This is a genomic window from Desulforhopalus glucosivorans (genome assembly GCF_054397165.1).
Genome location: NZ_AP044854.1, coordinates 4,759,801 through 4,816,368 on the forward strand (window position 1 = coordinate 4,759,801; position 56,568 = coordinate 4,816,368).

The window sequence follows — 56,568 nt, forward strand, 5'->3', positions numbered from 1 at the left end:
CTATAAAATTAATATCTAACCCCGGTTAACGGGAAAAAAGCCGGGATAAGTATCATGGTGCTTATCCAAACTTTTTGATTTCAAGATAAACTTCGGATTTCTTGTTTGTTTGACTAGAACCTTTCCAAAGTATGATACTAAAAGGATTTAAAATCCCCAGATTGTAAGGTGATATAACGGGTCCATCAATACAGCAGTAGCGACATGATACCATAAAAGATCGGGCAGTATCACCCTTTTTGAAAAAATATCAAACCGACGATGTCTCGGTTAGACGGGCGGCTGATACTTGTTTTACGGTACCTTTACATTAACAACAGGGACAATATTTTGAAATAGGAAGCCTTGCAAGTGTGGAGAGGAGTCGTGAGCACAAGGGTGCTACTTTGCGTGGCGACGATGTTTTACAGGTAAAATTTTGAGTTGTTCTCTGTACTTTGCAACAGTTCTTCTTGCGATCTTTATGTCTTTTTCTGCCAGTTTAAGTGAGATGGCGTTGTCACTTAATGGAGATTTTTTATCTTCATCCTGAATCATTCTGCGGATTATTGTTTTTATTGATTCCGCAGCCATGGAATCACCGCCTTCCCTTGGAATGGCAGTAGAAAAGAAGTACTTCAACTCATAAATCCCCTGGGGAGTATGGGTATATTTGTTTGAAGTAACCCTACTTACCGTGGATTCATGCATCTCAATATCATCAGCCACATCTTTTAGGATGAGTGGTTTGAGATGTTCCGGACCCTTTTCGAAAAAGTCATACTGGAATCGTAGGATCGACTCCATGACCTTATAAATTGTTCGCTGACGCTGGTACAGTGACTTGATAAACCAGTCAGCGTTCTTCATCTTAGTACTCAAATACTGTCTGGACTCTTTCTCCATGGTTTTATCATTTTTCAGCAGTTCCTGATAGGCCGAAGAGAGCTTGAGGCGGGGCAGGTCATCATCGTTGAGGGAGATGACATATTCTCCGTCTATCTTTTTCACATACACATCGGGAACAACATAATTTGTTTCTTCTGTGGCGTAAGGGAGTCCTGGATATGGGGTGAGTTCAGCAACGATAAAGCTGACGGCTCTTTCAAGCTCAGGTCGTTTTTTACCGGTTGCTCTGGAAAGTGCTTTAAAGTTTCTGGTTTCAAGAAATGGAAGGTGGTCGCGGACAATGATTGCGGCAAGGCTGTTTTCCTTACCCATTCTCTCAAGTTGCAGATAGAGAGATTCACTCACGTCTCGGGCACAGATGCCAGGAGGATCGAGGTCCTGAATGACCTCAATAATATATTCTGCATCATCATGCTCACAGTTGGTGTACTCCATGATCTGCTCGATATCCACTTCTAAAAATCCATATCGATTCAGATTGCCTATGACATAAAGGGCAATTTCCCATTCATCTTTATCCAGATCGGCATGAGCTAACTGCCACTGTAGGTAGGCCAGAAGGCCAGGTTTTTCAGAGATAAATTCAAATTGGGATGGGGCGTCAGCCGGTGGTGTTTCTTTGGCAAAAGAGAAGTTGCTGTCAAAATTGTTGGAATAATCTTCCCAGTTTACATCTCCAAGGGTTTCTGTGACCTTAAAACCTTCTGTAACATCAGCTTCCGCAGCCGGCCCTGTAACTTCAGTGGTGGACGAGAGGGAGGCAGTGTTTTCGGCAATCTTATCCTGGCTGGAAAAATCCTCTTCAAGAGCAGGGTTTTGTTCGATCTCCGCCTGCAGGGCATCGGAAAGCTCGAGTCTGTTGAGCTGCAGGAGTTTGATCGCCTGACGCAACTGTTGCGTCATAACCAGTTTTTGTGTGAGTTTAAGCTGTTGTCTTAATTCGAGGGCCATTTAGTGCCTTACTCCTGAAAGCCTGTCATAAAAAAACAAGAAACTAAGGAATTGTTTTTGAAATCCTAAGTTTACTCTTACCACCAAGGCACTTATACCCCCCTTGTGGGGTGTTCGTACCTTAATTCAGAATAGTTGTCATAAAAAAGAAAGCTAGGAGCTCATTTAAAATAAAATTGTAAAGATAGCAATATGGTACTTATCCCGTTTATCGGGGTTACATCACACCTAAATCTTGCATGCGTAAATAACAGGAAAATGATTTGTTATTATAAAACAAGATGTTGCATTCGTCATAATCATTTGGGGGACTCATTTTTTCCTGTTATTTGCTCTCCTTCGTGATTGACAATTTCACCGAATCTGCTTTGTTAGCGAAGCTTAGAAGTATATTTATAGGTCTTCAGCGTCGCTGCCTCGCATCTCCGGCAGGTAAACGCAGACTCCGAGTAGTCAATTGCAAAATTTAGATTACATATGAAAATTTTCACCAAGGTACATCTTGCGTGCAACTTCGCTCTCGATAATATCGTCGGCGACGCCGCTGGTGAGGACTTGTCCTGCATTCATGATATATGCGAAGTCACACACCTGTAAAGTCTCACGTACATTATGATCAGAAATTAGTATTCCCAGTCCCTTATCTTTAAGACTGAAAATCAGTTTCTGCAATTCGCCAACTGCAAGTGGATCAATACCTGCGAAGGGCTCATCAAGTAGAATAAATTGCGGCCTGGTTGAAAGGGCTCGCATAATTTCTACTCGGCGTCGTTCACCGCCTGAAAGGGCGTGGCCTTTGTTGTTTCTGAGATATTCAATACCTAAGTCGGCCATCAACTCATCGATACGAAGATCAATTTCTCTTTTTGAGTGTCCTAAGGGCTCAAGGATGATGCGGACATTTTCTTCCACAGTGAGCTTTTTAAATACCGAAGGTTCCTGCGCCAAATATGATATCCCCCGCAGAGCCCTTTTATGAATGGGGAGGTTCGTGATAACCTCTCCTGCGAGTATGATATTTCCTTTATTGGGTCGTATAAAACCGGCAATAGAGTAAAACGTTGTGGTTTTCCCGGCTCCATTGGGGCCGAGCAGGCCAACAACAGCACCCGTTTGCACCTGCAGGCTTACTCCATCTACAACTGTTCTGGGGCCGTAACGTTTTACAATATTTCTTGTTTCAAGCAGTGACATCTGAATTTGGCTCTTTCTTTATTTTTGAAGAATAGTCATATTGACCCGCGAAGGCTTTTTCTTTCCGCTCTCATTCTCACTGATAGTGGTTGATGTTCTTTCACCAACAACTTCTGAACGGCCTTCATCGAGATAGTAGATGATCTTGTCACCACTCACCATATTCTGGCCCTGCCATGCCTTAGCGTTTCCTGTAAGTATAACCTGTCTCTCTTTTGAGAGGTAGACCATTTTTTTAGAAGTACCAAGCCACTCGGCTCTTGTGACCTCCACATTACCTGTGCAGATCATCTTCTCAACCTGTTGGCTGGCGCCTTTTTCTGTCTTGCCTTTGGTCTTTGGTGCAGCCTCTTTAGGGGTATAATAAACTGTCATCTTATCAGAGCGGATTCGGACGTCGGCCTGTTTTGCATCGACATCGCCTGTGAAAATGACTGAGTTACTTTTCTCAGTTGAAGTCATGTGGTTGGCTTCAATATGGATTGGTGCATCGTCGGCAATAGCTATGCCAATTGTCAAAAAAAACAATAAAGTAACAAGATGCCCAGCAATGATTAACGGACAATTTTTGTTAAATTTCATCGGGACTCCCCACAGTTAATGTGATAAAGTTCAGCCTCAATAGAATACCGAGCCCATGGTAGCGTAAGGTGAAGTAAATGTAAAGCAATGGTGTGGATACTCAGTAAACAGTACTTTACTTACATTATAGTTCCCATTACAATACTCCCCCAGAATCAGCTGTCCACCTCTGTTGCGTCCCGGCTTATATCTTTTCAAAATAATTATAAGGATCGATCTGCTGATCGAAAGTATTGATATGGCAAAAACTGTTCAGGAAAGTATTGAAAAAGCAAAGGTCCTCATTGATGCCCTTCCGTTTATGCAGGAGTTTCGGCGTAAGACCATCGTTATAAAATATGGTGGCCACGCCATGGTCGATGACCATTTGAAAAAGCAGTTTGCCTTGAACGTTATACTACTCAAGCAGATTGGTATTAATCCTGTCATTGTTCATGGTGGTGGTCCTCAGATTAACACCCTGCTCGATCGTTTGGATATTAAACCCAGTTATGTCGAAGGTATGCGGGTAACCGACGGAGAAACCATGGATGTTGTGGAAATGGTCCTGGTCGGTAAGGTTAATAAGGAGATTGTTGGTCTGATTAACCACTGTGGTGGGAAGGCTGTTGGACTTTCAGGTCGCGATGGCGATCTCGTTTGTGCCGAAAAACTGAAGGTTAGCTCTAAGAAAAAAAATGAAAGTGAGGGCAAGGCCCCACCGGAGTTGATCGACCTTGGGCGTGTTGGTCAGGTTACAAAGGTGAATACGGGAATTATTGAAAGTCTCTACACCAATGATTTTATACCTGTGATTGCCCCTGTGGGGGTTGGCGAAGATGGAAGAGCCTTTAATATTAATGCAGATCTTGTGGCTGGAGCCATTGCAGGTGCTCTTTCTGCTGAAAAACTGATGCTCTTAACAGATGTGCCTGGAGTAAATGATAAGGCGGGGCAGCTACTGACCTCCCTGTCGCGCAAAGAGGTAGAAGAATTAATAGAGGATGGAACCATTGCCGGCGGAATGATCCCGAAGGTGCGCTGTTGTGAAGATGCATTGAAGCGCGGGGTATCAAAAACCTATATTGTTGACGGTCGGGTGGAGCATTCAATTTTGCTTGAGATGTTTACTAAAGAAGGCGTTGGAACGGAGATCTATTGAGATGAGTATGAATGAAGAACTGAAAAAAAGAGGAGACGCTGTCATTGTTGGCAGTTATGCAAGATATCCTGCCGCCATGACAAGTGGCATTGGATGTAAACTCACCGATGCGGATGGTAAAGAGTATTTGGATTTTCTCTCAGGGATTGCAGTCTGCGCCCTCGGCCATAGCCATCCCCGCGTGAGTGAGACGATCTGTCAGCAGGCACAAAAACTCGTCCACGTTTCTAACCTCTATTATACTGAGCCCCAGATTGAGCTGGCGGAATTGATCGTTGAAAACTCCTTTGGTGATAAGGTTTTTTTCTGTAACAGTGGGGCTGAGGCCAATGAAGCGGCCATAAAGCTTGCCAGAATAAGTTCTGCTAAGGGACGATATAAGATTATCAGCCTTGCTGGTTCCTTTCATGGGCGTACCCTGGCCACAGTCGCTGCAACGGGTCAGCCAAAGTTCCATGAAGGTTTTGAGCCGCTTCCAGAAGGCTTTTGTCATGCCCCATTTGGTGATCTGCAGGCACTTGAAGCCATGGTGGATGACACAACCTGTGCAATTCTCTGTGAACCATTGCAGGGAGAGAGTGGCGTACGACCCCTTGATGGAGAATATCTCAAAGGTATCAGGGCCCTTTGTGATAAGCATGGTCTTTTGCTGATATTTGATGAGATTCAGACAGGTATGGGGCGAACTGGAACTCTTTTTGCTCATGAACAACTTGGTGTCGTGCCGGATATAATGAGTATGGCCAAAGCCCTTGGTAATGGCCTGCCCATAGGGGCTATGGTGACTAAAGATGAAATCGCGGCAGCCTTTGTTCCCGGGACCCACGCATCTACCTTTGGTGGAAATCCTGTGGCAGCAGCAGCCGGTGTAACAACGCTTAAGATTATGCTGGAGGAGAACTTCCTGCCAGACGTGCTTGAAAAGGGCAGGTATTTTAGAGCAGAGTTAGCAGAGCTTGCTACTTCCTTTCCGAAATTGCTCTCCGGCAGTAGGGGGATGGGGTTGATTGTAGGAGCAGTACTCACTGAAGACGGGGTAGCACAGGGTGCGGCCATTGTTAATGCTATGTTTGAACGTGGATATCTTATGAATTTCGCGGGCAATGCAGTGCTCAGGTTTGTGCCACCTCTTATTGTTACAACAGCTGAAATTGATGAAATATTGTCCGTTCTTCGTGAGGTACTGGCTGATATTACTGTGTAGTTTACACCTATTGTAAAAAACATCCTTTAATGAGAAAACCGGGTGGATTTTATGGTAAAGCTACCGGATGCCTGTTCCAATTCACAAAATGTTTTGCAAATAGCTGTTCTTTTATGTAATTATAAATGTTTTCTTTTTAGAAAATGTACGTAGCTCGGCACATAACAGTGCTCATTAATTGATACTTGAAAGAATGAAGGACAGATTGTCTTAACCTGTCTACATGATATATAAAAATTATAACGTTGAGTGGTTTTACACTGAGGTTTTGAAATGGGTATAAATAAAATAGTGCTCGCCTACTCCGGCGGTCTGGATACATCTGTAATATTAAAGTGGCTTGAAAAGGAATATGGCTGTGAGGTTGTTGCCTATTCTGCAGACATTGGTCAGGAGGAAGATTGGGATGCAGTCCGCGCTAAAGGGCTTGCAACAGGGGCCTCTAAAGTCATCATCTCAGATTTACAGAAAGAGTTTGTTGAAGACTATATCTTCCCAGCCTTTAGAGCCAACGCAATTTATGAAGGTTCTTATCTCTTGGGGACCTCTCTTGCTCGTCCACTTATTGCTAAAGAGCAGGTTCGTATTGCCATGGAAGAGGGTGCTGATGCAGTGAGTCATGGCGCCACCGGTAAGGGAAATGATCAGGTTCGTTTTGAGCTTGGTTATATCGGTCTTTCACCAAAGCTTCAGATTGTAGCACCATGGAGAACCTGGGATCTTAACTCCAGAACAAAACTTGAGCTCTTTGCCAAAGAGCATGGTGTTCCGGTTCCAACCACAAAGAAAAACCCGTACAGCTGTGATGAGAATCTGCTCCATATCAGCTTTGAGGGTGGAATCCTTGAAGATCCATGGAATGAGCCTGATCCTGATATGTTCAAGTTCACGGTTTCACCAGAAGAAGCACCTGACAAGCCAACCTATCTTGAGGTTGAGTTTAGAAACGGAAATCCAGTGGCGCTTGATGGTGTCGCCATGGATCCTCTGCCGCTCTTTAAAAAGCTCAACAGCCTTGCCGGAGCAAACGGTATCGGTCGACTCGACATGGTTGAGAACAGATTTGTTGGCATGAAGGCAAGGGGTGTCTACGAGACTCCCGGTGGAACACTGCTTCGTATCGCCCATAGAGATCTTGAGAGTATTACTCTTGACCGTGAGGTACTTGCAATCCGTGACTCTCTTGTTCCCCAGTACTCAAAGCTCATTTACAACGGCTTCTGGTTCTCTCCTGAGCGCGAATTGCTCCAGGCAACTATGGATCACACCCAGACTGTTGTGAACGGAACAGTACGCTTGAAACTGTATAAAGGAAATTGTTTTTCAGTTGGTCGTAAGTCAGACCAGTCACTCTATCAGGAAAGCTTTGCCACCTTTGAAGAAGATCAGGTATACAACCAGGGCGATGCCACTGGCTTTATCGCACTTAATGGTCTGAGACTTAAGATCAATGCACTGCAGGATAGATTTCAAAAATAATAAAGGCTATGAGCAAAGATAATAACAGCGGTTCAGAGAAAATGTGGGGTGGGCGGTTCAGTGAAGGTACTGCCGCCTCCGTTGAGGCATTTAGTGCTTCCATCCACTATGATGCACGTCTCTATAAATATGATATAGCAGGGAGCAAGGCCCATGCTGCCATGCTGGCTGAGGGTGGTGTTCTTTCAGCTGTTGAGCTGAAGGCGATCACTGAAGGCCTCACTGCAATAGAAAAAGAGATCGATGCGGGTAGTTTCGAATTTAAGCGCGAACTTGAGGATGTTCATATGAATATCGAAAAAGCGCTTATTGATCGAATTGGACCAGCAGGGGCAAAACTGCACAGTGGTCGTTCCCGTAATGATCAGGTTGCTGTTGACTTTAAAATGTATTTGCGCGACGAGTGCGATCACATCGTCGAGCTGCTCGATGCGGTGCGAAGGTCCTTTGTTGTTGTGGCGAGAAAATATCTTGGTCAATTGATGCCTGGCTATACCCATCTGCAAAGAGCGCAGCCGGTACAGATTGCCCATCATATGCTGGCCTATTATGAGATGTTTAGTCGCGATCGGGAGCGGATGATAGATTGCCGCAAGCGTCTTAACCTCTCGCCCCTGGGATGCGCTGCCATGGCTGGTAGTGGTTTGCCTCTTAATAGAGCAATGACCTCTCAGGCTCTTGGCTTTGATGGTATCACTGCAAACTCCATGGATACCTCAGGAGACCGGGATTACGCCATTGAGTTTGCAAGCACTTGCACCATTATTCAACTGCATCTCTCAAGGCTGTCAGAAGAACTGGTGCTCTGGTCCAGTCAGGAATTTGATTTTGTGAATATCTCTGACACCTTTTGTACCGGCTCTTCCATTATGCCGCAAAAAAAGAATCCGGATATTCCTGAGCTGATCCGCGGCAAAAGTGGTCGGGTGGTTGGTAGTCTCATGAGTCTCATCACCCTTGTTAAGGGCCTGCCTCTTACCTATAATCGCGATCTCCAGGAGACCCAGGAACCAGTATACGATGCTGTGGACACGGTTACGGCATCGCTAAGTATTATGGCTGAATTACTTGCAAATATGACCTTTAACACGGATACTATGGCTGAAGCCACCCAGTCCGGATGCATGACGGCAACCGATCTGGCTGACTATCTTGTTATGAAGAATGTGCCCTTTCGTGAAGCACATGGTATTGTAGGTAGAGCAGTTGCTTTTTGTCTTGAGAATGGTCGGGAGCTTCCTGATCTTACAATGGAAGAATTATCACAGTTTTCTGATACCATAGAGAGCGATGTGTATAAGGTCTTGAGTATTGAAGGTTCGGTTAATAGTCGAATTACAGCGGGCGGAACGGGGCTTATCAGGGTTGAAGAAGCCGTCGTTGCTGCTGAGAAACAATTGGGGATTGCATAATGAACATGACTAGCGTGGTACGAGTGGCGGGTACGTTGCTTCTTGGTGCATCTTTTCTTTTTGTTAGTGGCTGTGGGTATAAGGATTTGCCTGTTCCACCGAGTACTGTAGTTCCGGAGCCAATCTCGGATCTGTTGTATAACGTGAGTGGCAAGGGCTTACAACTCACCTGGTCCTATCCGGTTAAAACTATTCAAGGCTCGGTTATCGAGGATGTATCATCCTTTGACCTCTATAGAGCAGCGGTTCCTCTTGCTGATTTTTGCAGCGGCTGTCCTATTCCTTTTGGTAAGGCCATTGAAGTGGAAGGTGGTGTTCCGTTTGATAGGAACATCAGACGAAAAGCGAGCTATGAAACCTCTGATCTGCAGTCGGGATATAAATATTTTTATAAGGTTGCCTCACGGACCAGCTGGCTTGCCGCAAGTGAAGACTCTAATATTGTAACCTTTGTCTGGTATCAACCTGCCATGGCTCCTTCGTCGTTGTCAGCAGTTGCAGGAGACAGAAAAGTTGTACTGAGTTGGCAGCCGGCAACCAAACTCTCTGACGGTTCGATGCTTGATAAGGCTCTTAAATATCAGGTGAAGAGAAGTGCGGGAGGAAAAGACTATGTCAATGTTGGTGAACCAGTTGATGGTACAACATATACCGACACTCAGGTGAGAAACGGGGCGAAGTACTTTTATACTGTACAGAGTCTCATGGTACTGGAAGATGAACTCGTAGAGGGTGCAGTAACCAAGGAGGTTGTTGTAACTCCAAAAGATATGACTCCACCGGTTGCTCCAAGCGGTGTAACTGCAGTGGCAACGGCTGTCGGAACCAAGGTTTTCTGGGACAAATTAAACGACTCTGATATTGCGGGCTATAGGGTATATAGACGGGCCGCAAGTAGTGACAAGTATGAACTTCTTGGCAAGATTGCACCCGAATACATGTTGTATGTGGATAAAAACGTGAGCGGTGATGTACGTTACTACTATGCAATAACTGCAATCGATAGTGCAAATCCACCAAACGAAAGTGAAAAATCGAGGGAAGCAACCGTACGGTACTAGCTGACTCGAAGCCCTTTTAGTTATGGTCTTTCTAGCCCTCTATCCGTAAAATGCGGTTAGAGGGCTATGTTGTTAGAGGACTTGCCCGAGAAACCCGGACTAGGCCGCAAAGAGAGATTACGCGGACTACTGTATTGCTGGTTGAATAACGCGGCACATTGTTGGTGCTGTTTTTCATAAGGAGTAAATTAATGACCCTGAATTATCCAATCCCGTTCGAGAAGATGAATGGAACCGGTAACGATTTTGTTGTCATTGACAATCGTAAACAGCTGATCCCCTTAGATAAGCAACCGGAATTTGCCAAAATGGTTTGCAGGCGTATGTTTTCCGTAGGTGCAGACGGTCTGATTTTAATAGAAAATTCAGATAAAGCCGATTTTAGCTGGAATTTTTATAACGCTGACGGATCTGTTGCTGAAATGTGTGGCAACGGCTCACGTTGTGCTGCTCGTTTTGCCTACCGTCATAATATCTGCGGACGGGAGATGAGATTTGAGACCATCGCAGGCATCATAGAAGCTGAAGTTGGTGAGAAGGAAGAAGATGTTCGGGTGAAGATGGTTGAGCCCTTTGATTTTCGTCTGGATCTTTCCTTAAGGCTTGATGATGTTGAGTATCCCGTAACCTTTGTTAATACGGGTGTTCCCCATGCGGTCATATTTTTGGATGACGCAGATGCTGCCCCTGTCAAACAATGGGGCCGTAAGGTACGTTTCCATGAGTTGTTTGAGCCTGATGGAACCAATGCAAATTTTGTCACGGTGCTTGATGAAAAGACGATAAAGGTCCGGACCTACGAACGGGGTGTAGAGGACGAGACCATGGCCTGCGGTACAGGGACTGTTGCTGCGGCAATATATGCAGCAATGCATAAGGGAATGGATTCACCTGTGGAGGTGGTTACCTCCGGGGGGCAGAGTCTTACAATACATTTTAATCTACAGGATGGTCCTCTGGTCGAGAGCGTATACCTGGAAGGACCTACGAGAATAATTTATAGCGGTGACCTGACGCCTGAAGCGCTGATGCAATAAGCGGTGCTGAGGTTTTAGGCAAAACTATAAGAGGAGAAATGATGAAGAATTTTCACGGAGCACTTGTTGCGCTGGTCACACCGTTTATTGATGGGAAACTCGATGAACAGGGTCTGATAGACCTCATTGAATTTCAGATCGCCAATGGTACCCACGGTATTGTTCCCTGCGGAACTACCGGAGAATCTGCTACCATAGGGTTTGATGAACATAAGCGCGTTATTGATCTTACTGTAAAGACGGTCAACGGTCGTGTCCCTGTTATTGCAGGCACCGGTGCTAATAATACTCTTGAAGCTATTGAGCTTACTGAAAGTGCCAAGGCAAGTGGAGCTGATGCAGTTCTCTCTGTTGTTCCATATTATAATAAGCCGGATCAGGAGGGTATGTTCCTCCATTTTAAAGCCATAGCAGAGAGTGTTGATATCCCAGTATTTCTCTATAATGTACCGGGACGGACTGTTGTCAGCATGGCAGCTGAAACCGTGGCTCGGCTGGCCGAAATCGAAAATATTATCGGAATAAAGGAAGCCACCGGCAGCCTTGAGCATGTTACAGATGTAATTCGAAAGACTCCTGAGGATTTTATTATTTTATCTGGAGATGATTTTACCTGTATGCCAACCGTTTGTATTGGTGGACATGGGGTTATTTCTGTTATCTCAAACGTGTACCCCCAGGGTATGGCAAAGATGATGGAAGCAGCCATTGAGGGTGATCTTGCCAGTGCCAATGAATTACATTACAAGATGTATGACCTGATGAAGCTGATGTTCAGTGCACCGAGTCCTGCGCCTGCTAAAAAGGCATTGGAGATGATGGGTATGGTGAAGAGTGGAGCTCCACGTTTACCCATAGCACCAATGACTGAAGGAGCCGTTGAGAACCTGAGAAAAGGACTTGTGGGGCTTGGGCTTGTGTAGCATGTGCCTTGCGAATAAACAATCACTGAGGTGATATAGCATGATAAAAGTAATAATAGCGGGTGCCGCAGGACGAATGGGTCAGCGAGTGGCCTATATGGTAGACCAGCACCCGGGACTTACCTATGCCGGAGCCTTTGAGGCGGCCGGTCACCCCGATATTGGTCGGGATGCTGGACTTATAGCCTTGGGTAAGGAAAATGGAGTCATTATTGGCGAAGGTTTAGAGTCTGTCATTGATGATGGAGATGTGATCATAGATTTTACCTTTCATAAAGCCACCATGGAGTTTGCAAAGATTGCCGCAAAACATGGCAGGGCAATGGTGATTGGTACCACGGGACTTACTGCAGAAAATCTTGATGAGCTTTCTGAGCTTGCCAGGAACTTCCCATGTGTTCAGGCTCCTAATATGTCTATCTGTGTTAACGCTCTATTTAAACTGGTTAAAAAGACTGCCGCAATCTTAGGCGACGACTACGATATTGAGATTGTAGAAGCTCACCATAATAAGAAGAAGGATTCTCCATCTGGAACTGCTTTGAAGCTTGGTGAGATGGCCGCAGAAGGTGTAAACCGAAACCTTGAAGAGGTTGGGGTTTACGAGCGTAGCGGGATTATTGGGGAACGAAAACCGAAAGAGATCGGTATTCAAGCCATCCGCGCAGCTGACATTGTAGGTGAGCATACTGTCTATTTTGCAGGCCCCGGAGAACGCATTGAACTGACCCACCGAGCCCATAGCAGGGATCATTTTGCCAAAGGTGCGGCCACGGCGGCCGCATGGCTTGCAGGTAAAGAGAACGGTGTGTATTCGATGTTTGATGTCCTCGGTTTAGAAGATCTGTAACAGCTTGCAATCCTAATGAGTGGTATTAAGGCATATATAGGTTTGGGTTCAAACCTTGGTGATGGTAAGAGAACTTTGCAGGACGCCTGGCGAAGTCTCGGGCAGTATGATGGCATTGATTGCCTCAAACTTTCCAGTCCATACATCAGTGCTCCTGTTGGTATGGAGAGTGATAACTGGTTCACTAATGCTGTTGGACAACTTACCACCACCAGCACGCCCGTTGAGCTTTTGCATAACCTACTGACTATTGAAGCTGCATTTGGTAGAAGAAGGCCCGAAAATGTTGAAGGGTATCAAGATCGGAGTCTCGATCTTGATCTTCTCTATTTTGGGGATATTGTAATGGACACCGAAGAGTTGACTCTTCCCCATCCCCAGATTTCCGGCAGGCTCTTTGTGCTTGAACCTCTGGTAGAACTGATTCCGGAGAACAAGGATCAAACAACAGGGAAAACTCCTGCTGAAATGATTGAACGGCTGTTTGTATGCTTTAAAGATGGACGCCTGGAAAAACAGGAACTCAGTCGTAGCAGCTGGGAGCTATAGTGCTGTTATGGAGTTTCCACTAATGGCAATTTGCTTTATTACAACCGATTAAGATATATTGACTGTGAGTATTAGACGTGAGTCCACTTAGAATAATTATTATAGCGATCCTCATTTATATAGGGTATCGCTTGATTGCTGGAGGGTCTAAGAATAAAAAAGACCGATCTTCTACGGTAAAAGAGCCCGGCAATGACTTTGCCGCTAGTGATACCCTGGAAGAAGATCCAGTATGTAAAAAACTCATCCCCCGACAACAGGCTGTGCAGTTGGAGCAGAATGGGGAAACACATTATTTTTGCAGTAAAAAATGCTGCAATACATATCGAAAAAACCAAGGAGATTCCAAATGAAGTTTTTTATTGATACAGCTAACATCGAAGAGATCAAAAAAGGTCTTGATATGGGTATGGTGGATGGTGTTACCACAAATCCATCCCTGATCGCCCGTGAGGACAAGCCATTTGAAGAGATCATTAAAGAGATCTGTTCAGTTGTAGATGGTCCTGTAAGTGCTGAGGTTGTAAGTCTTGAAGCGGAAGGTATGCTCACTGAGGCAAGAGAGCTTGCTAAAATAGCTGATAACATCGTTATCAAGATTCCTATGATTGTTGAAGGTCTTAAGGCAGTAAAGCAACTCACCTCAGAAGGTATCAAGACCAACGTAACACTGGTTTTCTCTTCAGCGCAGGCACTGCTTGCAGCAAAAGCTGGTGCAAGCTATGTCAGCCCTTTTGTTGGTCGTGTAGATGATATCGGAACTCCTGGTATGGATCTTATCAGCGATATCGTAACGGTCTATGACAACTACGGATACCAGAGTGAAATCATCGTTGCATCAATCCGCAGCCCACAGCATGTTATGGATTCTGCCCTGATTGGTGCTGATATTGCTACTATTCCTCTCAAGGTTATCAACCAATTGGCAAAACACCCTCTTACCGATATCGGTATCGAGCAGTTTCTTGCCGACTGGGAGAAGCGCACCAAATAAATGCGTATGATTCATCCCCCGCATAGCAGAAAAAATAATAAGGGCACAAAGAACATTGTTTGTGTCCTTCTGTGTTGTTGTGTTGGCCTTACTCCAATGCTTTTTGGATTGGGGCAAGCTAATGCTGAAATGTTTCTTTGTCGGGACAGCTCGGGAAAGGTGAACATTACCAATGTTCGCAATAGTTCCAACTGCACAGAATATACGTTTAAGAAAAAGAATACGAGGTGGTCAAATCAGTCCCGCAGTATAGGGCGGTTAGACCGGTCAAAATACGATTATGAGATAAAGCGTATTGCAAGGCGTTATCGAGTTGACCCCCCTCTGATTAAAGCAATTATCCACGTAGAATCGGACTTTAACCATAGGGCGGTGTCAAGCCAGGGAGCCCAGGGGTTAATGCAGCTTATGCCTGCCACCGCAAGAGAACTACGGGTATCAAACCCTTTTAATCCTCGGCAAAATATCGATGGTGGTACCCGCTATTTTCGCAAGATGCTTGATAACTTTGATGGTGATCTGATACTATCTCTTGCTGCGTATAACTCAGGTCCCGGGCGTGTTGCCCGCACAGGTGGCGTGCCCCAGATAAAAGAAACCCGCCGCTATGTGAATAAGGTTTTGAAAAGGTATAAGGTCTATAAAGCAATTATGTAACTAAATTAGTACCGCTTATTGTGTCCTTTATCTCTCCCTTCTTTTCCCTCTTCTACTATTCAACCTTTTAAAAGCTATAGCATTTCAAGTAATGCTTCAATCCTCACTCGTATCTGTTCACTGTCTGAAGGTGAATAGCCAGTATTGACGTGTAAGACTGGAATGTCAGCCTTGTCTTCTATACGAGTTGCGACACTTGTATGCTCTACTGTGTATGGATGGCAGTTTTGAAGAGTGGCATCGATGACAGCATCAACCGTAAACTGTGTACAGAGAGTCTGTAGGTAATCTAAGCGTCTACTATTTGGACTCATGCAGGCACAAGGGGTTTCCAGGTAATGATCGGCGAGTGAGTTTATAAGATTGGAGGATGGATTGATATGACGGAATATACTTTTAAGCCCACCACAATGTTCCTGTGCGACTACTAATCCTCCAAGTTCTTCAATTATCTTAAGGACCTTATCCGAACCTGAACCCATCGGGCAACCGGTGATCAGTATTCTTGGCTTTTGTATTTTTTGGGTGTCTGTTGGTACAGAGGCAATTGCACTGAGAAGATTATCTATAAGCTGATTGTAGTTATCTATGTCCACTGCCACATTTCGGGACTCCATAACTTGAAGGACCTGCCTGCCACTTATTGGTGGGGATGGCGCTGTCATGACGTTTGCAAGGGTCATTAGTTTTGAATTGCGACTATTAATTAACTCGATCTGCTCCTTGAGGCAGACGTCAGTCAATGTGTTTCCTGTTTCACCTTCAAGAAAGATTTTGAGCCGGTTTACCTCATCACGCCACAGTGACCTTGCGGAATTATTGTCAACTGAATAGGGGAGTTGCATCACATGGACCGGCTTAATCTTGTCCATGAGTTCAAACATTTTCTTTTTTCCGTCACAGGTTGTCTCGCCAATGATGACATTTGAGGCAGCAAAATAAGGACAGGTGTCGGAAAGAGCAAAGCCATAGCTCGATTTGATAAGGGGGCAGAGGGCAGCTGGTAAATGGGTTTCAGCTGTAGGTATCGGCTTCTCATCCTTACCGCACAGGGTGACGGGTAGCATCCCCAGTCCTCGAATAATCTCTTCAGGGGCAAAGGCGCAGTATACTCCTGCAACTTTAATGTTACGTTCTGGTGCCTCGGCAAGGTGAGCCAGACAGATTTCTGACAAACGACTAAAAGGAAGAAGTGCTTCAGCTATTGCAGGATGTGTATTTTCCATGATTATCTTTTTGCATATTGAGTTAAAAAGGCGTGGGCCGACACAGAAATAATAATGACGACACCGTACACCATTCGGGTCCATAAACCTGAAAGTCCGCTACTGATTATGCCGGCTTCTATCATTCCGATGATAATCGCACCTATAAGGGTTCCGTAAATAGTGCCCTGACCGCCAAAGACAGAAGTTCCGCCTACAAAGACTGCGGCAAAAACAAGGAGCATGTAACCTTCACCCTGGGTCGGCCACCAACTTGCCATTTCCATACAGACCATTGCGCCTGATAGCCCGGTTATCATACCCATGATGACAAAAATAGTAATCCGTGTCCTGGCAACCGGAATCCCCATCATCTGGGCTGCACTACTGTTATCTCCGCAAAATCGAAGATGATCACCTAATATATGCCGGTTTAACAACAGCCAGAATAAGGCAGTAAGGAGTGAAAACCATACGGCTTGTGCGGGTAGCCAGTCAAACCAGCGCCCCACCATGATATAATGAAAGGTTGTCTCTCGAATTTCGGACATGTTCAGTGCCAGACCGCTGGCTAAAAGTACTGTGAGGCCTCGCCAGAAGAATTGAGTCCCGATGGTTGCAATGATAGAGGGAACCTTAAAGCCAACGACCAGTAGTCCATTAAGGGCGCCGGCAAGAGCGCCTGTGGTAACAGCAGCTACAAGACCAAGTTCAGGAGAAGTGGTGAGCGCATATGTCTTTGCGAATGTGAAGCCACTTGCAGCCATCACGGAGGGAAAAGAAAGATCGATATCACCTGAGATGATAACGAGAGTCATCGCAATGGCAATCATTCCAGCAAAAGGAATGGTCGAAAGATAGGCGATATAAATTCTGGAATGCAGGAAGGTGTGGGGAGCAAAGAACATGAAGCCAAGAAGCAGGAGGATAAAAATAGAAGTAATCGTCCACTGTACTGCATTAAACTTCATGTAATTAACAATTGATTGCATATTAGGAGCACTTCATAAGGGTATCTATCAGGATCTTGGGAGTCGCATCTTCTTTACGCAGTTCAGAGCTGATTTTTCCATGCTGGAAAAAGAGAAAACGATCGGCGACGTCGTACACATGATAGAGGTTATGGGAAACAAAAATTGCTGATTTCCCCTGTGCCTTAAGGTTTTTTACAAAGCCCAGGACCTTTCCTACCTCTTTGACGGCAAGCGCTGTGGTGGGTTCATCCATGATAACTACTTTAGCATCAAAATACATAGCTCTGCCGATGGCAAGGCCCTGTCGTTCTCCTCCAGATAGTACTGAAACCGGAGCATTTGCAGAAATGCCAACACCACGAAGACCAATGATTTCTGTAAGTACACGCATGGATTCTTTTTTCTCATGGGCAACGCGGATAAGACCGAGTTTATTGTGAAGGTGGCGACCCATGAAAAAGTTACGCCAGATTGATTGAGATTCTCCGAGGGATTTATCTTGAAAGACTGTTTCAATTCCCATTCTGCGTGCGGTGCTTACGTTGTGCTTTTTAGCCTGAATTGCCTTTCCGAGGTAGGACATGTAGCCGGAATCAAATTTTTCAACACCTGCGAGAATCTTAATTAAGGTCGATTTTCCCGCGCCATTATCTCCGATAAGGCCAATGATTTCGTTTTCATAGAGGGTCAGGTCTACACCCTTTAGGGCAGAAACAGGACCGTATGATTTGGTTATTCCGGTAAGTTCTATCAGAGGTTTTTGCATAGGAGTTGCCACTTCCAGATCTCCTGATATAAGTGACAGAAAATCTGGAAGTGGGAAAATGAAATATGAGCGTCTACTTTGATCGAGGCTCTAGTCGTTATGTGAGTTTCTTTTAACGGAGACCTTTCTTAGCAAGTGGTTCGATCAATGAAAGGTTGTCAGCTCCGATAAAGCCACCGCCGGTATCAATGTTGAGACCGGAGAAACCGTATTTTTCAGTGAGAGCAATCTGGAGGACTGAAAAATAACCAAGAAGAAAGGGTTGAGCATCTCCAATAAGATCCACATAACCATTTTTGATCGCTGAAGCTGTGGCTGGGGAAAGTGAGAAGCCGGCTACGTTAATATCTTCTGGTTTTACAGCCGCAGTTCTCAAAAAGTTTTCCATCTGTGCCGTCAGTGCGCCATGATCAATCACCATAACCTTACAGTCAGGATGTGCGGCCATATAGCCTGCGACAATTGGTGTGCCAAGGGATGGATCTTTGTCGACTTCTGGAGAAATCTCAAGATAATCCACAACCAATCCTTCTTTATCGAAGACATCTAGAATTGCCGTGGCGCGAAGGCCTCGTGTTGGAAGACGTTTGAGGCCCCAGACAAATGCACGGTCACCTTTTTTAAGGCCAAATCGCTGGATACATTCTCTCGCCATGCTGGTGCCCTGGTTATATGCATCTGGACCAATATAACCAAAGCCCTGGGATTGGAATTCAGCCTGGGTTTCTGGTAGAGGTGTGTCGACTGCTGTGACAATGATTCCGTTCTTTCGGGCTTCTTTAATGAAAGGGCCATAGGCAGCATCTCCAGGATGCCCCATGACAACTATACCAGTTGGTTTTTCAGCAAGACCAGTTTTGAAATTTGCCACCATCTTTTCAGGACTCCAGTCGGAGTATACGAAGGTGATTTTTGCATCAATATCTTCAGCTGCAGCTTTTGCCCCGTTGTATACAACGGTATTATAGGTACCACCCACTGGACCGCCTGTATCAAACCAGATATGCATACCTGTGCCTGTTTGGTCAGCTGCGCTGGCATTTACAGCAAGAGGACTGAAGAGTAACGCTGATAAGAGTAGAATTGTAAACCGTTTTAACATTTAAATGCTCCTAAGATAGGGGGAAGATGGGGTGGATTACTAAGGTCTTGAGTCGATGCCACACGTACAAGATTCTCGGCAGCAAGATAGACAACTTATTGAATTGATGCTGTCAATATCCCGTAACTCAGTAGAAAACATATCTCTGATATAATACAAAGAATTCTGTTAACTAAATGGAATTAATATAAAAGTCAAACAGCCATTTTCTATTAATTGCAGCTGATAGATAGGTATTGCCGATATTGAGTTGGGAGTAGAGAGGTGATGCCGGGAGAGTTACGTTTGACGTTGAATCAATTAAGATGTGCAGCATTATAACAAACAATGCAATCATTGCATGATCTACTTATTTCCGTTAATTCTTTACGCATTGATGCGTCTTTTCTCCTTGACGATACGCGGGAAAGTGGAGTATAAACGAACTCCTAAGCCGGAGTGGTGAAACTGGTAGACGCACGGGATTCAAAATCCCGCGGGGGCAACTCCGTGTCGGTTCGATTCCGACCTCCGGCACCAATGCCAAGACAGCGTAATCTCAAAGTAATTTGGGGTTACGCTGTTGTTGTTTCTGGCGATCAAGGATCTCAGTCAAGGGTCTGTAGTACTCAAAGTATGTCATTCTAATCTACTAGAAATCTACCAGTAGTGAGGAATGGAATGACAATTATCACAACCAGAACACTCCAATCAGTAGTTCCTAAGCAATCAGCATACTTCATCAGAGACGCAAAAGTTAAAGGCTTTGGAGTCAGGGTTAATCCATCCGGTTCTATTAGATGGATAGCAGAAGTACGGCACCAAGGAAGAACTGTAAGAAAGACGATAGGTGATTATCCACATCTACCCATTGGAGAAGCACGGAAGCGAGCACTAGCCTTTATCCTGCAAGTTTGTACAGGTCAATCTGCTGAAGCAAAGGTGGATATGTCATTGGAGGTTCTTTTAAAGAGTTACATCCAAGGTGATCGCTTAAAGCCTAACACATTGAAGTGTTATCAGGAAGTAGTTCACTTCTACCTTTCAAATTGGCTTAAGAAGCCACTAGCATCTATTACCAAGAAGATGGTGGAGCTACGCGAAGACATTATAAAGTGTAGTTGTTGGTTTGCATTGCACCGGTTAACACTGAAGTTAACAGCACAAATACCCTGCGGTTTCACTGTAAGTTACACCCTAAATAAGCCTTTTGAAGATGATGTAAGGATTTTCGCGGGTCCTTCTACCCAATAGCTATGAGGGTATTTCTCGTGTGCAGTCTGTCTCTAATCACAAAAATATTTTAAGCCTACTACTACTATTTCTCGTAAGAAGTAATCGTTTAGAACCACACTTATTCTATTGGGGTGGGGGGATGGTAATTGTATTTAACGATTTTCCCTACACCGGCTTGCAAGTAAAACTTTTGTGTGTACCAGCTCGCGACCTGGGGGGAGCTATTAACCTGGTGGTCAAATACTCATAAGTATGTTATATTGAGGACATGAAAAAACATGACTCAAGAAAGCTACCCAAAGAGGTTTTGCAACATAATCGTGATCAGGCAATCCGGCTTTTCCGAGAAGGTACAAAAAGGAAAGATATAGCCAGCATAATTGGTGTTCACTATACAGTTGTTTGTGCATGGATACGTGCATGGAATACTGGCGGTGATGCCGCCATCAAATTGAAAAAAAGAGGCCGTGGTTCTGTTGAGCAACGGTTGTTAACGGAGGCACAAGAGGCGGTACTTAAAAAGTTACTGGTTGAGAAAAATCCCCAGCAGTTAAAACTTCCTTTCGCTCTTTGGAACAGGAAAGCTATCCAGTCAGTAATCTATCAAATGTGGCGGGTGCAAATAGCTGTTCGCACTATAGGCGATTATATGAAGCGTTGGGGGTTCACACCGCAAAAGCCATTGAAAAGAGCTTATGAACGAAGCCCTAAGGCTGTAAAACAATGGTTGGATGTCACGTATCCCAATATCAAGAAACAGGCTAAAATTGAAAATGCAGAAATTTATTGGGCTGATGAGACTGGTATTAGAAATGATTGTCAGCATAGCCGTGGTTATGCGCCCAAGGGTAAAACCCCAACAGTAGTAATCAATGCGAAGCGGTTTTCATTAAATATGATTTCTGCAGTGAACAATCAAGGTCTGGTTCGTTTCATGATGTATGAACAAAATATGAGGGCACGTGTGTTACTACGTTTTTTGAAACGATTAATCAAAGATGCAGGGCGAAAGATCTTTGTAATTCTAGATAATTTACGTGTACATCACGCAAAATTAGTCAAGGCCTGGCTGGAAAGACACTCCAGTGAAATAGAGGTGTTTTACTTGCCCGCGTACTCGCCAGATCTCAACCCAGATGAGTATTTGAACTGTGACTTAAAAACTGGAATAAGAACATCATCTCCATCTAGAAGTAAAGATGATTTAAAGGGTAAGGTGATAAGTCACATGAGAATGATACAGAAAAAACCGGCAAGGGTCGTAAAGTACTTTGAACATCCTTCCATTAAACATGCTGCGTGTGGGTAAATGCCCGCCGGGTTAATAAAAGTATGGAGAATAAAATTCATGACCAAGTGTCTCTTTTTATGGGTACACCAGCGAAATAGACATAGGGCGTTAGCATTTTGTTCACAGAAGCAACTACTATTGCATAATGAAAGCGATCTTTTCCACTTTTTAGGAAAATAGTCATTTATCCGGAAAACGTGTAGTGGAAATTGGTGTTTTATTAATTTTTGGATTACTAATTATTTCATTCAAGTGTCAGGAACAGTTTGTGTTATTTTTTTTTTCAAAAAACATTAGCTCCTAGGCGTGATGTTTGCAAAAGTGTGAGGAGTGAACATTGGGACAAAATATGGAAAAAGTAATAGCATGGAGTAAAAAATGAAAAAATTATTAACTTTATTAGTAATGTTGGGTTGTGTTTTTGTATTTGGTAGCACGGCTCACTCTTTGCCAAGTAGTGACCAGGATGTTAAACTCTTTCGTACATCTGATACAAAAGGAGGTGCAAATGGAGGAGGTGAATTTCTTATTGAAGTCTACGCTGATGGTGGGACTGAATCGATAGATCAATTTACTAGTTTTTGTGTAGAATATTCTGAGCATATATCTCTAGATACTCGTTTTAATATAGCTAACGTAGCTGATTATGCTGAGCTGGGCAGTGGGGGCGCTGATGCTGACGGTAAAGACTTCTTGTCGAACAAAACTAAATGGTTGTTCTGGAATTACTTATACGGTTCGGATAGCGAAATCATCAGAACCGATGCAGCTCGGGCGAATGATGTTCAATTGGTAATCTGGAATTATGAAGGCGAATTTGGGGCTTCTTCTCCTTTATTCACTGGTAGTTTGACTGCAGAGGCAATAAAGATTAAGGCGTTTGTAGATTATAAGTTCTCTAATTTTAATACTGATGATCTTATGGCTGGGGTTGGTACGGTGAAGGTATTGAACTTAGAAAGTATTGGTGACCCAACATCATATAAACAAAGCCAGATTATCGCTGCCCCTGTACCTGAACCGACTACCATGCTTCTTTTTGGTACAGGTTTGATTGGTTTGGCAGGAGTTGCACGAAGAAAGAGAAAATAATACTCCTAAAATTCGAAATACCAAGGCAGAGTCAGAAATGGCTTTGCCTTTATTGGTTTGTGACATAGTAAAAGATTGATACCAGATTATCGAGGAATAAGTTACCCCACAGTTCTTCACTGGTGATTCATCTTCTTCTTAGTTAATTGTAAGTCACACAGGATATTGCAAATTAATTTAGGGACGTGTCGGGCGCTTTATGTGTATAGGCCAAGCAAATGTTTAGCGCTGATCTATTAAATGCATAAAGGGTGTACTGGCGGGTGTGTTTTTGCAGTCGAATTGTTTTGTGGCCGGTAAGCTCCTGATAATATATGTGATATGTTTCTGGTTCGATTCCGACCTCCGGCACCAATGCCAAGACAGCGTAATTCTTAGATATTCTAGGGGTTACGCTGTTGTTGTTTGTAGGGTCCGAAGATGGTGACTTTAGCTCTAAAGCACCTCAGAGTATGTCGTTCTAATCTACCAGAAATCTACCAGGAGATCGGCTAGAATGATCACCATTACAGCAAGAATACTCCAGTCAGCTCACCCAAAGTTAACTCCATACTTCATTCGAGACACAGAGGTAAAAGGTTTTGTAGGCAAAGTGAATCCATCCGGATCTATCAAGCTGATAGCTGAAGTGAGGCATGAAGGACGTACATTCAGAAAAACAATAGGGCAGTATCCACACGCGGCTTTTGGTAAGGCTCGTACACAGGCCATTAGTTATATCGAGAAAGTAAGAACAGGCAGATATCTAATCACAAAAATATATTCAGAATACTATTTTTTCTTAATCGAACTGGCCGAGGGGACGGCTGAATGTGTACTCGGCGGGAATAACAACTAAGCTATCCCAGGCTTCGTCGATATTACCTCCTAGGGCAGAGAATGGGGACGAAACTACGAAAACGACAGTGCCACCTAACAATGCTACAAATCCCAGAGGACGGCAAAGAACAAGATCAGCAGTCATGACTGCCGGGTCAGGTTGTTCTAGGCGACTGATCTTGTCTTTTGCGGCGTGAACTATAGATGATGAGCTGAGTGAGATTGACAGTATAAGAAAAAATGAAGTAATTGTTTTTTTATACTTGGACATTTATCCACCTTTTAAAAAGTATAACTACAAATAAATGAGGCACGTGAAAGAGCTCCACGCAATGCTATATTTTTAGATCTACTTTATCCTGTTTTATTACCTATTACCACAAGGATTTGCCAAATCAAAAGCTCAGAAGTTTTCTTATCATTTGTAGATCAGCGTGCTAATTTACACGTTGTTCAAAACGTAAATACTACTTACCTCTGCGAGAGTGAATCGAAAAAAAGCAAATAAAAGCAGTGTAAAGATTTGTCTCTTAACCTGATAGAAATCATGGAGGGCGCTTCAGTGCATCCCGTCGATAGGCTTGGCGGTGGCAGATATGTTGCGCTATAGGGTTTCTGGGCAAAAATAGGTACAGAGCTTTGTGCATGGCGAAAGTTGTTATATAGTTACTTCAAAGGTGTTGAATTTTGATGTAACTATTTACGAAACGACCATTATGATAAACGTCCGTTTAAAGATAGCCTTATTAGGTATTTTTAGTTTTGTAGCTCTTGTACCTCTTGTTTTTCTAGCGATCTGGTCAAAGCAGAGTACCTATGATAATGAACTGAATTCTGTAAATGACATCCATCTGCTTCTCGCCCAGAATTTAACAGGTGCATTAACACGATATGCGGTTGATGTTGAGGCGATCATAACTGATATTAGTAACCATTTAGAAGATAATCTTGATACAGGACATCGGCATCTTTTAAAGACAATCGGGATCACAATGGTGGCCACAGTTGGAGGATTAGAAGAAACCGAACAGCTTCGTTACGGAAATGTTAATTACTTGCCACTGCAGGGAGTGGCGGCTGCATTGAATGAAACGGACTGGAAAACTGTTGGTAAGATACAGATGTCAGGAGTAATGCCAGATCAAAAGGGGAAGCCTGCCATCTATTTGCGTTATTTTGGGGCACCCTCTGGGGAGACTGTTATCGCCTCTCTCTCTACAGACTATATCGTTACAGTTCAGAAAGCTGTCACTTTTGGTGAAAAGGGACACGCAGCTATAATTGATCATCGAGGTCGTTTACTGGCACATCCAAAAGGGGAGTGGCAGGCGGAGATGAAAGATATTTCCAAGCTTACACCGGCCCAAAAAATGATGTCTGGAGGCACAGGGGTCATTACGTTTTTTTCTCCGGCAGTTAAGGCAGATATGATCGCCGGTTATTCCGTTGTTCCATCAACCGGTTGGGGGGTAATGATTCCACAACCAATTTCAGAGCTTGAGGAGCGTGCTATAGAGGTTCAGAAAGTTGCCTTTGTCATTGGGGGTATTGGTTTCTTATGTTCACTTCTGATAGGTTTTTGGTTGTCCAGACTCATCTCCAAGCCAATTCTCTCCATAGTTACAGCAGCTTCTGATTTAGCAGAAAATAAAAAGAGTGTTCGGGTCACACCTGAGGAGGACACAACAATCGTTGAATTAGATAAGCTCTGCTCAAGCTTCAACGATATGGCGAAACAGGTGGAAGATGTTCGGAATAACCTTGAAGAAAGGGTTGATGAACGTACCAAGGAGTTACAGGTTGAGATACAAGAGAGGTTTTTGCTGGAGAAAAAGCTACGCCAACTCGCCACTCACGATCAGTTAACCGGTCTTGCTAATAGATCGCTCTTTTTTGATAGGCTTGACAAAGCTCTGAAAGTCAATGCTCGTACCCAGCGAGGTGTCGCCCTTTTCTTCATCGATCTGGACGGGTTTAAGGCCATTAATGATAAGTTTGGTCATGGGGCGGGGGACCAGCTGCTTATTAAGACGGCTGATCGTTTAAATACAGTATTCAGGAAAAGTGATACTGTCTCACGTCATGGTGGTGATGAATTCGTTGTTCTCCTTCTTGAACCTGGTAATAGTGAGGAGCTGAGTCGGCTTGGCCAAAAGGTACTCGACAGGTTGCAACAACCGTTTAATCTGTCTGAGGGGGTAGCGTCAGTTTCTGCATCAATAGGTATTGCTCTAGCTGGCAAAGACATGGATACAGACAAGCTGATCGAATTAGCTGACAAGGCGATGTACGCAGCTAAGGCGCAAGGGAAAAACAGCTATGTTATATCTGAATAAGGTATAGATTAATTTTCCGTGGTACATTAGGTGTTTCCTTGAAGTATCAGCACACCTGGGGCTTATTTTTGTACCCAGGACTCCTGTGGAATCTGAAATAGTCTCATTTTCTTGACCATTGGGGCGGGGAAATGTTGTTTCTTGATATATTCAGGAGTAACTGCTACAAGAACAAATATTCTTTAATTGATAGAGCTATTTATATAATATTCAGATGTCCACAAGAGGGAACTATGAAAAAGCTATTTACTGCCACAGTACTGAGTCTCACATTTGCATTGCTTACTACCCCTGCGTATTCAATTGACGATGAGGCCCTTGGTAGTAAGGTGGCAGCTGGTAAGAGCTCAAAAGAGCTTCTTGCAACATTCTTTAGTTGTGTTGATGCTTCAGTGAATAAATACACTCTTGAAATGGAAGTTCCTGAAGAGAATATGGGAAATATTGCGTGGGAGAGTTGTTCTGAAGATTATTTTGCTTACGAGATTGTGCGCTCTGGGGAAGCAGGGAATAAAGTCACAGAGGCTGATATGGAGTTGGTCAACTGTAAAGGGAAGTTTTACACCAACTACCAGGTAATTCAGCTTTTTCAGAAAGACTTGGCCCGTGCATTCGATATAATGAAAAAGAATATGGCACAATCTGAGTAGAATTTGCCCCTGGCCACTTCTTGCCTGAAACGATGTATAGATGAATCACGGCTACAAGCATTGTTCTCTGCTCTATTAAGAGTCTGGTGGGGTTTCTACTTAACTATATTGGCCAAAGATAATGCTCGTGTGATATAAGATAATGAGTGCCACTTGCAAAACAACCATCTTGGAGTATGGGGTCACCCGGCTCAATATCTCCGTTTTGCAGATAGCTTAGGAGTAAGCTTTTGAACTGATTATTCTTTATCAATGGAGATTGCATGAATAATGAGAGACGTGAAGTTGATCGGATTGAAAAGGAAAATGAATTTCATTACACAAAAGTCAAGGTTGATGATAATGGTACACAAAGCTTGAAAGGTTCGATGCTTGATTACAGTGTTGCTGGTCTGAGATTTGTAACTGATGAGCCTTTGGAAAAAAATACATCATTACTTATTCAGTTGGATCTGGCAGCTTTTGATGGTGATGGAGTTGATTGGAAGACTCTTTGGGAAACTGGCGATGCTGCAACGCTCAGTATTGTAGGCTCTGTAATGTGGTGTCTGGCGAGTAAGGTTGAGTCTAATGTTTTTGAGGTTGGGATGCGGTTTACCCAAAAGGCTGTTGAACAGTAAAAAGAATATCAGTCGTATTGTATCTCAATCACTATATTAAACCTGACCATATTTTGTGTCATTCTTAATTATTTTCTACAATATCGTAGCTCAGGTCTATTTATTGTAACTCTTTGTTCGTTTTTTCGAACTGCAGATTCGTGTGTTCCTGAATAGCGAACTCCTTTTGTGTTCGAGTATCTCTTGTCGTCTCAGTTGTTGTCTTATATGTGCAATGAAAACAGCATTCTAGGTGGTGTTTTTGTGAGTCGTTCGGTAGGGTGGCCTTCAGTTTGCAATACTATATGCTCAGAAGATGTAGCGTAAGCTTAAGGAGAACTGACCCCATGACAAAAGCATTCAATTATCTCAAATCTATTGTCTCAACCATTGTGCTACTAGTTGGAACCGCAACAAGCAGTTATGGTTCTCAAATAAGTAACCCTTTCAGTCAGAGTTTGGGTGGGCAGGCCCAAGTATTCCAGCTTAGTAATTCGACAGCTGAGCCTGAGACTATGCTCCTGCTGGGTATTGGACTTATCTTGTTGGCAGCAGTCGCTAAGAAAGGTAAGAAAAAACCGAATTGATTCTGAGGGTAATGCGCACTTCAAACTATTCTAGAAGTTTTTCACCCTCATATTTGCGAGTTGGTCGGTTGTAAATTTAAGTAATATTTCTGTTCTACTCTTGACTTTTCCTAACCAAAATTATCTGATTCTCTCTGCCTTGATTACCGGTATTTCCAATACCACGGCGGGTAGTAACCTTTCTTTAATTTACCCTATTTACGTCAATCAACTTTGTTATCCAGGTTAGACACAGCTAGTCTTGTCTACACCATTAATAATGGATATTATGTGAAATAAAATATCTGTATTGACAACATATTGATGAAATAAGGAACGAAATCACGCTATGAAAGTTAAAATAATGTACCACGATAAATGGAATGGTGGCGATGATGTGACCTACTATCCTGTTGAAGTAGAAATACTCAATAATTGTCCTCAGTGTGGTGGCCCTAGAGGCATAACCGTGCCACGTGAACATAGAGAGTTTGGCCGGAGCTATACTCTAGATAATTGGGAAAATCCCTGTGGCCATATTGATACCTATGAGGATGTGTATAGAGAAGCTGAGCGTTTAAGAGATGTTACCAAGTGATAGTGATCACTGGTTAAGCTTAGCCAGAAAATAGATTGTATAGAACGATAACAATGAAATGCCCCTCAGGTTGATTCACCCTGAGGGGCATCTTGATTACTATAGGTTAGTGTTCAGATTTGTAATAAGCCAAGGTGTTTAGTGGAGATTTGTTGATTGATCATTGATTTTAAATGGTTGCACGACATACCTGGATTTTTTCGGCAGGGACGTTTTAATTAGACTGAGATCATCTTCTGAGAGCATTGGTGAAAAGTGGGTTGTCCTAAAGTGGTGGGGTAAACCACTCTCTACAATACTGTTGATACTCTCTCTTATTCGTTCGAGATTAACCTCTGTCCCAGCAAGGAGTTCATATTTGTCCCACGGTGCTTTTATATCCATCGCAATATAATCAATGAGGTTTTGTTTAAGCAGATTGAAAATGGTCTCCGGTTTGCTGCCATTGGTGTCAAGTTTGACCTTGTAGCCCAAGGCTTTAATGGCAGTTGCAAAGAAAACAAGGTCTTTCTGTATTGTTGGTTCCCCCCCTGAGATAACAACTGCTGAGACAGTTGTACGCCGCTTTTCTAAATACTCCAGGACATCCTCGGCGCTTAATGATGAATGGCCAGCGCTTGTCGCAAGTAATGGCCTGTTGTGACAGAATGGACAGGCAAAATTGCAGCCTTGCAGGAAGATAACTATTGCAGGAGTTCCAGGATAATCGCAGAGAGATAGTTTTTGTAGGCCACCAATTATCATGGGCAGGACTCCATCTGGTAATGGCTTCTCTTTGAAAACTCGGCACGTTTTCCTGCGTTCCACTGTTTAACCGGCCGCATATATCCAACAACTCTCGAGTATATTTCTGTAGGTTCGTTGCAGGTGGTACAGGTCTCAACTTCCCCCTTTAAATATCCATGGGTTGGGCATATGGAAAATGATGGAGAAATGGTGAAGTATGGTATCTGATAGTTTTCGCACACTGATTTTATAAAAAGTTTAACAGCATTTGGATCCGGCGCGGCTTCCCCTAGAAATACATGTTGAACTGTCCCTCCGGTATATTGAGCCTGTAGGTTATTTTGTAAATTCAGGATATGAAAAATATCATCACTATAGTTAACCGGAAGTTGGGTTGAGTTGGTGTAAATTGGAATGGTTGGGCTGGTTTCAGTTGTCAGCCCTGCACTCATCTCAGGGAAGCGCTTCTGGTCCAGCTGTGCAAGCCTGAACCCGGTTCCTTCTGCAGGGGTGGCCTCAAGGTTGTAGTGATTTCCGGTTTCTTCCTGGAAATTTTGCAGTTGTTCTCTGATATATTGCAAAATCTCAAGGGCGAACTCCTGACCATTTTTTGTACCTATGTCAGTGTCCAGTAAGTTAAGTACGGCTTCATTTGCTCCAATGATACCAATGGTTGAAAAATGGTTGTCCCAGTAAGTTGTAAAGCGTTCTTTGATCTTTCTTAGATAGTATTTTGTGTAGGGGTAGAGGCCTTTTTCTGTGTACCGTTCCAGTGATTTACGTTTTATTTCAAGACTGTCTTTGGCAATTAGGAGACGCTTTTGTAACATCTCAAAAAACTCATCCCTGGTGCTTGCCTGGAATCCAATGGCCGCAAGGTTGATGGTTACAACACCGATGGAGCCAGTAAGTGGATTTGCACCAAAGAGGCCTCCACCCCGTTTCTCCAGTTCCCGGGTGTCAAGCCGTAAACGACAGCACATAGACCGGGCATCATCCATTGAAAGATCGGAGTTTACGAAGTTTGCAAAGTAGGGGATGCCATATTTGGCAGTGACATGCCAGAGTGAGTCCAGGTCACTGTTGTCCCAGTCGAATTCGTCGCTGATATTGTAGGTAGGGATGGGAAAGGTGAAGACTCTTGAGTTTGCATCGCCCCCAGACATTACCACAAGAAATGCTTCGTTAATCATGTTCATTTCATGCTGGAAATCCCCATATTTTTCAGCCTGTTCAACTCCTCCAATTATCACTGGTTGTGCAGCAAGAGCTGCTGGTGGTTGTAAGTCCATGGTGAGGTTAGTGAAGGGTGTTTGAAACCCCACACGGGTAGGAACATTGAGATTAAATATAAACTCCTGAATTGCTTGCTGCGTTTCTTTTTTGCTGAGTTTATCCGCCCTGATAAATGGGGCAAGAAGAGTATCAAAACTTGAAAAAGCCTGGGCGCCAGCGGCTTCTCCCTGAAGGGTATAGAAGAAATTCACAATTTGGCCAAGAGCGCTGCGAAAGTGTTTGGCAGGCCCTGACTCAGCTTTTCCTGCAACTCCTCTAAATCCATTTTTCAGTATGTCTTGAAGGTCCCATCCGACGCAGTAGACTGAAAGAAGCCCGAGGTCATGGAGGTGAATGTCTCCGCATTCATGGGCAGCACTTACTTCCTGTGGATAAATCCTGTGGAGCCAGTAGTTTTTGCTGATTTCATTGGCAACATAGTTGTTAAGACCCTGGAGCGAATAAGCCATATTACTGTTTTCTTCCACCTGCCAGTCGAGACGGTCGAGGTAATTGTCTATGAGCTGGATATCGGCTTGTTCAATCAACTCCCGCATTTTAGTTCGTTGATCCCGGTAGAGTATATAGGCCTTAGCTGTCTTTTTATAGGGAGAGTATAGAAGAGTCTCTTCTACAAGGTCCTGAATATCTTCTACTGATGGTGTACTGGTTGAAATGAGATCCTGGGCAAGGTTAAGCACTCTGATTGTAAGCCTCTTTGCTTCTGGTCTGTCAAATTCATCAGTTGCCTGGCCGGCTTTCCAGATGGCTTCGGTAATTTTTTCAGATTCAAATGAAACGATCTGCTGATTTCTTTTTTTCACGCCAGTAAAAAGAGCAGAAAAAATAGCGGTAAAAGGTTTGGGCTGCGGCAGTACTTGTGACATGGTTTACTCCCTTTCCACGAAGGCTGTAAAATGATGGGTATGGAATATTGGCAGGTTTTCGGACTCATGAACGTTGGGTTGTACTTGCCTACTGACCATCGCTTTCCAGACATCGTCCAGTGCTTTTGATGGTGGTCGTTTTCATTTACCGCTGCGGGACAGTCCCGGATTTTCACCAGGTTCCCTGTTGCCGCGCTTGTTCTAGCCCTGATCAAGGGGTAAGTACCTTCACGAAATTCATTCATAAAAAACAAATAAGCGTATACTTCGAGAAATGAATTTCTAAGGACTAAAGCGCACCAATATAGATTGATGTTGATTATATGGTATATGCTTTTTTAGTCAACACAAAATATTGTGTGTTTGTGGTTTTTGGCAGCTAGGCATTGTAAGGACAATTCCATTTTTTCTATTTCATCCTAAAGATATCTTTATAAGGTGCCGATGGAGATAAGTGTGAAAAGCTTTTATTAGTCAAGGATGACTGAGATAGCTTGAATTCTACATTAAAGCCAAGGAGGGCTCCAAAATGATAATTTCTGATTCAGCAATACAGCTCTTTTCTGAGCGAACTTCAGTTGAAATGCATCAAAAACGTGAATCTCTCACCGTCTGGAATGGAGATAAAGAACCACGCATATCCAGAGCAAATAGAGGTAGAGGACGTGAGTTAAATTCGTCCGTTGAACAGGTTCAGCGGGGAAACGATAAAGTCTCTTTAGGTCGTCACGGTCATATGAGAAACCGTCAGGTGAGTGAGACTGATATGGAAGTACCAGATGATCAAAAAAATACTGTAAGTCTGAATATGCGTGTTCTTCAAGCCATGTTTGAAAGGATTACGGGACGAAAATTTCAGATAGCTGAACCTGTTTCAGCAAATCAGGGCAATTTTGATGAATCCGCTGTTGTTGCAGCCAGTGAAGGAGAAGCTGTTGTGCCAGCAGAAGAAAGTGAGGGTTTTGGAATGGTCTATGACTACCATGAATCCCACTACGAATATGAAAAAACCGAGTTTCAAAGTGCAGGAGTTATTAAAACAGAGGATGGCCGGGAAATTGATTTTAATGTCAGCCTGTCCATGAGTCGTGAATTTTATAGCGAGCAGAATGTAAACATTCGGGCTGGTGATGCTCTGAAAGATCCTCTGGTTGTCAATTTCTCAGGAGGTGCTGCTGAGGTGACTCAGAGGGATTTTCACTTTGATATTGATGCAGATGGACAGTCGGATCAGATTGGTTTTGTGGGTCCCGGAAGCGGATTTCTTGCCCTTGATAAAAACGGCGACGGGGAAATAAATGATGGAAGCGAACTCTTTGGAGCATTGTCCGGGGACGGCTTCGCAGATCTGGCCGAATACGATACCGATGGAAATAACTGGATCGACGAAAATGATGATATCTATGATAGCTTAAGGATTTGGGCCAGGGATCAGCTTGGAGAAGAACAGCTGATGGGACTCGGTCAGGCAGGTGTAGGTGCTTTTTATCTTGGCCATGTTGAAACCTTGTTTTCGGTAAATGATAGCGATAACGTAATGCTCGGTCAGGTTAAAGAGACTGGTCTTGCGGTTATGGAAACGGGTCAGGTTGTGACCATGCAGCAGTTGGATCTCGTCGCCTGATAATGTTTCTCTCCATATGTTTTTCTTCCAAAGGTTTCGGCGTTAAGCTGAAACCTTTTTTTTTGGGGCACAGGTAGTGCAAAAAGAGTTCAGATGGTTCTGAATCAGGTGCAATTATTGTTGATATGCGATTGTGGTATGTCGATTAAGTTACTGTAAATAAGTGACTAGTGCGTTTTTGAGGGTTTGGCATGTGAATTGCTTTCTTATTTTCAGTGAAAATATGAAACAGTATCTGCCACTGGCAGAGCTCAGATATAGGCCATACAAGCGGAGCCTCTTCGGGAGAGGAACGGTTGTTGAAATAATGAGGCCATAGGACTTGAGGGATTTACAGCCATGAAAATGATTAAAAAAGGTAAGAACAATAATAGAGTAAAAATAGCAGCAGCTGTTCTATGTATATTTGGAGTAACAATTGTTGCTTTATCGGATGGTATTTCAACCGCTTCAGAATCAAAAGAACAATCACTGTTAACTGCCTTTACGGGAGGAGAAAATGAGGCGTTGCTGCCGGAGAGTTTGAAGGTTGTAGAAGAAGTTGACTTTGAAGGTAAGGCCCCACTGCAGATAAAGTTTGATTCCAAACAATTTGTAGGTCCTATGAACAGTTATGACTGGAATTTTGGTGACGGTGAAATGGCAAAAGGTGCTATTGCTTCGCACACCTTTGTGTCGGCTGGTACATATCATGTGACCTTAACAGCAAAAGCCAGCACTGGAATGACCCATCAGAAAAACATACTCGTTTCTGTCGAGCCTAAGGAATAATATATAGCATGTAATTTATAGGAAGATGAGTTTTACCCTTGTTGTGTTGGGCGGTATGTAATAGTTTGTAGCGGTTTAAATTTTTTTCCCAATGAAACGATGTAATCGCTTTTTCACTATATAATACTAGTCGCTTAGCCCGAATCAAATAGTGCCGTAAAGAAGTGCGGGTTAGAGAAACACGTAAGGAGAACAACTATGACAGCCCTTCCTTTCAAACATGTGGTCGAATCCCAGCAATTCGATCGTAATTTGTTGGAGATTGTGTTCGAGGTTGCAGATCAGATGAAGGCGGATCTTGCAGGAGAACGAAAATTTGCAAAGGCGCTTGACGGGAAAATCATGGCCTCGCTTTTTTATGAGTCCTCCACTCGTACTCGATTTTCTTTTGAGAGTTCCATTTTGCGCCTGGGTGGATCGGTCATTACAACTGAAAATGCCCGTGAATTTTCCAGTGCAGCAAAGGGAGAAACGCTTTCAGATTCCACTAAAATCATGAATGGGTATGCCGATGTCATCGTTATGCGCCATAATGAAGCTGGAAGTGCCGTACGGGCAGCAGAGGTCTCGGATATTCCTATCATCAATGCGGGGGATGGTGCAGGCCAGCATCCAACCCAGGCCTTACTCGATATGTATACCATTGTTGATACCTTCCCCAAGTTTAAAAGTCTTAAGGTTGCCATGGTAGGTGATCTACGCTATGGAAGAACGGTTCGATCCCTCTGTTATCTCCTGACCAAGTATGAGGGTGTTGAGATTATCTTCGTATCCCCTTCTGTGTGTAAGATGGAGGCTGATATTAAGGAATATCTCGATAAATATGAAGTGCAATGGCGGGAAGAGTCAGACCTTGCAGAAGTTGCCAAAGAGGCTGATTGTATCTACATGACCCGAGTGCAAAAAGAGCGATTTCACTCCATAGATGATTATGAGGCTGCTGCGAGTAAATACATTCTTTCTAAAGAAATTGTAGAGACTATGAAAGAGGATGCGATCATTATGCATCCACTGCCACGGGTTGATGAAATACCGGCAGAGGTTGATGATGATCCTCGAGCCAGATATTTTGAGCAGGCGCTTAATGGCCTCTATATACGAATGGCCCTGTTGTATTTACTGCTGAAAAACGACTGATGAGCCACTTGCAAAAGGTTCTGATGTAACAGCTATTTGTGATAGTTTTACCCAATGGGAAGATTATCTCTGACGGGTTGAAGAAAAGACAAAGCCCTCTGTTCTGATTATGCTTAAGAACAGAGGGCTTTGTTATGTTAATAGATGCTTTGATAGACGGCTATTTTGTCTTCTCATCTTTGGCTAGTCCACCTGAGACCATTTGAGTTTGGTCCTTTGCGATCTCCTGAGGTAAAACCAGATTAAGGAAAATTGCAAGAAAGGCTGCAGGCAGAAGACCGGAAGAAAAGAGTACCTTAGCTGTACCGGGAAGATGCTGTAGGGCACCAGGCTCTAGCTGAAGTCCAAGGCCTATGGAGATTGAAATTGCGAAAATAACCATGTTGCGGCGATTCCAGTCCACATCGGAAAGCATGGAAATTCCGGCGGCTACAACCATTCCAAACATGACGATAACTCCACCACCAAGAACTTCAATGGGGATGGTAGAGATAACTGCACCAACTTTAGGGATAAGGCCGCAGACAATCAAAAACAGTGCGCCGATGGTCACAACGGTACGGCTCATAACACCTGTCATGGCAATGAGTCCAACATTCTGGGAAAATGAGGTGTTTGGTAAAGAACCAAATACACCAGCAAGAGCAGTACCTAAACCGTCTGCCCAGGTGGCACCTGAAATCTCTTTTGCCGTAGCTTCCCGCCCTGCGCCACCCTTTGTGATTCCGGTCACGTCACCGACTGTTTCAATGGCAGAAATAAAGGCCATGAGACAAAATCCGATAACTGCAGCAAAGCTGAACTCAAAACCGAAATGAAAAGGATTGGGAAGTGCAAAGGGTGCCGCGTGGGCAACTTTTGCAAAGCTGACCATGCCCATAAAGTAGGCAACAATGTATCCTACGATAAGGCCAATCAGAACCGCTGCGACAGAGAACATTCCACGAGTAAAGAATTTAAAACCCAGGGTGGTGATAATAACGACCAGAGCCACAAACCAGTTATTAAGGCTGCCGTACTCAGGGGTTCCAATGGCAGGAACACCGCCCGCTGCATACTGAATACCTACTTTTACAAGTGCCAGGCCTATCATGGTTACAACGAGTCCGGTCACAAGTGGTGGCAAGGCAAAACGGATTTTACCGATTCCCATGGCAAGAAATGCATGGAAAATTCCACCAATTATCACGCCACCCATAAGGGCCGCCATTGCATCGACGCCTTTTCCTGCAACCAGTGGTATCATGATTGGGATAAAGGCAAAGCTGGTACCCTGGACGATGGGAAGTTTAGCTCCAACTGGGCCAAAACCGATGGTTTGCAGTAGTGTGGCAACGCCGGCAAAGAGGATGGCCATCTGGATCATATAGATCAGATGGTGAAAGTCGGGGGAGTTGGAGCCAAAACCAAATCCAGCGGCACCAGCTACAATAATTGCAGGCGTAACATTTGAAACAAACATTGCCAAAACGTGCTGAATTCCTAATGGAATAGCAGACGCAAGGGGTGGAGTATAGTTCGGGTCTCTGAGCTGCTCGGGGGTGCCGAGCCTTGAATCTTGGGCCATGGTGATCTTTCCTTAACTTGGGTGAATAGGGGGAGTAAAAAAATATTGTGGTAAACTGTTTTTGTTAGAATCTGTATTGTTTTTAACTGATCTATAGAAAATATCTTAAAACAACAACAGCTTGAAAGTCATTGTGTGCGGATACTGTCCGAGATTATGCTACGGATTATTTATAGACTTAGAATATTCAAATTTGGGCAGTATATCAACATCTTGCTTCCTGTCAATAAAGATCAGGTGGAACTGTGACTATACTAATTGTATGGTTTTGGATTATATGTGATTTCAGGTGTCTGTAGTATTGGACAGAAAGAGCAGTGCCTCAAGTACGCCACCACTTATACAGCGGGCTTTGTCAGAGATTGTATAACAGTTGTTCTGCTCCTCTGTCCGTGGGTCAATATCTGAAATTTTCAGTCCTTTATGGACTCGGAAATTATTACGTATCATCCCCCTAATGAGTCCATTGATAGGCGCTGTAACTGGAGTGTTGTCAATCATGGCTATAACGTCACCACGTCTTACTTTAGTTCCGATATCATGGATAATTTGTATTGTCCCACTATTACCGGCATAGATGACTCGCTCTTTATTGTAGCCCTCAATGGTTCCTGGTATGCCGGTGTTCGCGAGTGCCTTTCCCTGGAGGATGATTCTTCCAAGGCTATGGCCACGAGCAGTTTCAATAACTGCGTGTACATCTTTTCCTGCTGTAAACCCAGGCCCGAGTCCAATGGTGACAGGTGCCATATCCATAGTCGTGCCGTAGTTTTTTTTGGCGAGAATGGCATCTACGACGGCAAGGGGCTGCAGTTGTTGTACACACCCTGCAAGCCGATCAATGAACACAGCTACCTTATTGTCTTCCCAGACGGATGTGCACTGTTCAATCGTGGAAACATGTATTGCTGATACATTTTCGACGGTTGATTGCCCATCATATATGGCTTCACAATATGAGACGGTGCGTCTGATCGCAGTTGGGACATCTGATTCGAGAACGAGTACACGAAAGCCACAGCGATTGAGCCTGTGAATGGTTCCAGTGGCGATATCACCTCCGCCGCGAATGACAACAATTTGATTCTTTAACATTTTTCTTTTGTGTTCAGGATAGGCTCGGTTTGCTATCTGGTATCTTGGGTATATATAATTCCATATCAAAAGACAAGCCAGGGATGTGAAGAAGTAAGGGGGAAATTTTACAAATGTCTCGGTCTTTGTCGTAGTATTAATTTTCAAAGCACCCTGAAATGTGCCATTTTACTTGACTTACTATCGTCTTTCTTTACATTAAATCGTTTACTGGTCAGCGAATAGAGATATTTGTTCGCTGAAGATCGAGCCGGTCAGCAGCAGTGAGGGGGGAGTTGTTCCTTTCTGCCTACGTTATTCGTGCCGGAGAAGCAAATACAAGGAGAAACAACGTTGAAGCGCGACTTTTTGCATATAACAGATTTTACAGCAGACGAAATTCATGAAACATTTGCCATCGCAAAAGAGGTAAAAGAGCGTTTCAAGCGTCGTGAGGATTACAAACCATTCAAAGATCACACCATGGCAATGGTCTTTACCAAAGAATCTGCACGTACCCGCATCTCTTTTGAAACAGGATTTTCACGTATGGGCGGGCATGCTATTTATCTTGGACCATCTGATATTTCCATTGGTAAGCGTGAGGCGGTTAAAGATATTGCCCGGGTAATTGCGGGCTATAATGATGTAATTATGGCACGACTTTTTGCCCATGAGCATATTTTGACTATGGCTGAGTATTCATCTGTCCCGGTCATTAATGGACTTACCGATTATAACCATCCCTGCCAGATTATGGCAGATATGTTGACTATCCTCGAGCACCGTAAAAATTTCGATGACCTCAAGGTTGTCTATGTAGGGGATGGAAATAATATTGTTCACTCCTGGTTTAAAATGGCAGAACGGTTACCAATGCATTTTGTCTGTGCCTGCCCGAGTGATTACGAACCAGATGAGAAAACCTTTAATGACGCTAAAAAAGCTGGTCTTTCAGAGCTTGAGATCAGCCATGATCCTATGGCAGCGGTAAAAGATGCTGACATTGTATACACTGATGTCTGGGCTTCCATGGGACAGAAGGCGGAAGCTCATGAGCGTAAAGAACGTTTTAAAGGGTTTCAGGTTAATGATGAGATGATGGCCGCCACAGGTAAAAAGAGTTTCTTTATGCACTGTTTGCCTGCAGAAAGAGGGGTCGAAACCACCGACTCAGTATTGGAGTCCGAGGCTTCAATTATATTTGATGAAGCGGAAAACCGTATGCATATTCAAAATGCCATTATGCTTAAGGTGTGTGGGAAAATATAAGTCGAATACAACGTGAGCCTTTTACAAAAGGCTCACAATGTGTTGGTTGTATGGTGGTCAGATATTGGAGAAACGAATATGATTGATGCAGAAAAGTTGCTTGGCAAGGTGTTGTCCGGTGCTATGCAATCAACTGGAAAAAAGAAGAAGCGTAACAAGAGTGATGATTTCTTAGGGGGGCTAATTGGAGGTCTTACGTCTGGAAAGGGTTTGATGACTGCCATAGGATTGGGGGTAGGCGCCTATGAAATTTACAAACAACAATCAGGTGCATCTCCATCACAGTCTATTGCGGGTAATGTTCCACCCCAGTCGATGCCACCGGTTCCACCACAATCACAAGCGTCAGGCACTCCACCTCCAATTCCAGGGGGAGCAGTCACTCCACCTGAAATGCCTGAAATGCCTGTAGTACCACAAGGGGCTACGGTGGACGGAAGTGGGGAACAGGATCTTGCTGTAACACTTATACAGACAATGGTTGCAGCAGCCCATGCGGATGGGGAACTTGACACTGAAGAAGAGGGTCGGATTCTTGAAAAACTTCAGGAGCAGGGGCTTGATAAAGAAGAAAAACAGTATATTATCATGCAGCTTCATGCTCCTAAGACCATTGATGAACTTACTCGTAGTGTGAATAATCCAATGGTGGCACAGACGATGTATAGTCTGGCGGCGTCTACCATTGTTGTAGATACAGACCAGGAACGTCAGTGGTTGGATGAGTTAGCTGATGCATTAAAAATATCAACAGTAATGCAGAAGTTTATTGAAGAAGAGCTGTAACACTATAGGAGTAACTGGCCGATGGATTGAAGAATGTATCGGCCAGTATTCTGTTAGGGGCAGTGGTGATAATGTAACTCCGGTAAATGGGACACCAAGCCAGAGTACGTCGTGAGTGCGAGTTAGCGCTGAAAAAGATTCCCAAGTTCCCCTAAAACAGACCCTTCACCCACACCGCCTGAACCCATATTTTGAGGTGTTGCCTCATGGATCCTTCCGGCAAGTCTTGAGAAAGGAAGGGATTGCAGCCAGACGTGGCCTGGGCCCCGTAGAGTTGCAAAGAAAAATCCCTCTCCTCCAAAAATTGCGGATTTTACACCTCCTACAAACTCAATGTCATATTGCACGGAATGGGTGAGTGCAACGAGACAACCTGTATCAACACGTAGCGTTTCTCCGGCCTTAAGTTCTCTTTCTATGATTGTGCCACCAGCATGGACGAAGGTCAGGCCATCTCCTTCAAGTTTTTGCATTATGAATCCTTCTCCTCCAAAAAGAGCCACTCCTATTTTCTTTTGGAATGCTATTCCAAGCGAGACCCCTTTTGCCGCACAGAGGAACGCATCCTTTTGGCAGACAAGTTGACCATGGTAGTCTTTTAAATCCAGCGGAATGATTTTCCCCGGATATGGTGAGGCGAAGGCGACCTGAGCTTTACCACGGCCCTGATGAGTAAAAACAGTGGTGAATAGGCTTTCTCCGGAGATCAGTCGCTTACCGGCACCCAGCATTTTATCAAACAGCCCGCCTGATTGAGATTGCTGGCTGCCGTCACCAAAGACTGTCTCCATGGTGATGCCATCGGTCATATACATCATGGCACCAGCCTCAGCAACCGTACTTTCACCCGGGTCGAGTTCAATTTCAACGAACTGCATTTCATTGCCGTGGATGGTGAAGTCAATTTCATGTGCCGATTGGCTTTGACCAACAGGTGCTCGTGGTGGTGTTGCAAATGGGTTTTGTTGCAGGTCATTTACCTCAGATATTGGCACCCAGTTGGGGTAACCATCTGTCCAGGCCATTGCTGATTGGGGGAATTGTCCCGAGGCAAGAGCCTGCTGAATGTAATTTCGATCAAATGGCCCCTGTTGCTGGCCGTTTACGGCGATATACCAGGTTTGCATAGTATTTTCCTCATGTTGTTTTGTGGTGGTTGTGTTTTACTATATCAGCAATGTACACCACATCTCAAGATTGTAGCGTTTGTAATTTGGGTAGTTTGACCACTTCTGGTGTAGCTGATGTGATTTTTGGTAAATCAGCAATGAAAAACACGAAAAAAGCACACTTTTTTGGGAAAATGATTACATATTAGAAACGCTAAGATAATGACTGTTTATTTGATATCGCTTTCGACGTTGCATATGTATATGACGAAAGGTAGACGGTATTATAAGACCATTTTAATCGATGAGGAGTAATTCGAATGTACGAAAACGCAGGCTCAATGACTGTTGCCCAAGCAAGGCAGGCGGCTTCAACAACTTTTCTTGCTAAAACCTTCAACTGGATGGCTGTAGGCCTCGCTATCACAGGGGTTGTCGCTTATCTAACAGCGGCTAGCGGGGTTGCTTATTCAATAATTGGTAGTCCATTATTTTATGTGCTTATTTTTGCGGAATTGGGCCTGGTTTTTTATTTGTCGGCCCGTATTTCAAAAATTCAGGCAGCGACAGCTTCAGGACTGTTTATTGGTTACTCAGTGCTGAATGGTTTGACACTTTCTGTAATCTTTCTCGCCTATACCAGCTCTTCTATTGCTGCAACATTTTTCATTACTGCAGGAATGTTTGGTGCCATGTCTGTCTATGGTCTGGTGACTAAAAAAGATCTGTCCGGATGGGGTTCTTTTCTCTTTATGGGGCTAATAGGTATAATCATTGCCTCAATTGTAAACATTTTTCTGCAAAGCTCTGCTGTGAGCTGGGTGGTTTCAATGATCGGTGTGATTGTCTTCACCGGTTTGACCGCATATGATGTTCAGAAGATTAAGCGAATCGGAGAAGATGGTATTATGTCTCAGGGACAAGAGGCAATTCGTAAGGGTGCTATAATGGGTGCTTTGACTCTGTACCTCGATTTCATCAATCTCTTTTTGATGCTTCTTCGATTCTTTGGTGGATCAAGAGACTAATATCACTGAATCGACGTAACTATTTTTTGCCCCCATGGTTTTCTTTTTGATACCATGGGGGTATTTTTTTGAGCGGTACTATAATGGGATGTTCATCTAATGATTCCTTTAAACAATAATCGGTCATTATTTAGCCCATTTGGAGTTCTCTTAACAGAGTTTGATAAAAGGAAATTGTGGGTAGATGTTTAGATGTGAAAATTCTTAAGAGTTGACTTCTACCACCAACTTTGTACATATGATGACCACAAAGATATTTGAAATATTCCCAATAAAAGGAAGTCAAAATCTTTGATTGTTGCATTAATAATTCGTTTTTAGTGTGTTGCATGACCATCTCGGTCTGTGTGACATATTCTCAGGGCGGGGCGAAATTCCCCACCGGCGGTGATTCCTGTAAAGGACAGCCCGCGAGCGCCTGTATATATACAGGGTCAAGCAGATCTGGTGCGAATCCAGAGCCGACGGTTACAGTCCGGATGGGAGAGGCTAAAACGGTATCATGTCATGTTGTTCTCATGTACCAATACAGATCTTTATGCCATGGTGGCACTGGTCTGTACTTCTCTACGCCCTGATTCTGGTAACTTAAGGAGAAAATACCATGAATCAGTCTCTATTAGTACAATTCGGTGACTCAAAGAGTCGTGTTGAAAAAGCCATAGAAGTCCTTCGTCAAGGGCACGGTGTGTTGTTGGTGGATGACGAAGATCGGGAAAATGAGGGAGATCTTATTTTTTCATCTGATCATCTGAACTCGGAACAGATGGCTATGATGATCAGGGAAGGTAGTGGAATTGTATGCCTTTGTCTTACTGCAGAGAAGATTGAAACCCTGAAGCTTCCCATGATGGTTGCAGATAACACCAGTCGAAATGGTACAGGGTTTACCATCTCCATAGAGGCAAAAGAAGGTGTAACCACAGGGGTTTCGGCCGCAGACAGGGTACAGACCGTGAAGGCCGCTGTGGCGAATGATGCTACAGCTGAAGACCTCTGTAGTCCTGGACATGTGTTTCCATTAAAGGCCCAGGAAGGTGGGGTGTTGGTGAGAAGAGGGCATACCGAGGGTACTGTCGATCTTATGCGTCTGGCTGGTCTTACCCCATCAGGACTCCTCTGTGAGCTGACAAACCCTGATGGAACCATGGCACGATTACCCGGCGTTGTTGAGTTTGCCAAGAATCATGATATGGTGGTTCTCAGCATCGAGGACTTAGCCAGCTATCGTGAAGCTCAGATGCGGGCTGAGTTGGCAACTGCTTAATATCTTTTTTCCTCTATTGCCTCGGTGAGTATTTACCGGGGCTAGAGTAGCACTATACTCCCCAATAGACGATATGATCTATTGGGGCGTTTTCAGCAAAGTGTTAATGTGCAGCATCCCGGAAAGGGTGTGCCGGGTATGTTCCCATAATCATAACTTTTTTTGCAAAGAACTGTAGCTCTTCCAGGGCGCGTTGCAGAGAAGGTTCATCAATATGTCCTTCCACATCGGCATAGAATCTCGCCACATGGAAATATTTATCCACATAACTTTCTAACTTCACCATTTGTACGTTGTTGGTTGCAAAACCTCCCAAACCTTTATAGAGAGCGGCGGGTATATTCCGTACTTCAAAAACAAGGCTCGTCAGGTATCTGGTGCCCGGTTGCCACTTTGGTGGTTCTGCGTTTTTTTTCAGGATAAGAAAGCGAGTGGTGTTGTGGTCTGCATCCTGAATATCTTTTTGTAAAATTTCAAGACCGTAGATCTCTGCTGCGAGCTCTGAAGCAATTGCTGCCTTGGTCGGGTCGTTCCATTTTTTAATATCAGCGGCTCCTGTTGCTGTGTCGGCGCAAACATGGCTGGTGAGATTATTATCTTTGATAAATTGTCTACATTGGGGGATGGCGTGAACATGGCTATACAGATCTTTAAGTTGACTGAAATCGCTGTTTTTCAAACCAAGAACGCAATGTCTGATAGGTTGGAAATGCTCTCCCACAATAGAGAGTTGTCCCTCGGGCATGAGGTAGTGCACATCTGCCACTCTTCCTGCAAGGGTATTATCAACGGGAATCATAGCATAGTCAGCCTTCCCATCCCGTACAGCTCTAAAGGCAGCATCAAATGATACACAGGGGAGTGTCTGATAGTTGGGTCGTGCAACTCTACAGGCAAGATCGGAATATGCGCCTAACATTCCCTGGAAGGCAATTTTGGGTGTTTTTATTATTGTATTCACTGCTCACTTTTTCGTTCTATAGGTTCTGCCGATTTATGGGGCTGTTTTGATCGGAACTTGCAATTGGTAATCTACTTAGACCTCACTATAATTAAGCATTATTACTCAATTGAAAGGAACGTTCTACTATGTATTTGCCATTAAATGAAGATATTTTATGTCGCGCCAAAGCCCATTCATCCGCCTACAAGGTTTCAAGTCTCTATGAACAGGGGAGTGCAGAAAGTAACGAGGATCGTTTGTTAGTAAGAGAAAATCTGTATGGAGTCTTTGATGGAGCAACAAGTCTTGGATCAAAGGAGCTTTTTAATGGCTTATCAGGTGGCGGTATGGCTGCGCAAATCGCAAATGATAGTTTTTTGCATACTACAGAGTCACTATTTGAGACTGCGGTAGAGGCAAACAGGCGTATAGCAATTGCTCAGACAAGTGCAGGTAAGGATCTGAGTGCTCGGGAGAGCCTCTGGACTACGAGTATGGCGGTTGTGCGGGTTGCAGGGGCACAGTTAGAATTTTGCCAGACAGGGGATTCATTAATTATCCTGATTCATGAAGATGGGAGCTATAGTTTACTTATCCCGGAAGTGGATATTGATTGTGAAACTATGACACTTTGGAAAGAGTTGAATTCTAGGGGAACAAGAGCAAGTTCAATCTATGATGAGCTTAGGTCACAGATTCGAAAAGTCCGTTTACAAATGAATCGCGATTATGGTGTTCTTAATGGAGAACCGGAGGCGATACGTTTTCTTAACCATGGTAGTGTCTCTTTATCTTCTGTGACTGATGTTCTTCTTTTCACCGATGGATTGTATTTGCCCAAAAGAGCCCCGGAACAACCAAGTGACTGGTCAGGTCTTGTGCAGCAATATAGAGTAGGAGGTCTCCAAGGGCTAAGGGATTATGTGAGGAAGCTACAGAGATCAGACCCTGCCCTGAGTATTTACCCACGATTTAAGATGCATGATGATATTGCCGCAGTAGCACTCCAGTTTAAGGAATCAGATAGGTAGGTAAAAAAGAAATATATTGGACGCAGAACTATTTCCACTAGTGGCTCATAACGTATGGTGTGCAGAGTGTTGAGATCTCAGTGTTACGTTCTCTGATGAGTGTGAGAAGCTACTCATTTAGTTTTTCGCACCTGTTCTAAAATGAATCGGTTACTTCTAAATAGTCTTTTTCAACCCTGGAAAAGACCGATTTCCAATTATAAAAATCCGTTAGATTGGCAACGTTTTCCTGCTCAAATGCGGGGCTTTCGGTAGCGACTCTCGCCATATCTTCAATTCCAGTCGCAATACGCGCAATGAGTGGCTCACTCTGGTCCTGAGTTATTTTATCCACATCTGACATTTCAGGAAGTTCAATAAATCTCACAATATCAGGTTTGGCTCTGCCTAGAATTTCAGTGCATCCTGGCAGGTTGGTGCAGAGTATTCTGCAACCTGAGGCAAGTGCTTCAAGCAGTACAAGAGGTACACCTTCAAAAAAGGAGGGTAGGACGAAGATGTGGGCCTTGCTCATTAGTTTCGCAAGTTCCTCCTGGGGTAATGGACCATGCACAGTAACCTGACCTGCCATGTGTGCTGCAAGCTCTAGACACTTCTCACCTTCGGGACCGGGGGTGGCCCCAACAAGGTGGAGGTGAACCCTTTTATCATTGAGTTTTGCCATAGCCCTAAGCAGGAAGGGAACTCCCTTCGCATTACAGAGTTTGCCCGCATAGAGGAATTGGATAGGTGGAGCGCTTTCTTTTTCACCGGGTAAAAAACGGTCTGCGTCGTAACCTCCACCAACAATAGAAATTTTGTCACCGTTCACCCCGTGAATTTGGGAAATCTGTTGTTTCTGATCGTTACTTAACGCAAGAATCCGGTCAATTTCACTGATATTGTCTAGTCTGGGACGTAGGTGCTCATGCTGAAGATACTGCCGCAGGTCGGTGGAATGGCATGAGGTGACAATGGGAACATCAGGACACACTCTTTTTGCCACGGATGATGCAAGCCAAAGGTGGTGGCTGTGGATTATGTCAGGTCTGAATTCGTTTACAGTACGAAGGATAATCTCTTGAAAGCAATTACAGTAGGTGTTGAGTTGTGCCTCGGTCAGTGACGAAAACTTTGTGCTGGGATAGGGCATGGAGTCGCTCATGCCGGGGATAGCAAAATCTAGGCTATCATGGCCAAATCTCAGAAAGCTGCAGTGTTGCTTGTCTATAAAGGGAAGATTGGGGAGTTGGTTATTACTTACACCTGCCAGGAGATGAACTTTATACCCATTGGCCTGACACTGCTGTATCATGTTTTGTACGTAGTAACCGCTGCCGGTTTGCTCGGGGTGCTGGCTGATAAGGTGCAGGACTTTCATTTTTTACGTGAATTCAATATTTTTATATAAATCTGAAAAAGAATGCGTAGGTGTTTCATAAAACGCATTATATTATATAGACCTGTCTGTACTGACGACTTGATGATAATGCATAGAACAGGAATTGCGCAAGAGGGAGACTGGTATTGCATTTGACTCTGGTCATTATTATTTTTTATCTAATCCCGATAAACAGGATAAGTATTTCGAAGGTCTCACTACGTTCACTTATCTGGAAGTAATTTTAAGTTCGCAATGTTAAAAGGCTCTCCATTTTGAAAGTCTTTGAGTGAGTGCGGGCTTGATCATAGGGCTGGAAATGTAGAAGACCATCTTGAAGCTACGCCATATAAACGTTATGCTGTATAATAGACTTTAACTTCTGTAATTGTTGTTTTGTAGTAGAGGATATTCCCCTTGTCTACATCTGTTGAGTGGATTTATGGGAAGCTCACATTCCAAAGAGGTAGGTACTGCTATGGCCAGGTCAAAATGTCCATCATGCGAATATCATGAGTTTGAAGCTGTTGCTGTGACGACCAAAACCGGACAGAAATTTTGTCTTATTCAATGTGTTGCCTGCGGTACAGTGGTTGGCGCAGTGGATGATGTTAAAATAACTAATGTTATAAAAAATGCCGAGAAAAAGCTCTCTAAGTTTTTAGAGCGTATGAATCGCAAGGTCGTAACCGTCTGTACTCGCAAAAACAGTTAAGATTTTTTTTAGGCACTGTTTTCTGGTTTTGCCTCATCTTCTACTTCCCGCGAGGTGACAAGGATGCATGCTCTATTTTACCAATACCGGGTTTTGCCGTCAAAAACCAACGAACTCTATGGGAAAATAACTGGTGCTTTGGCAACAGTAATTGTCTTTGCAGACACCGATGAGGTTGGAAGGTCTCGGAGTAGTCGATTTATTGCGAACCAACAATGGGAAATTGAACAGTTTCTTAAGGTTCTGTTCATGGGGCCGAAACAGATAGAACATTTAAATATAGAGCTGTCTCAAGTATATAAAAAAGCTGAGAAATTTGGAATAGCAGCCTGTTTCGACAGTTGGTCGATAGCTAAGAGATAATAAGCTATTCACCGAAATTACATGATAAGGAAAAAGGCGTGGAAGAAACAACCGTTGGGGAAAAGCTGGTACAGGCATTAAAGGATCCGTCCAATGTGGAAGCACAGGAAAGTTTAGCAAAGGCTATGGAGTTGACGAAAGCCTATGCCAGCTCAGGTTCTGCAACCCACTTTAGTACAGTTACAAAGTTATTTTTTGATCTTTTTGAGATGTTTGAGACCGGGAAGGACCCCCGGGCTAAATAGAAGGCGGTGTGCGGTTAAGGAACTTATTCAGATCTTCGATGTTTTCACATTTTTCTATAATTTTTCTGAGATATACGATGTTCTTATCGATATTGTCGATATAGAGATTCCGGTTAATTCTGTGTCGGTCTCTGAAGTGTGCTCGCAGTGCATTTGAGGTGTTGGAAAAGGTGGTGATGAGCCGTCTTAGGACAATGTTGTGGTAAAACTTTGCGGTGTGTTTCATGAGGTCCAGTGCAGACGTGTGTTTACAGATCCCTCCCGCTTTCTGTTCTGTAAAAAGAAGAGGTAAACACTCCAGATAATATCGGTCAGCCATCTGGGCCAGTATATCTGCAGAGCCAACCACCTGACCGGCAATTTGAATTTCATGGGTATGAAAGGTGAGCAGTGCAGGATCTTTTTCAAGATTTGTGTAGTTAATTATCGTTGCACAGTCTGCAATAATACCTGGGCTGAATTTTTTATCCTTTGCATAGCCAGCAAGGAAGATTATTGAACGATTTTCATGCCCATCGATGTAATCCGTTCCCGATTGTGCAGGGTCATTTTCAAGGAGTAACATGCCTGAATCGTGGAAATAGGCAGAAAGTAATCCCTTGAAGAGTGTGTCTGCAGAAATGCGAACGTGGTTGCAGTGTAAGCCATGGAAGAGGCGTACAGAAGCGAGTACCACAAGTATGCTGTGGCGCAGGTTGTGGTACGGCATTGTATTTTTCTGGAAATCGGGATGGGTGCCTGTAAAATAGGCAGTTAAATCCCCGTGCACCTCCTTGAGTAATTCAGTGTCAAAACCGGGTGCGATAATTTTCGCGAGATACAGTATCTCATCTAAAGGAGTCCCTTTAAATGCCCCTTCAAAGATGTTCGATAGGTCTTTATTGTTCATGGGTAGTTAAAAAATTATAATAATTTTACATATCCTGCATAACATTCTACATTTACAGAACCCATAAGGCAAATTAGACTGGAAAAATTATTAATTAAATCTATCTTGCTGATTTTTCGTGAACTTTGGTGGCTTATGTGGCACTTTGTAGTGTTTTGTGCAGTGTAATTTTATAAAAAACTGGTGGTAACTGGACTTTGTGTATATTTAACGGTACTATTTTATAGTTAGATAAGGATATGTGGGCACAGTAGTTACACTTGAATAATGCTTGTAATATATAGGTTTTGATTGATGGATGAAGTGAAAGAAACAGCAGTGATTCTCATTGTCGATGACGATGAATTGGTCAGAATGACGATTAGTGTTCTAGTGGGCTCACTTGGATATCATTGTCTGGTTGCAGGGGACGGAATTGAGGCCTTGGCAGTGTTGCAGTCAACTCCTGTTGATCTCGTGCTTTCAGATATAGTTATGCCTGGAATGGATGGTCTTGAGCTGCTGTCTGAGATCAAAGACAAGTACACAGACACAGATGTCATTATTTCCACAGGTTTCCATGAGAAGGCAAGTTACGCAGAAGTGATTAAAGCCGGAGCCATGGATTTTATCAAAAAACCTATCGACCAGGCAGAGCTTGAGGCTAAGCTTGCAAGAGCAATTCGGGAACGTCGAATGATGCGAGAGCTTGAAATGCTTTCCCGTCAGGATGGGTTGACTTCGATACTCAACAGAAGGGCTTTTGACGAGTCATTTTCAAGTGAAGTAGAGCGAGCTTTTAGGCAGGAATATCCACTGATGTTTGCCATTATTGATGTGGATAATTTTAAAGAATATAATGATCAGAATGGTCATCTCAAAGGGGATGAGGTTTTGATCAGTCTGGCTCAAATCCTTAAAGAGTGCACCAGGGAAAGTGTTGATCTCTGTTTCAGGCTTGGTGGTGATGAGTTTGCAGTGCTACTTCCCCAGGCGACCGCTAATCAGGGGACCGAGATTGTCCAGCGTATTCTCCTCAGTTTTCTTGAGCGTAACTACGGAACAACAACACTCTCCATTGGCCTTGTTACCTGTCAGCGGGATAAGAATATCGATAGAGAAGTCGATGAGACGGCTATAAAAAACCGTGCTGATATGGCAATGTACGAGGCTAAAGAGAGCGGGAAAAATTGTGTTATAACTAAGGTCTAGTTTTTGCCCGCTCCCTTACAGTTAGAGGTTTACTCCAGTGCGTCCTTGCTGAACTTAAGATCAGGTTCAATGGGGTAGACCCCGTCAAAACAGGCGAGACAAAAATCTTTTTTTGTGAGCCCTGTAGCCCTGACTAATCCTTCCAGGCTCAAGTAGTGCAGTGAGTCCAGTCCCAGGTATTCTCCAACCTCCTCAACAACCTTTTTATTTGCAATGAGCTGTGAGGCTGAAGGGAAGTCGATGCCGTAGTAACAGGCGTGTCTGGTTGGGGGGCAACTGACCACCATATGTACTTCCTTGGCTCCAGCTTCTCTGAGTGCTCTTACTCTGCTTTTTCCAGTTGTGCCTCTGATAATTGAGTCCTCAACTATGATGACTCGCTTGCCTTTGAGAAAGGAGCGGACAGGGTTGAGTTTAACCTTTACATTAAAATCCCGCATGGACTGGGTTGGCTGGATGAAGGTTCTGCCAACATAGTGATTTCTGATTACACCCATTTCCATGGGAATGCCGGAAGCTTGCGCATAACCAAGAGCTGCGTAGTTGCCGGAGTCGGGAAATGGCATAACAAAGTCAGCATCTATCTGAGCTTCTTCAGCGAGGATGGCTCCCATTCTCTTTCTTGCCTCGTAAACATTGATACCAAAAATATCAGAGTCGGGGCGAGCAAAATAGACTTGTTCGAAAATGCAAAAGTGAGTGTCCTGCTTTGGCCATGGATGAACAGACCGCATACCATCTTTGTTAATGATGAGGACTTCACCAGGAGCTATGTCGCGGATATATTCTGCTTCAATCAGGTCAAGGGCACAGGTTTCTGAGGCTACGACCCAGCCGTCGTCGCCACCATTTTTCAGCTTACCAAGACACAATGGACGAAAACCGTCAGGATCGCGCACAGCGATAAGAGTGTCTTCTGTCATGAGTAAAAGTGAATACGCACCCTTTAGGGCTGAAAAGGTGGAACAGAGTGCGGTGTCGAGGCCATCGTGGGCGGCTCTTGCCATGAGGTGAAGGACGACTTCACTGTCCATGGTGGTTTGGAAAATAGAACCACGTTCTTCAAGCTCAGTACGCAGTTGAACGGAGTTTACCAGGTTTCCATTATGGGCTACTGCTAAGGTCGTCCCCCTGTGGGAGACCATCAGTGGCTGGGCGTTTGTGACGGTTGAGGCACCGGTTGTGGAGTAACGTACATGACCAATAGAGAGGTGACCCTTGAGGTTCTGCAAAACTTCTTCTGAAAAAACCTCCGGGACAAGCCCCATATCTTTATGGCACCTGACAGTTTCACCATCTGATGTAACTATTCCGGCACTTTCCTGGCCTCGATGCTGGAGGGCGTAGAGGCCGAAGTAGTTGAGCTTTGATGAGTCCTGATGGTTGAAAATCCCACAAACTCCGCATTCATGGGTAGGGCGCCCGCTGGTGGGGCTGTGTAAATTGTCTTGTGACATTGGTCGATAATCCTTGGCTGTCCCTGATTTAATTCTGGATGTTAGTACAGATTCAGGGGGAATGGCATTCATATATCCTTTAATGCGTAAACAGGGAAAGGCACAAAGATTTTCTCTTTGTGCCTTTCCTTTGGTGACCCAAAATAAGAAATCTATATTAACTATTGCCTAAGTTCAACAAGAAAGAGCAAAAAGCAGGTAAAAATATTTCAGTTTTGTTATAAAGTTGGAATTTGTCATCGTTTTATAGCAGACAAATCTCCTTTCACTTTATTGTTGAGGTGCTGTTACAATTCCAAGAAGAAGCTTTGTCAGGAGAACAAGGTCGTCAAGGTCAAGTTGCTCATCCAGAGTGTGTACCTTGTCCATACCCGTTGCGATAATTGCAGTGGGGAGGCCCTTGCCGCAAAATATGTTGGCGTCACTGCCGCCTCCCGCAACTATCTGTTGTATATCAAGTTTGGCTTTGTCAGCACCTCGTTGCAGGCGTTTAAGTACCGGAGCCTCAGGAGGAATTGAAAGGGCGGGGTAGTCAGAAGCAATAGTTATTTCAACCTGTGGGCGCTGATCACCTGTTTCATCGCTTGGTTGCCAGTCTGTAACCGCTTTTTGGAATGCAGCCTCAATCTCACCCGTGTAGTGCTGAAGTTTTTCTTCGGAGTGGCTGCGCACTTCACCGTGCAAGGTTATTGTCTCAGGGATGATGTTGGCTGCAACACCGCCTTTGATAATTCCAATATTACTTGTGGACTCATCATCAAGGCGACCAAATGTAAGAGAATTAATAGCGGCTGCTGTAACTGAAAGGGCGTTGATCCCGGCTTCAGGGCACAGTCCTGCATGTGCAGCCTTGCCTTTTACCGTTATTGTCAGTTTGTTTGCAGCAGGTGCGCCCACAACAACATGGTTGATACCGCTTGAGTCCAGAGCAAAACCATATGAACTTTTCAGTTTGTCCATTTCAAGATGTTTGGCGCCAAGCAAGCCAATCTCTTCACAGGTAGTGATTACAACCTCAATCATTGGGTGGTTAAGCTTATTTTCCTGAAGAATCTGAAGCAGCTCAATTATAGCTGCAATTCCGGATTTGTCGTCTCCCCCAAGGATAGTATCACCCTTGCTTTTGAAGATAGTACCTTCCCGAACAACCTGGACACCATTGGCCGGTTCAACCGTATCCATATGACAGGAAAAGAACAGTCCTTCAGCCTCCGGTTGATTGCCGTTAAAGCGTATAATGAGGTTGCCGGATTCTGACCCTGTGGATGATGCAGAGTTATCCTCGTATATGAGGTCGGCCCCAAGATCCGTAAAGGTTTTTTTCAGGAGCCTGGAAATGTTGCCCTCTTGTTTTGACGGGCTGTCTGTTTCGCACAGGGTGGTGAATGTTGCGGCAAGTCGCTCTGTATCTATGGATGGTGTCATTGTGGGGTGCCTTTGAATATTTACCAGATAAAGTTGTCAAATGTGCTGGAGTAGTACAACTGCATGGCAGCTTATACCTTCCTCGCGACCGGTAAAGCCCATCTTTTCGGTGGTTGTCGCCTTAATATTGATTGCCCCTGCTTCTGCATTACAGCACCGGGTAAGAAGCTCTTTCATCTTGTCGATATGGGGAGCAAGTTTAGGTGCCTGGCAGACGACAGTTATATCGCCATTGCCCAGGGTGAAACCTTTATTAGCCATAGTTTTTATAACATCTTTTAGCAGCTCGATGGAATAAATATCCTTAAAGGCCGCGTCACTGTCCGGGAAGTGTTTGCCAATATCACCCTCACCAAGTGCTCCAAGGATAGCGTCGCAGAGAGCGTGGGTAAGCACGTCAGCATCGGAGTGTCCGGCGAGTCCATGGCTATGGGGGATGGTTACACCTCCAAGGGTAAGGTCTCTGTCTTCAGTGAATCTATGGGCGTCGTATCCGTGTCCTATGCGCATTGTGTTACTCGCTTGTGAAAGAATTGTTTCAGCAAGGATCAGGTCTTCAGGCCGGGTGACCTTGATATTGGTCTCAGATCCTTCAACTATGGAGACAGGAGTGTTGGCTCGTTCAAGAAGAGATGACTCGTCCGTCACATCTTTATCTCCATTGAGATCGTATGCTTTTAAAAGAAGATGGGTCTGGATTGCCTGGGGCGTCTGGGCCTGAAAAAGGTGTTCTCTGTCTACCGTCTTGCCAACCTTGTTTCCGTCTGCAGATTTTTTGAGGGTATCCTTAACAGGGATGGCTGCAATAACAGCACCGTTTTCAATGGCACCATGGTAGCACCGGGTAATTACTTCCTGGCTGATGAGCGGTCTTGCACCATCATGTACCAGCACGATATCAGTGTCATCGTTAATTTCTTTAAGGCCCTGGTAGACGGAATCCTGTCGCCGCACACCACCAGGCACTACAGTTACAGATGAAGTGCTGAGCTGGTGTTGCCCTAAAAGGAGCTTAGTTTGGTCCAGCCGGTCTTTTGGCACCACAACAATGATTTTTTCAATGTGCGGATTTAAAAGGAAGGCAGTAACGGTATGGATGATAATAGGTTTGGACCCAAGCTGGAGGTATTGCTTGGGTTCTGACGACCGCATTCTGGAACCAAACCCAGCGGCGGGAATTATGACTGCAGCTTTTGCTTTCATAACAAAATGAAAAAATTGTAAAAAAATGGAGTGGGTTATAAGCCGGATTCTGTACCCCTTGCGGGGCCATGATCATTTCACTGGGATGTTGGTTGCCCAACACCTCTTGCAACCTACCCGGAGATTTCGGACGGGCAGCCCTCAAACATCTCCCTATTTGGTCTTGCTCTAGGTGGGGTTTACCATGCCCTCCATGTCACCATGAAGGCGGTGAGCTCTTACCTCGCCTTTTCACCCTTGCCTGAAAAACAGGCGGTCTGTTTTCTGTGGCACTTTCCCCCGGTCACCCGACGTTCGCGTTACGAACCACCTTGCCCTGCAGAGTCCGGACTTTCCTCTCCGGCGGGAAGCCGGAGCGACCATGCGCCCACTCCAAAAGTTTTACAATTTTTACTACCCTATAAAGGGTGTAGAAGTGTGTAGAGTGTAAGCTACTCTTTATTCAGCTTCTTCAAGAACCGGTGCCTCGTGGTACATTAGTCGCTGGCATGTTGGGCAGTCAAACATTGTGTCCCCTCTGAGGAGTACATTGTACTTCTGTGGAGGAATTGACATAAAACATCCCTGACAAACACCGTCAAGAACATTCACAACGGCAAGGCCATTTCTTCTCTGACGAAGGGTGTCGTATTTTTTGAGCAAGCTTGGCTTAACTTCTTTTGCCTGCTTGTTGCGAACGTTATCCTTTGTCTTTTTGCCCTTGTTGATAGACTCGATGTTGCCACGAACCTTCTCAGTTTCTTCAGCGACAATTGCCTTCTCACCCTTGAGCAGGTTCTTTTCTTCGGTGATCTGAGTAGTCAGCTTTTCAATAGACTCCATGAGGACGACGATTTTTTCTTCGTTTTCCTTGGCGTTTTTCTTGGCGTCTTCAATCTCTTTTAGAAGAGCTGTTTGTTCACGACCAGTTTGAACTTGCATCATTTTAGACTGACGTTCACGGACATGGTCCATTTTGTCAGCCATCTCGGCCTCAAGAGTACGGCTTTCAGCCTGCTGGGTGTTAATCTTTTCCTCTAAACTGCTGATTAGTGATTCTCTGTCAGCAAGAGCGGAAATACGCTCATCAAGGCCATTCTGCTCAAGTTTGATGGCGTTATCGATCTGGTCGATTTCTAGGTCGATGGCCTGGAGTGCGACGAGCTGGGTTAAGATTTCTTTCAAGGGGATTCTCCTATGCAGATGTTACTGGTGTTGATGATTTTTATTTATATAAACAAAAGGATGTTTTTCGTTTACAGATTGTAAGACTTTAATATTCCATCCTTTAGTCTCTTTTGCTTGCTGAAGCAGTTTCACAAGAAGTGTTACTGCTGGTTTTTCTGTTGCGTAATGGGTGCCGTCGATGATGCAGAAATTGTTTTCCATAGCCCAGATGGCTGTGCTGTGTTTGATCTCTGCTGAGAGGTATACGTCCGCCTCTTTTTTAAAAGCAGCTTGGGCAAAATCAGAGCCTGAGCCACCGCAGACGGCAACTGTTGTAATCTTTTCCGGGAGGGGGCCAGTCATCTGGACCCCATCAAGTTCAAGGGCGGCCAGAAGTTTTTCTATGAATTGATCTTGACTGAGGCCTTGTTCGTATTTGCCAATTCTGCCAAGTCCGGTTCCTTCAGGGGCGCCCGTGGGGACAATAAGAGGTTGTAATTCTTTTAAGCCTAAGCGTTCTCCAAGTACGTCACTGACACCCTCTTCGGCACTGTCAAAGTTAGTATGGCAGCCGATAATTGAAATGTTGTTCGAAAGGGCTTTCTGCAGGAGTTGTCCTTCCGGGGTGCCTGTGTCAATGGAGGCAAGTGGTTTGAAAATAACAGGATGGTGGGTAACAATAGTGTTGCAGCCTGTTTGTATTGCCTCATCAACCAGATCGCCTGTTGGGTCGAGGCCAGCTATGACTCCTGTAACGGTCTGTTCAGGGTTGCCAATGAGCAGACCTACGTTGTCCCAGGATTCTGCCAGCTGGGAAGGGGCCTTTTGTTCAAGGTTATTAAGAATGTCTTTTACTCTAGGTGTCATTACACGTGTTATCTAGCTGCTTATAAAACAAAAAAGGTACACTCCATTGGAATGTACCTTTAGCTCACTTCGCCCGTTCAGACTTTTGCTGTCCGAATCGTATTGTCTCGATCAGGGGTGTTATACTTACCCCCATCGGTATGCGTAATAATAATCTCTTCAAGGAACTCTTTTTGTTACGTTTGGTACCTTACTCCAGAAAAGTTGTCATAAAAAACAAGAAAACTGGAGAACCTTTTAGCATTGCAAACTTAAAAATACTTCCAAGGTACTTATCCCGTTTATCGGGGTTAGTATCCTGCTCCGAAAAACCTGACGCTCGGTTTGTTTTGTGTTTATCGGGGCTAATGGTGGTGGGCGCAGTAGGATTCGAACCTACGACCGATCGGTTATGAGCCGATGGCTCTACCAACTGAGCTATGCGCCCTTCTCACACGAAAAAACAGTTTATATAAAAACAGTTGAGTGAAAAAGTCAACTAAAAAAAATAATATAGGCAGTGGAATTGTTAAAGTAAAGATTGAGTTGCAAATTAAAAATGGCTTAATAGATCATAATAATAGAGAGATAAATCTGTTCCAGCCTTGTTGGCTAGTGTTGTAGATGTCACGTAATGAAATATTGAGTCATGATATTAAGCATAAGCTCTTTATAGACTGGATTGTTGAGTGTTTGGTTATTACTTGTTATTCACATATAGCGAATTTAGTATGAAAGAGGTCTTTATATTAAAGGAGTCTTTTGCAAGTGGTTCAAGGTGGTTTTTGATCTGTAGCTCTATTGGTGAACAATTTTGATGTACACAAATCTTATTCTGTTTCTGGTTGCTATCTTTCTCTTTAGTGTGGTTACGGTTCCCGACAACCCTACTTTACCCGGATGGCAGGCACTTGTTTTTTTGCTAGGATCGCTTTACGGGTTTAGCAGGTTAGCTGCATCGCTATTTCGTAAAAAATCAGGGAGCTACGCCAGTGGTTACTTTAAGGCAGAAAAACAACTTTCAATAACCAGTCTATTTTTCTTTGCCTTTGCCCTCTATTTTTGTGCTCCGAAATATTACCTGTCTCTGCTGCCG

At 44.1% G+C, this 56,568-nt stretch carries 55 protein-coding genes, 2 tRNA genes, 1 other RNA gene and 2 riboswitches (1 of these 60 only partly in view); of the genes, 34 read left to right on the forward strand and 24 right to left on the reverse strand.

What is annotated here, in order from left to right; all coding sequences use genetic code 11:
• Nucleotides 1-381: 381 nt before the first annotated feature.
• From rpoN to lptA, 3 genes are all read right to left on the reverse strand, one after another.
• Nucleotides 382-1,839: an RNA polymerase factor sigma-54 gene (rpoN, locus tag ACX6CI_RS20340; protein WP_458775490.1), complete on the reverse strand. Its 1,458-nt coding sequence runs from the start codon at nt 1,837-1,839 to the stop codon at nt 382-384.
• A 471-nt stretch (nt 1,840-2,310) separates the two neighbouring features.
• A complete protein-coding gene (gene lptB, locus ACX6CI_RS20345; RefSeq protein ID WP_458775491.1) occupies nt 2,311-3,033 on the reverse strand; it encodes an LPS export ABC transporter ATP-binding protein in 723 nt (240 codons plus the stop codon).
• An 18-nt stretch (nt 3,034-3,051) separates the two neighbouring features.
• Nucleotides 3,052-3,615, reverse strand: a complete 564-nt coding sequence (gene lptA, locus ACX6CI_RS20350; RefSeq protein WP_458775492.1) for a lipopolysaccharide transport periplasmic protein LptA — start codon at nt 3,613-3,615, stop codon at nt 3,052-3,054.
• A 238-nt stretch (nt 3,616-3,853) separates the two neighbouring features.
• On the opposite strand from lptA, the gene argB reads away from it, so the two are divergent.
• From argB to ACX6CI_RS20410, 12 genes are all read left to right on the forward strand, one after another.
• Nucleotides 3,854-4,756, forward strand: a complete 903-nt coding sequence (gene argB / locus ACX6CI_RS20355; RefSeq protein ID WP_458775493.1) for an acetylglutamate kinase — start codon at nt 3,854-3,856, stop codon at nt 4,754-4,756.
• Between the two features lies 1 nt (nt 4,757).
• Nucleotides 4,758-5,960, forward strand: coding sequence for an acetylornithine transaminase (locus tag ACX6CI_RS20360; RefSeq protein WP_458775494.1), 1,203 nt, complete (start codon nt 4,758-4,760; stop codon nt 5,958-5,960).
• Between the two features lie 273 nt (nt 5,961-6,233).
• Complete coding sequence (locus ACX6CI_RS20365) at nt 6,234-7,439, forward strand: argininosuccinate synthase (protein ID WP_458775495.1); 1,206 nt, start codon at nt 6,234-6,236, stop codon at nt 7,437-7,439.
• Nucleotides 7,440-7,447: 8 nt separating this feature from the next.
• On the forward strand, nt 7,448-8,851 hold the full coding sequence (gene argH, locus ACX6CI_RS20370; RefSeq protein WP_458775496.1) for an argininosuccinate lyase: 1,404 nt from the start codon (nt 7,448-7,450) through the stop codon (nt 8,849-8,851).
• On the forward strand, nt 8,851-9,912 hold the full coding sequence (locus ACX6CI_RS20375) for a fibronectin type III domain-containing protein (RefSeq protein ID WP_458775497.1): 1,062 nt from the start codon (nt 8,851-8,853) through the stop codon (nt 9,910-9,912). Before argH ends, ACX6CI_RS20375 begins: the two co-directional genes overlap by 1 nt.
• Before the next feature lie 191 nt (nt 9,913-10,103).
• Nucleotides 10,104-10,949: a diaminopimelate epimerase gene (gene dapF / locus ACX6CI_RS20380; protein ID WP_458775498.1), complete on the forward strand. Its 846-nt coding sequence runs from the start codon at nt 10,104-10,106 to the stop codon at nt 10,947-10,949.
• A 38-nt stretch (nt 10,950-10,987) separates the two neighbouring features.
• Nucleotides 10,988-11,872 (forward strand): 4-hydroxy-tetrahydrodipicolinate synthase, encoded by an 885-nt coding sequence (gene dapA / locus ACX6CI_RS20385; RefSeq protein WP_458775499.1) that lies wholly within the window; start codon nt 10,988-10,990, stop codon nt 11,870-11,872.
• 40 nt (nt 11,873-11,912) lie between these two features.
• Nucleotides 11,913-12,722, forward strand: coding sequence for a 4-hydroxy-tetrahydrodipicolinate reductase (gene dapB, locus ACX6CI_RS20390; RefSeq protein ID WP_458775500.1), 810 nt, complete (start codon nt 11,913-11,915; stop codon nt 12,720-12,722).
• Nucleotides 12,723-12,737: 15 nt separating this feature from the next.
• Entirely contained in the window at nt 12,738-13,271 is a 534-nt protein-coding gene (gene folK, locus ACX6CI_RS20395; protein ID WP_458775501.1) for a 2-amino-4-hydroxy-6-hydroxymethyldihydropteridine diphosphokinase, read from the forward strand.
• A gap of 263 nt (nt 13,272-13,534) precedes the next feature.
• Nucleotides 13,535-13,624 carry a hypothetical protein gene (locus tag ACX6CI_RS20400; protein WP_458778497.1) on the forward strand — a complete coding sequence of 30 codons (90 nt, stop codon included), beginning with the start codon at nt 13,535-13,537 and terminating at the stop codon, nt 13,622-13,624.
• Nucleotides 13,621-14,265, forward strand: a complete 645-nt coding sequence (fsa, locus tag ACX6CI_RS20405) for a fructose-6-phosphate aldolase (RefSeq protein WP_458775502.1) — start codon at nt 13,621-13,623, stop codon at nt 14,263-14,265. The genes ACX6CI_RS20400 and fsa overlap by 4 nt, the downstream gene beginning before the upstream one ends.
• A 6-nt stretch (nt 14,266-14,271) precedes the next feature.
• Nucleotides 14,272-14,922, forward strand: coding sequence for a lytic transglycosylase domain-containing protein (locus tag ACX6CI_RS20410; RefSeq protein WP_458775503.1), 651 nt, complete (start codon nt 14,272-14,274; stop codon nt 14,920-14,922).
• A 74-nt stretch (nt 14,923-14,996) separates the two neighbouring features.
• On the opposite strand, the gene ACX6CI_RS20415 is transcribed toward ACX6CI_RS20410, so the two are convergent.
• The 5 genes from ACX6CI_RS20415 to ACX6CI_RS20435 form a co-directional block, all read right to left on the reverse strand.
• Nucleotides 14,997-16,148, reverse strand: a complete 1,152-nt coding sequence (locus ACX6CI_RS20415; RefSeq protein WP_458775504.1) for a double-cubane-cluster-containing anaerobic reductase — start codon at nt 16,146-16,148, stop codon at nt 14,997-14,999.
• A gap of 2 nt (nt 16,149-16,150) precedes the next feature.
• On the reverse strand, nt 16,151-17,119 hold the full coding sequence (locus tag ACX6CI_RS20420; protein ID WP_458775505.1) for an ABC transporter permease: 969 nt from the start codon (nt 17,117-17,119) through the stop codon (nt 16,151-16,153).
• 1 nt (nt 17,120) lies between these two features.
• The gene (locus tag ACX6CI_RS20425; protein WP_458775506.1) at nt 17,121-17,879 is read right to left on the reverse strand and encodes an ATP-binding cassette domain-containing protein; all 759 of its coding nucleotides are present in this window, start codon (nt 17,877-17,879) and stop codon (nt 17,121-17,123) included.
• 100 nt (nt 17,880-17,979) lie between these two features.
• The gene (locus ACX6CI_RS20430) at nt 17,980-18,969 is read right to left on the reverse strand and encodes a sugar ABC transporter substrate-binding protein (protein WP_458775507.1); all 990 of its coding nucleotides are present in this window, start codon (nt 18,967-18,969) and stop codon (nt 17,980-17,982) included.
• Between the two features lie 172 nt (nt 18,970-19,141).
• The gene (locus ACX6CI_RS20435; RefSeq protein WP_458775508.1) at nt 19,142-19,306 is read right to left on the reverse strand and encodes a hypothetical protein; all 165 of its coding nucleotides are present in this window, start codon (nt 19,304-19,306) and stop codon (nt 19,142-19,144) included.
• A gap of 95 nt (nt 19,307-19,401) precedes the next feature.
• Here ACX6CI_RS20435 and ACX6CI_RS20440 point away from each other — a divergent pair.
• The 4 genes from ACX6CI_RS20440 to ACX6CI_RS20455 all read left to right on the forward strand — a co-directional run bounded on the left by ACX6CI_RS20440 (nt 19,402) and on the right by ACX6CI_RS20455 (nt 22,567).
• Nucleotides 19,402-19,488, forward strand: a tRNA-Leu gene (locus tag ACX6CI_RS20440).
• 141 nt (nt 19,489-19,629) lie between these two features.
• A complete protein-coding gene (locus ACX6CI_RS20445; protein ID WP_458775509.1) occupies nt 19,630-20,202 on the forward strand; it encodes an Arm DNA-binding domain-containing protein in 573 nt (190 codons plus the stop codon).
• A gap of 250 nt (nt 20,203-20,452) precedes the next feature.
• Entirely contained in the window at nt 20,453-21,493 is a 1,041-nt protein-coding gene (locus ACX6CI_RS20450; protein WP_458775510.1) for an IS630 family transposase, read from the forward strand.
• 360 nt (nt 21,494-21,853) lie between these two features.
• On the forward strand, nt 21,854-22,567 hold the full coding sequence (locus ACX6CI_RS20455; protein WP_458775511.1) for a PEP-CTERM sorting domain-containing protein: 714 nt from the start codon (nt 21,854-21,856) through the stop codon (nt 22,565-22,567).
• Nucleotides 22,568-23,348: 781 nt separating this feature from the next.
• Here ACX6CI_RS20455 and ACX6CI_RS20460 read toward each other — a convergent pair.
• Nucleotides 23,349-23,657: a hypothetical protein gene (locus ACX6CI_RS20460; protein ID WP_458775512.1), complete on the reverse strand. Its 309-nt coding sequence runs from the start codon at nt 23,655-23,657 to the stop codon at nt 23,349-23,351.
• 445 nt (nt 23,658-24,102) lie between these two features.
• On the opposite strand from ACX6CI_RS20460, the gene ACX6CI_RS20465 reads away from it, so the two are divergent.
• From ACX6CI_RS20465 to ACX6CI_RS20485, 5 genes are all read left to right on the forward strand, one after another.
• Nucleotides 24,103-25,722 carry a PDC sensor domain-containing protein gene (locus tag ACX6CI_RS20465; RefSeq protein ID WP_458775513.1) on the forward strand — a complete coding sequence of 540 codons (1,620 nt, stop codon included), beginning with the start codon at nt 24,103-24,105 and terminating at the stop codon, nt 25,720-25,722.
• A gap of 233 nt (nt 25,723-25,955) precedes the next feature.
• Nucleotides 25,956-26,372, forward strand: coding sequence for a hypothetical protein (locus tag ACX6CI_RS20470; RefSeq protein WP_458775514.1), 417 nt, complete (start codon nt 25,956-25,958; stop codon nt 26,370-26,372).
• Nucleotides 26,373-26,635: 263 nt separating this feature from the next.
• Nucleotides 26,636-26,992 carry a PilZ domain-containing protein gene (locus ACX6CI_RS20475; RefSeq protein ID WP_458775515.1) on the forward strand — a complete coding sequence of 119 codons (357 nt, stop codon included), beginning with the start codon at nt 26,636-26,638 and terminating at the stop codon, nt 26,990-26,992.
• Between the two features lie 326 nt (nt 26,993-27,318).
• A complete protein-coding gene (locus ACX6CI_RS20480) occupies nt 27,319-27,558 on the forward strand; it encodes a PEP-CTERM sorting domain-containing protein (RefSeq protein ID WP_458775516.1) in 240 nt (79 codons plus the stop codon).
• A gap of 328 nt (nt 27,559-27,886) precedes the next feature.
• On the forward strand, nt 27,887-28,135 hold the full coding sequence (locus tag ACX6CI_RS20485; RefSeq protein ID WP_458775517.1) for a hypothetical protein: 249 nt from the start codon (nt 27,887-27,889) through the stop codon (nt 28,133-28,135).
• Nucleotides 28,136-28,273: 138 nt separating this feature from the next.
• Here ACX6CI_RS20485 and ACX6CI_RS20490 read toward each other — a convergent pair whose 3' ends face one another.
• Nucleotides 28,274-28,879 (reverse strand): anaerobic ribonucleoside-triphosphate reductase activating protein, encoded by a 606-nt coding sequence (locus ACX6CI_RS20490; protein ID WP_458775518.1) that lies wholly within the window; start codon nt 28,877-28,879, stop codon nt 28,274-28,276.
• A complete protein-coding gene (locus ACX6CI_RS20495; protein WP_458775519.1) occupies nt 28,876-31,023 on the reverse strand; it encodes a ribonucleoside triphosphate reductase in 2,148 nt (715 codons plus the stop codon). Before ACX6CI_RS20495 ends, ACX6CI_RS20490 begins: the two co-directional genes overlap by 4 nt.
• A gap of 32 nt (nt 31,024-31,055) precedes the next feature.
• Nucleotides 31,056-31,268: riboswitch (cobalamin riboswitch) on the reverse strand.
• 284 nt (nt 31,269-31,552) lie between these two features.
• Between ACX6CI_RS20495 and ACX6CI_RS20500 the strand changes: the two genes are divergently transcribed.
• The 3 genes from ACX6CI_RS20500 (at nt 31,553) to pyrB (ending at nt 34,555) form a co-directional block, all read left to right on the forward strand.
• Nucleotides 31,553-32,647 (forward strand): hypothetical protein, encoded by a 1,095-nt coding sequence (locus ACX6CI_RS20500; protein WP_458775520.1) that lies wholly within the window; start codon nt 31,553-31,555, stop codon nt 32,645-32,647.
• Between the two features lie 339 nt (nt 32,648-32,986).
• A complete protein-coding gene (locus ACX6CI_RS20505; protein WP_458775521.1) occupies nt 32,987-33,418 on the forward strand; it encodes a PKD domain-containing protein in 432 nt (143 codons plus the stop codon).
• Nucleotides 33,419-33,616: 198 nt separating this feature from the next.
• Nucleotides 33,617-34,555 (forward strand): aspartate carbamoyltransferase, encoded by a 939-nt coding sequence (pyrB, locus tag ACX6CI_RS20510; protein WP_458775522.1) that lies wholly within the window; start codon nt 33,617-33,619, stop codon nt 34,553-34,555.
• Nucleotides 34,556-34,715: 160 nt separating this feature from the next.
• On the opposite strand, the gene ACX6CI_RS20515 is transcribed toward pyrB, so the two are convergent.
• Both ACX6CI_RS20515 and yqeB read right to left on the reverse strand, forming a co-directional pair.
• Nucleotides 34,716-36,122: a uracil-xanthine permease family protein gene (locus tag ACX6CI_RS20515; RefSeq protein ID WP_458775523.1), complete on the reverse strand. Its 1,407-nt coding sequence runs from the start codon at nt 36,120-36,122 to the stop codon at nt 34,716-34,718.
• Nucleotides 36,123-36,407: 285 nt separating this feature from the next.
• Nucleotides 36,408-37,217, reverse strand: a complete 810-nt coding sequence (gene yqeB, locus ACX6CI_RS20520; protein ID WP_458775524.1) for a selenium-dependent molybdenum cofactor biosynthesis protein YqeB — start codon at nt 37,215-37,217, stop codon at nt 36,408-36,410.
• Nucleotides 37,218-37,550: 333 nt separating this feature from the next.
• Here yqeB and argF point away from each other — a divergent pair, with 333 nt between their 5' ends.
• Complete coding sequence (argF, locus tag ACX6CI_RS20525) at nt 37,551-38,468, forward strand: ornithine carbamoyltransferase (RefSeq protein ID WP_458775525.1); 918 nt, start codon at nt 37,551-37,553, stop codon at nt 38,466-38,468.
• A 78-nt stretch (nt 38,469-38,546) separates the two neighbouring features.
• The gene (locus tag ACX6CI_RS20530) at nt 38,547-39,254 is read left to right on the forward strand and encodes a DUF533 domain-containing protein (protein WP_458775526.1); all 708 of its coding nucleotides are present in this window, start codon (nt 38,547-38,549) and stop codon (nt 39,252-39,254) included.
• Nucleotides 39,255-39,376: 122 nt separating this feature from the next.
• On the opposite strand, the gene ACX6CI_RS20535 is transcribed toward ACX6CI_RS20530, so the two are convergent.
• Entirely contained in the window at nt 39,377-40,381 is a 1,005-nt protein-coding gene (locus tag ACX6CI_RS20535; protein WP_458775527.1) for a TIGR00266 family protein, read from the reverse strand.
• A 302-nt stretch (nt 40,382-40,683) separates the two neighbouring features.
• On the opposite strand from ACX6CI_RS20535, the gene ACX6CI_RS20540 reads away from it, so the two are divergent.
• Nucleotides 40,684-41,391 (forward strand): Bax inhibitor-1/YccA family protein, encoded by a 708-nt coding sequence (locus ACX6CI_RS20540; RefSeq protein WP_458775528.1) that lies wholly within the window; start codon nt 40,684-40,686, stop codon nt 41,389-41,391.
• Between the two features lie 350 nt (nt 41,392-41,741).
• Nucleotides 41,742-41,886, forward strand: a riboswitch (FMN riboswitch).
• A gap of 109 nt (nt 41,887-41,995) precedes the next feature.
• A complete protein-coding gene (gene ribB, locus ACX6CI_RS20545; protein WP_458775529.1) occupies nt 41,996-42,658 on the forward strand; it encodes a 3,4-dihydroxy-2-butanone-4-phosphate synthase in 663 nt (220 codons plus the stop codon).
• Nucleotides 42,659-42,761: 103 nt separating this feature from the next.
• Here the strand turns inward: ribB and ACX6CI_RS20550 are convergent, their stop codons facing one another.
• Entirely contained in the window at nt 42,762-43,619 is an 858-nt protein-coding gene (locus tag ACX6CI_RS20550; protein ID WP_458775530.1) for a prephenate dehydratase, read from the reverse strand.
• Nucleotides 43,620-43,747: 128 nt separating this feature from the next.
• On the opposite strand from ACX6CI_RS20550, the gene ACX6CI_RS20555 reads away from it, so the two are divergent.
• Nucleotides 43,748-44,632, forward strand: a complete 885-nt coding sequence (locus ACX6CI_RS20555) for a protein phosphatase 2C domain-containing protein (protein WP_458775531.1) — start codon at nt 43,748-43,750, stop codon at nt 44,630-44,632.
• Between the two features lie 136 nt (nt 44,633-44,768).
• On the opposite strand, the gene ACX6CI_RS20560 is transcribed toward ACX6CI_RS20555, so the two are convergent.
• Nucleotides 44,769-45,992 carry a glycosyltransferase family 4 protein gene (locus ACX6CI_RS20560; RefSeq protein ID WP_458775532.1) on the reverse strand — a complete coding sequence of 408 codons (1,224 nt, stop codon included), beginning with the start codon at nt 45,990-45,992 and terminating at the stop codon, nt 44,769-44,771.
• 442 nt (nt 45,993-46,434) lie between these two features.
• On the opposite strand from ACX6CI_RS20560, the gene ACX6CI_RS20565 reads away from it, so the two are divergent.
• The 3 genes from ACX6CI_RS20565 (at nt 46,435) to ACX6CI_RS20575 (ending at nt 47,315) form a co-directional block, all read left to right on the forward strand.
• On the forward strand, nt 46,435-46,707 hold the full coding sequence (locus ACX6CI_RS20565; protein WP_458775533.1) for a hypothetical protein: 273 nt from the start codon (nt 46,435-46,437) through the stop codon (nt 46,705-46,707).
• A 63-nt stretch (nt 46,708-46,770) separates the two neighbouring features.
• A complete protein-coding gene (locus ACX6CI_RS20570; protein ID WP_458775534.1) occupies nt 46,771-47,070 on the forward strand; it encodes a hypothetical protein in 300 nt (99 codons plus the stop codon).
• A 38-nt stretch (nt 47,071-47,108) separates the two neighbouring features.
• A complete protein-coding gene (locus ACX6CI_RS20575; RefSeq protein ID WP_458775535.1) occupies nt 47,109-47,315 on the forward strand; it encodes a hypothetical protein in 207 nt (68 codons plus the stop codon).
• On the opposite strand, the gene ACX6CI_RS20580 is transcribed toward ACX6CI_RS20575, so the two are convergent.
• Nucleotides 47,308-48,204 carry a hypothetical protein gene (locus ACX6CI_RS20580; protein ID WP_458775536.1) on the reverse strand — a complete coding sequence of 299 codons (897 nt, stop codon included), beginning with the start codon at nt 48,202-48,204 and terminating at the stop codon, nt 47,308-47,310. The two genes, ACX6CI_RS20575 and ACX6CI_RS20580, sit on opposite strands and share 8 nt — an antisense overlap.
• A gap of 294 nt (nt 48,205-48,498) precedes the next feature.
• Between ACX6CI_RS20580 and ACX6CI_RS20585 the strand changes: the two genes are divergently transcribed.
• The gene (locus ACX6CI_RS20585) at nt 48,499-49,395 is read left to right on the forward strand and encodes a GGDEF domain-containing response regulator (RefSeq protein WP_458775537.1); all 897 of its coding nucleotides are present in this window, start codon (nt 48,499-48,501) and stop codon (nt 49,393-49,395) included.
• A gap of 29 nt (nt 49,396-49,424) precedes the next feature.
• On the opposite strand, the gene purF is transcribed toward ACX6CI_RS20585, so the two are convergent.
• From purF to ACX6CI_RS20620, 7 genes are all read right to left on the reverse strand, one after another.
• Nucleotides 49,425-50,852: an amidophosphoribosyltransferase gene (gene purF / locus ACX6CI_RS20590; RefSeq protein ID WP_458775538.1), complete on the reverse strand. Its 1,428-nt coding sequence runs from the start codon at nt 50,850-50,852 to the stop codon at nt 49,425-49,427.
• Between the two features lie 270 nt (nt 50,853-51,122).
• Entirely contained in the window at nt 51,123-52,277 is a 1,155-nt protein-coding gene (locus ACX6CI_RS20595) for a M20/M25/M40 family metallo-hydrolase (RefSeq protein ID WP_458775539.1), read from the reverse strand.
• 36 nt (nt 52,278-52,313) lie between these two features.
• On the reverse strand, nt 52,314-53,480 hold the full coding sequence (gene ispD / locus ACX6CI_RS20600) for a 2-C-methyl-D-erythritol 4-phosphate cytidylyltransferase (RefSeq protein ID WP_458775540.1): 1,167 nt from the start codon (nt 53,478-53,480) through the stop codon (nt 52,314-52,316).
• Between the two features lie 22 nt (nt 53,481-53,502).
• An RNA gene (rnpB, locus tag ACX6CI_RS20605) (RNase P RNA component class A) lies at nt 53,503-53,855 on the reverse strand.
• A gap of 63 nt (nt 53,856-53,918) precedes the next feature.
• Nucleotides 53,919-54,644 carry a zinc ribbon domain-containing protein gene (locus ACX6CI_RS20610; protein ID WP_458775541.1) on the reverse strand — a complete coding sequence of 242 codons (726 nt, stop codon included), beginning with the start codon at nt 54,642-54,644 and terminating at the stop codon, nt 53,919-53,921.
• Between the two features lie 21 nt (nt 54,645-54,665).
• Nucleotides 54,666-55,493: a Nif3-like dinuclear metal center hexameric protein gene (locus ACX6CI_RS20615; RefSeq protein ID WP_458775542.1), complete on the reverse strand. Its 828-nt coding sequence runs from the start codon at nt 55,491-55,493 to the stop codon at nt 54,666-54,668.
• Nucleotides 55,494-55,844: 351 nt separating this feature from the next.
• Nucleotides 55,845-55,920, reverse strand: a tRNA-Ile gene (locus tag ACX6CI_RS20620).
• Nucleotides 55,921-56,289: 369 nt separating this feature from the next.
• On the opposite strand from ACX6CI_RS20620, the gene ACX6CI_RS20625 reads away from it, so the two are divergent.
• A protein-coding gene (locus ACX6CI_RS20625) for a M48 family metalloprotease (RefSeq protein WP_458775543.1) crosses the window boundary here: on the forward strand, nt 56,290-56,568 show its beginning. 1,569 nt of this gene lie beyond the right edge of the window; 279 of the gene's 1,848 nt are visible here — the first part of the coding sequence; its start codon is at nt 56,290-56,292; its stop codon lies off the right edge, out of view.

Excerpts from the sequence above, each read along its gene's own strand:
- fsa (WP_458775502.1), top strand. The coding sequence starts at position 13,621 with ATGAAGTTTTTTATTGATACAGCTAACATCGAAGAGATCAAAAAAGGT.
- ACX6CI_RS20585 (WP_458775537.1), top strand. The coding sequence starts at position 48,499 with ATGGATGAAGTGAAAGAAACAGCAGTGATTCTCATTGTCGATGACGAT.
- ACX6CI_RS20465 (WP_458775513.1), top strand. The coding sequence starts at position 24,103 with ATGATAAACGTCCGTTTAAAGATAGCCTTATTAGGTATTTTTAGTTTT.
- rpoN (WP_458775490.1), bottom strand. The coding sequence starts at position 1,839 with ATGGCCCTCGAATTAAGACAACAGCTTAAACTCACACAAAAACTGGTT.
- ACX6CI_RS20470 (WP_458775514.1), top strand. The coding sequence starts at position 25,956 with ATGAAAAAGCTATTTACTGCCACAGTACTGAGTCTCACATTTGCATTG.
- ACX6CI_RS20410 (WP_458775503.1), top strand. The coding sequence starts at position 14,272 with ATGATTCATCCCCCGCATAGCAGAAAAAATAATAAGGGCACAAAGAAC.
- ACX6CI_RS20530 (WP_458775526.1), top strand. The coding sequence starts at position 38,547 with ATGATTGATGCAGAAAAGTTGCTTGGCAAGGTGTTGTCCGGTGCTATG.
- folK (WP_458775501.1), top strand. The coding sequence starts at position 12,738 with ATGAGTGGTATTAAGGCATATATAGGTTTGGGTTCAAACCTTGGTGAT.
- lptA (WP_458775492.1), bottom strand. The coding sequence starts at position 3,615 with ATGAAATTTAACAAAAATTGTCCGTTAATCATTGCTGGGCATCTTGTT.
- ACX6CI_RS20365 (WP_458775495.1), top strand. The coding sequence starts at position 6,234 with ATGGGTATAAATAAAATAGTGCTCGCCTACTCCGGCGGTCTGGATACA.
- ACX6CI_RS20570 (WP_458775534.1), top strand. The coding sequence starts at position 46,771 with ATGCATGCTCTATTTTACCAATACCGGGTTTTGCCGTCAAAAACCAAC.
- ACX6CI_RS20555 (WP_458775531.1), top strand. The coding sequence starts at position 43,748 with ATGTATTTGCCATTAAATGAAGATATTTTATGTCGCGCCAAAGCCCAT.
- dapF (WP_458775498.1), top strand. The coding sequence starts at position 10,104 with ATGACCCTGAATTATCCAATCCCGTTCGAGAAGATGAATGGAACCGGT.
- ACX6CI_RS20580 (WP_458775536.1), bottom strand. The coding sequence starts at position 48,204 with ATGAACAATAAAGACCTATCGAACATCTTTGAAGGGGCATTTAAAGGG.
- ACX6CI_RS20495 (WP_458775519.1), bottom strand. The coding sequence starts at position 31,023 with ATGTCACAAGTACTGCCGCAGCCCAAACCTTTTACCGCTATTTTTTCT.
- ACX6CI_RS20615 (WP_458775542.1), bottom strand. The coding sequence starts at position 55,493 with ATGACACCTAGAGTAAAAGACATTCTTAATAACCTTGAACAAAAGGCC.
- ribB (WP_458775529.1), top strand. The coding sequence starts at position 41,996 with ATGAATCAGTCTCTATTAGTACAATTCGGTGACTCAAAGAGTCGTGTT.
- ACX6CI_RS20560 (WP_458775532.1), bottom strand. The coding sequence starts at position 45,992 with ATGAAAGTCCTGCACCTTATCAGCCAGCACCCCGAGCAAACCGGCAGC.
- ACX6CI_RS20415 (WP_458775504.1), bottom strand. The coding sequence starts at position 16,148 with ATGGAAAATACACATCCTGCAATAGCTGAAGCACTTCTTCCTTTTAGT.
- ACX6CI_RS20450 (WP_458775510.1), top strand. The coding sequence starts at position 20,453 with ATGAAAAAACATGACTCAAGAAAGCTACCCAAAGAGGTTTTGCAACAT.
- ACX6CI_RS20435 (WP_458775508.1), bottom strand. The coding sequence starts at position 19,306 with ATGATTGCATTGTTTGTTATAATGCTGCACATCTTAATTGATTCAACG.
- ACX6CI_RS20430 (WP_458775507.1), bottom strand. The coding sequence starts at position 18,969 with ATGTTAAAACGGTTTACAATTCTACTCTTATCAGCGTTACTCTTCAGT.
- ACX6CI_RS20490 (WP_458775518.1), bottom strand. The coding sequence starts at position 28,879 with ATGATAATTGGTGGCCTACAAAAACTATCTCTCTGCGATTATCCTGGA.
- ACX6CI_RS20485 (WP_458775517.1), top strand. The coding sequence starts at position 27,887 with ATGAAAGTTAAAATAATGTACCACGATAAATGGAATGGTGGCGATGAT.
- ACX6CI_RS20480 (WP_458775516.1), top strand. The coding sequence starts at position 27,319 with ATGACAAAAGCATTCAATTATCTCAAATCTATTGTCTCAACCATTGTG.
- ispD (WP_458775540.1), bottom strand. The coding sequence starts at position 53,480 with ATGAAAGCAAAAGCTGCAGTCATAATTCCCGCCGCTGGGTTTGGTTCC.
- dapB (WP_458775500.1), top strand. The coding sequence starts at position 11,913 with ATGATAAAAGTAATAATAGCGGGTGCCGCAGGACGAATGGGTCAGCGA.
- ACX6CI_RS20460 (WP_458775512.1), bottom strand. The coding sequence starts at position 23,657 with ATGTCCAAGTATAAAAAAACAATTACTTCATTTTTTCTTATACTGTCA.
- argB (WP_458775493.1), top strand. The coding sequence starts at position 3,854 with ATGGCAAAAACTGTTCAGGAAAGTATTGAAAAAGCAAAGGTCCTCATT.
- ACX6CI_RS20420 (WP_458775505.1), bottom strand. The coding sequence starts at position 17,119 with ATGCAATCAATTGTTAATTACATGAAGTTTAATGCAGTACAGTGGACG.
- ACX6CI_RS20500 (WP_458775520.1), top strand. The coding sequence starts at position 31,553 with ATGATAATTTCTGATTCAGCAATACAGCTCTTTTCTGAGCGAACTTCA.
- pyrB (WP_458775522.1), top strand. The coding sequence starts at position 33,617 with ATGACAGCCCTTCCTTTCAAACATGTGGTCGAATCCCAGCAATTCGAT.
- ACX6CI_RS20505 (WP_458775521.1), top strand. The coding sequence starts at position 32,987 with ATGAAAATGATTAAAAAAGGTAAGAACAATAATAGAGTAAAAATAGCA.
- ACX6CI_RS20540 (WP_458775528.1), top strand. The coding sequence starts at position 40,684 with ATGTACGAAAACGCAGGCTCAATGACTGTTGCCCAAGCAAGGCAGGCG.
- lptB (WP_458775491.1), bottom strand. The coding sequence starts at position 3,033 with ATGTCACTGCTTGAAACAAGAAATATTGTAAAACGTTACGGCCCCAGA.
- purF (WP_458775538.1), bottom strand. The coding sequence starts at position 50,852 with ATGTCACAAGACAATTTACACAGCCCCACCAGCGGGCGCCCTACCCAT.
- ACX6CI_RS20535 (WP_458775527.1), bottom strand. The coding sequence starts at position 40,381 with ATGCAAACCTGGTATATCGCCGTAAACGGCCAGCAACAGGGGCCATTT.
- ACX6CI_RS20475 (WP_458775515.1), top strand. The coding sequence starts at position 26,636 with ATGAATAATGAGAGACGTGAAGTTGATCGGATTGAAAAGGAAAATGAA.
- ACX6CI_RS20565 (WP_458775533.1), top strand. The coding sequence starts at position 46,435 with ATGGGAAGCTCACATTCCAAAGAGGTAGGTACTGCTATGGCCAGGTCA.
- ACX6CI_RS20375 (WP_458775497.1), top strand. The coding sequence starts at position 8,851 with ATGAACATGACTAGCGTGGTACGAGTGGCGGGTACGTTGCTTCTTGGT.
- argH (WP_458775496.1), top strand. The coding sequence starts at position 7,448 with ATGAGCAAAGATAATAACAGCGGTTCAGAGAAAATGTGGGGTGGGCGG.
- ACX6CI_RS20515 (WP_458775523.1), bottom strand. The coding sequence starts at position 36,122 with ATGGCCCAAGATTCAAGGCTCGGCACCCCCGAGCAGCTCAGAGACCCG.
- dapA (WP_458775499.1), top strand. The coding sequence starts at position 10,988 with ATGATGAAGAATTTTCACGGAGCACTTGTTGCGCTGGTCACACCGTTT.
- yqeB (WP_458775524.1), bottom strand. The coding sequence starts at position 37,217 with ATGTTAAAGAATCAAATTGTTGTCATTCGCGGCGGAGGTGATATCGCC.
- ACX6CI_RS20445 (WP_458775509.1), top strand. The coding sequence starts at position 19,630 with ATGACAATTATCACAACCAGAACACTCCAATCAGTAGTTCCTAAGCAA.
- ACX6CI_RS20360 (WP_458775494.1), top strand. The coding sequence starts at position 4,758 with ATGAGTATGAATGAAGAACTGAAAAAAAGAGGAGACGCTGTCATTGTT.
- ACX6CI_RS20595 (WP_458775539.1), bottom strand. The coding sequence starts at position 52,277 with ATGACACCATCCATAGATACAGAGCGACTTGCCGCAACATTCACCACC.
- ACX6CI_RS20455 (WP_458775511.1), top strand. The coding sequence starts at position 21,854 with ATGAAAAAATTATTAACTTTATTAGTAATGTTGGGTTGTGTTTTTGTA.